Origin of the sequence: Flavobacterium sp. FlaQc-57, assembly GCF_044007395.1 — a bacterium.
Lineage (GTDB): Bacteria > Bacteroidota > Bacteroidia > Flavobacteriales > Flavobacteriaceae > Flavobacterium.
Map to the genome: position 1 here is coordinate 1 of NZ_JBIPDA010000002.1, position 57,671 is coordinate 57,671.

45 protein-coding genes (1 of these 45 running past the window's edge) are annotated in these 57,671 nt (G+C 32.9%); 11 read left to right on the plus strand and 34 right to left on the minus strand.

Annotated elements, in window-relative coordinates; all coding sequences use genetic code 11:
- Positions 1-713 precede the first annotated feature (713 nt).
- Together ACHRVZ_RS05995 and ACHRVZ_RS06000 are read right to left on the minus strand one after the other, a co-directional pair.
- The gene (locus tag ACHRVZ_RS05995) at positions 714-1,949 is read right to left on the minus strand and encodes an ABC transporter permease (RefSeq protein ID WP_395421300.1); all 1,236 of its coding nucleotides are present in this window, start codon (positions 1,947-1,949) and stop codon (positions 714-716) included.
- 118 nt (positions 1,950-2,067) lie between these two features.
- Positions 2,068-2,562, minus strand: a complete 495-nt coding sequence (locus ACHRVZ_RS06000) for a YkgJ family cysteine cluster protein (RefSeq protein WP_395421301.1) — start codon at positions 2,560-2,562, stop codon at positions 2,068-2,070.
- A gap of 74 nt (positions 2,563-2,636) precedes the next feature.
- Between ACHRVZ_RS06000 and ACHRVZ_RS06005 the strand changes: the two genes are divergently transcribed.
- Together ACHRVZ_RS06005 and ACHRVZ_RS06010 are read left to right on the plus strand one after the other, a co-directional pair.
- Complete coding sequence (locus ACHRVZ_RS06005) at positions 2,637-3,347, plus strand: class I SAM-dependent methyltransferase (protein WP_395421302.1); 711 nt, start codon at positions 2,637-2,639, stop codon at positions 3,345-3,347.
- Positions 3,348-3,358: 11 nt separating this feature from the next.
- Positions 3,359-3,904, plus strand: coding sequence for a YfiT family bacillithiol transferase (locus ACHRVZ_RS06010; RefSeq protein WP_395421303.1), 546 nt, complete (start codon positions 3,359-3,361; stop codon positions 3,902-3,904).
- Positions 3,905-3,991: 87 nt separating this feature from the next.
- Here the strand turns inward: ACHRVZ_RS06010 and ACHRVZ_RS06015 are convergent, their stop codons facing one another.
- From ACHRVZ_RS06015 to ACHRVZ_RS06050, 8 genes are all read right to left on the minus strand, one after another.
- Positions 3,992-4,624 (minus strand): 7-carboxy-7-deazaguanine synthase QueE, encoded by a 633-nt coding sequence (locus tag ACHRVZ_RS06015; protein ID WP_395421305.1) that lies wholly within the window; start codon positions 4,622-4,624, stop codon positions 3,992-3,994.
- Positions 4,625-4,724: 100 nt separating this feature from the next.
- Positions 4,725-6,392 (minus strand): tetratricopeptide repeat protein, encoded by a 1,668-nt coding sequence (locus ACHRVZ_RS06020; RefSeq protein WP_395421306.1) that lies wholly within the window; start codon positions 6,390-6,392, stop codon positions 4,725-4,727.
- Positions 6,393-6,409: 17 nt separating this feature from the next.
- On the minus strand, positions 6,410-7,333 hold the full coding sequence (locus ACHRVZ_RS06025) for a PstS family phosphate ABC transporter substrate-binding protein (RefSeq protein WP_395421307.1): 924 nt from the start codon (positions 7,331-7,333) through the stop codon (positions 6,410-6,412).
- Positions 7,334-7,335: 2 nt separating this feature from the next.
- A complete protein-coding gene (locus ACHRVZ_RS06030) occupies positions 7,336-7,566 on the minus strand; it encodes a hypothetical protein (RefSeq protein ID WP_026983456.1) in 231 nt (76 codons plus the stop codon).
- Positions 7,566-8,366 (minus strand): energy transducer TonB, encoded by an 801-nt coding sequence (locus ACHRVZ_RS06035; RefSeq protein WP_395421308.1) that lies wholly within the window; start codon positions 8,364-8,366, stop codon positions 7,566-7,568. The genes ACHRVZ_RS06030 and ACHRVZ_RS06035 overlap by 1 nt, the downstream gene beginning before the upstream one ends.
- A 38-nt stretch (positions 8,367-8,404) precedes the next feature.
- On the minus strand, positions 8,405-8,959 hold the full coding sequence (locus ACHRVZ_RS06040; protein WP_395421309.1) for an ExbD/TolR family protein: 555 nt from the start codon (positions 8,957-8,959) through the stop codon (positions 8,405-8,407).
- A gap of 19 nt (positions 8,960-8,978) precedes the next feature.
- Positions 8,979-9,605, minus strand: coding sequence for an ExbD/TolR family protein (locus ACHRVZ_RS06045; RefSeq protein ID WP_395421310.1), 627 nt, complete (start codon positions 9,603-9,605; stop codon positions 8,979-8,981).
- 57 nt (positions 9,606-9,662) lie between these two features.
- Positions 9,663-10,487 (minus strand): MotA/TolQ/ExbB proton channel family protein, encoded by an 825-nt coding sequence (locus ACHRVZ_RS06050; protein ID WP_395421311.1) that lies wholly within the window; start codon positions 10,485-10,487, stop codon positions 9,663-9,665.
- A gap of 377 nt (positions 10,488-10,864) precedes the next feature.
- Here ACHRVZ_RS06050 and ACHRVZ_RS06055 point away from each other — a divergent pair, with 377 nt between their 5' ends.
- Positions 10,865-12,382: a helicase HerA-like domain-containing protein gene (locus tag ACHRVZ_RS06055; RefSeq protein ID WP_395421312.1), complete on the plus strand. Its 1,518-nt coding sequence runs from the start codon at positions 10,865-10,867 to the stop codon at positions 12,380-12,382.
- 96 nt (positions 12,383-12,478) lie between these two features.
- Here the strand turns inward: ACHRVZ_RS06055 and ACHRVZ_RS06060 are convergent, their stop codons facing one another.
- Positions 12,479-13,822, minus strand: coding sequence for an FAD-dependent oxidoreductase (locus ACHRVZ_RS06060; RefSeq protein ID WP_395421313.1), 1,344 nt, complete (start codon positions 13,820-13,822; stop codon positions 12,479-12,481).
- A 499-nt stretch (positions 13,823-14,321) separates the two neighbouring features.
- Here ACHRVZ_RS06060 and ACHRVZ_RS06065 point away from each other — a divergent pair, with 499 nt between their 5' ends.
- The 6 genes from ACHRVZ_RS06065 to ACHRVZ_RS06090 all read left to right on the plus strand — a co-directional run bounded on the left by ACHRVZ_RS06065 (position 14,322) and on the right by ACHRVZ_RS06090 (position 20,180).
- Positions 14,322-14,915, plus strand: a complete 594-nt coding sequence (locus tag ACHRVZ_RS06065) for a GNAT family N-acetyltransferase (protein ID WP_395421314.1) — start codon at positions 14,322-14,324, stop codon at positions 14,913-14,915.
- A 98-nt stretch (positions 14,916-15,013) separates the two neighbouring features.
- Positions 15,014-15,820, plus strand: coding sequence for a helix-turn-helix domain-containing protein (locus ACHRVZ_RS06070; RefSeq protein WP_395421315.1), 807 nt, complete (start codon positions 15,014-15,016; stop codon positions 15,818-15,820).
- Between the two features lie 77 nt (positions 15,821-15,897).
- On the plus strand, positions 15,898-17,406 hold the full coding sequence (locus tag ACHRVZ_RS06075) for a serine hydrolase (protein ID WP_395421316.1): 1,509 nt from the start codon (positions 15,898-15,900) through the stop codon (positions 17,404-17,406).
- A 49-nt stretch (positions 17,407-17,455) separates the two neighbouring features.
- Complete coding sequence (locus ACHRVZ_RS06080; RefSeq protein WP_395421318.1) at positions 17,456-17,923, plus strand: nuclear transport factor 2 family protein; 468 nt, start codon at positions 17,456-17,458, stop codon at positions 17,921-17,923.
- Between the two features lie 185 nt (positions 17,924-18,108).
- A complete protein-coding gene (locus ACHRVZ_RS06085; RefSeq protein ID WP_395421319.1) occupies positions 18,109-19,557 on the plus strand; it encodes a serine hydrolase in 1,449 nt (482 codons plus the stop codon).
- 173 nt (positions 19,558-19,730) lie between these two features.
- Positions 19,731-20,180 (plus strand): hypothetical protein, encoded by a 450-nt coding sequence (locus tag ACHRVZ_RS06090; RefSeq protein ID WP_395421320.1) that lies wholly within the window; start codon positions 19,731-19,733, stop codon positions 20,178-20,180.
- A gap of 172 nt (positions 20,181-20,352) precedes the next feature.
- Here ACHRVZ_RS06090 and ACHRVZ_RS06095 read toward each other — a convergent pair whose 3' ends face one another.
- Positions 20,353-22,743: a penicillin acylase family protein gene (locus ACHRVZ_RS06095; protein WP_395421321.1), complete on the minus strand. Its 2,391-nt coding sequence runs from the start codon at positions 22,741-22,743 to the stop codon at positions 20,353-20,355.
- A 115-nt stretch (positions 22,744-22,858) separates the two neighbouring features.
- Between ACHRVZ_RS06095 and ACHRVZ_RS06100 the strand changes: the two genes are divergently transcribed.
- The gene (locus ACHRVZ_RS06100) at positions 22,859-24,421 is read left to right on the plus strand and encodes a hypothetical protein (protein ID WP_395421323.1); all 1,563 of its coding nucleotides are present in this window, start codon (positions 22,859-22,861) and stop codon (positions 24,419-24,421) included.
- 203 nt (positions 24,422-24,624) lie between these two features.
- Positions 24,625-26,436, plus strand: coding sequence for a hypothetical protein (locus ACHRVZ_RS06105; protein WP_395421324.1), 1,812 nt, complete (start codon positions 24,625-24,627; stop codon positions 26,434-26,436).
- A 59-nt stretch (positions 26,437-26,495) separates the two neighbouring features.
- Here ACHRVZ_RS06105 and ACHRVZ_RS06110 read toward each other — a convergent pair whose 3' ends face one another.
- From ACHRVZ_RS06110 to ACHRVZ_RS06215, 22 genes are all read right to left on the minus strand, one after another.
- Positions 26,496-26,942 carry a glycine zipper family protein gene (locus tag ACHRVZ_RS06110; protein ID WP_395421325.1) on the minus strand — a complete coding sequence of 149 codons (447 nt, stop codon included), beginning with the start codon at positions 26,940-26,942 and terminating at the stop codon, positions 26,496-26,498.
- Between the two features lie 258 nt (positions 26,943-27,200).
- Complete coding sequence (kynU, locus tag ACHRVZ_RS06115) at positions 27,201-28,478, minus strand: kynureninase (RefSeq protein WP_395421326.1); 1,278 nt, start codon at positions 28,476-28,478, stop codon at positions 27,201-27,203.
- 164 nt (positions 28,479-28,642) lie between these two features.
- Positions 28,643-29,692: a tRNA preQ1(34) S-adenosylmethionine ribosyltransferase-isomerase QueA gene (gene queA, locus ACHRVZ_RS06120; RefSeq protein ID WP_395421327.1), complete on the minus strand. Its 1,050-nt coding sequence runs from the start codon at positions 29,690-29,692 to the stop codon at positions 28,643-28,645.
- A 317-nt stretch (positions 29,693-30,009) separates the two neighbouring features.
- A complete protein-coding gene (locus tag ACHRVZ_RS06125) occupies positions 30,010-31,233 on the minus strand; it encodes a 3-phosphoshikimate 1-carboxyvinyltransferase (RefSeq protein WP_395421329.1) in 1,224 nt (407 codons plus the stop codon).
- A gap of 133 nt (positions 31,234-31,366) precedes the next feature.
- Positions 31,367-31,693, minus strand: a complete 327-nt coding sequence (locus ACHRVZ_RS06130) for a nucleotide pyrophosphohydrolase (RefSeq protein WP_012022600.1) — start codon at positions 31,691-31,693, stop codon at positions 31,367-31,369.
- A gap of 2 nt (positions 31,694-31,695) precedes the next feature.
- On the minus strand, positions 31,696-33,687 hold the full coding sequence (locus ACHRVZ_RS06135) for a DUF3857 domain-containing protein (protein WP_395421330.1): 1,992 nt from the start codon (positions 33,685-33,687) through the stop codon (positions 31,696-31,698).
- A gap of 2 nt (positions 33,688-33,689) precedes the next feature.
- Positions 33,690-35,609: a transglutaminase domain-containing protein gene (locus ACHRVZ_RS06140; protein WP_395421331.1), complete on the minus strand. Its 1,920-nt coding sequence runs from the start codon at positions 35,607-35,609 to the stop codon at positions 33,690-33,692.
- Between the two features lies 1 nt (position 35,610).
- Positions 35,611-37,632 carry a transglutaminase domain-containing protein gene (locus ACHRVZ_RS06145; protein ID WP_395421332.1) on the minus strand — a complete coding sequence of 674 codons (2,022 nt, stop codon included), beginning with the start codon at positions 37,630-37,632 and terminating at the stop codon, positions 35,611-35,613.
- Positions 37,633-37,637: 5 nt separating this feature from the next.
- The gene (locus ACHRVZ_RS06150; protein WP_395421334.1) at positions 37,638-39,545 is read right to left on the minus strand and encodes a DUF3857 domain-containing protein; all 1,908 of its coding nucleotides are present in this window, start codon (positions 39,543-39,545) and stop codon (positions 37,638-37,640) included.
- A gap of 64 nt (positions 39,546-39,609) precedes the next feature.
- On the minus strand, positions 39,610-40,062 hold the full coding sequence (gene dtd / locus ACHRVZ_RS06155) for a D-aminoacyl-tRNA deacylase (protein WP_395421335.1): 453 nt from the start codon (positions 40,060-40,062) through the stop codon (positions 39,610-39,612).
- A gap of 149 nt (positions 40,063-40,211) precedes the next feature.
- Positions 40,212-41,195, minus strand: coding sequence for a ribosome small subunit-dependent GTPase A (gene rsgA, locus ACHRVZ_RS06160; protein WP_395421336.1), 984 nt, complete (start codon positions 41,193-41,195; stop codon positions 40,212-40,214).
- A gap of 145 nt (positions 41,196-41,340) precedes the next feature.
- Positions 41,341-44,553 carry a VIT domain-containing protein gene (locus ACHRVZ_RS06165; RefSeq protein ID WP_395421337.1) on the minus strand — a complete coding sequence of 1,071 codons (3,213 nt, stop codon included), beginning with the start codon at positions 44,551-44,553 and terminating at the stop codon, positions 41,341-41,343.
- A 299-nt stretch (positions 44,554-44,852) separates the two neighbouring features.
- Positions 44,853-45,935 (minus strand): bifunctional 3-deoxy-7-phosphoheptulonate synthase/chorismate mutase type II, encoded by a 1,083-nt coding sequence (locus tag ACHRVZ_RS06170; protein ID WP_029270594.1) that lies wholly within the window; start codon positions 45,933-45,935, stop codon positions 44,853-44,855.
- Positions 45,936-45,954: 19 nt separating this feature from the next.
- Entirely contained in the window at positions 45,955-46,812 is an 858-nt protein-coding gene (locus ACHRVZ_RS06175) for a prephenate dehydrogenase (RefSeq protein WP_395421338.1), read from the minus strand.
- 206 nt (positions 46,813-47,018) lie between these two features.
- Positions 47,019-48,164: a pyridoxal phosphate-dependent aminotransferase gene (locus ACHRVZ_RS06180; RefSeq protein ID WP_395421340.1), complete on the minus strand. Its 1,146-nt coding sequence runs from the start codon at positions 48,162-48,164 to the stop codon at positions 47,019-47,021.
- A 72-nt stretch (positions 48,165-48,236) separates the two neighbouring features.
- Positions 48,237-49,076, minus strand: coding sequence for a prephenate dehydratase (locus tag ACHRVZ_RS06185; RefSeq protein WP_395421342.1), 840 nt, complete (start codon positions 49,074-49,076; stop codon positions 48,237-48,239).
- A gap of 493 nt (positions 49,077-49,569) precedes the next feature.
- Positions 49,570-50,736 carry a DUF1501 domain-containing protein gene (locus ACHRVZ_RS06190; RefSeq protein ID WP_395421343.1) on the minus strand — a complete coding sequence of 389 codons (1,167 nt, stop codon included), beginning with the start codon at positions 50,734-50,736 and terminating at the stop codon, positions 49,570-49,572.
- 12 nt (positions 50,737-50,748) lie between these two features.
- Positions 50,749-52,146: a DUF1800 domain-containing protein gene (locus ACHRVZ_RS06195; protein WP_395421344.1), complete on the minus strand. Its 1,398-nt coding sequence runs from the start codon at positions 52,144-52,146 to the stop codon at positions 50,749-50,751.
- Positions 52,147-52,511: 365 nt separating this feature from the next.
- Positions 52,512-53,156, minus strand: a complete 645-nt coding sequence (locus ACHRVZ_RS06200; RefSeq protein ID WP_395421345.1) for a hypothetical protein — start codon at positions 53,154-53,156, stop codon at positions 52,512-52,514.
- A 144-nt stretch (positions 53,157-53,300) separates the two neighbouring features.
- Entirely contained in the window at positions 53,301-55,700 is a 2,400-nt protein-coding gene (locus ACHRVZ_RS06205; protein ID WP_395421346.1) for a ribonucleoside-diphosphate reductase subunit alpha, read from the minus strand.
- Between the two features lie 269 nt (positions 55,701-55,969).
- Positions 55,970-56,947, minus strand: a complete 978-nt coding sequence (locus tag ACHRVZ_RS06210; protein WP_041518445.1) for a ribonucleotide-diphosphate reductase subunit beta — start codon at positions 56,945-56,947, stop codon at positions 55,970-55,972.
- A gap of 336 nt (positions 56,948-57,283) precedes the next feature.
- On the minus strand, positions 57,284-57,671 hold the 3' portion of the coding sequence (locus ACHRVZ_RS06215) for a DUF3109 family protein (protein WP_395421348.1). The gene runs 182 nt beyond the window's last position; only the last 388 of its 570 coding nucleotides appear in the window; its start codon lies beyond the right edge, outside the window; the stop codon is at positions 57,284-57,286.

Consider the following 57,671-nt stretch of genomic DNA (forward strand, 5'->3'; position numbering starts at 1 on the left):
TTTTCGAATCTCACAAGCTTTTCTTAATCTTTTTTGAAAATAAATCTCAATCCTTATCTCGTATGCCTGTCAGTATTTCTGTGAACGTTTATCGCTGTTGCGGGTGCAAAACTACACCCTTTATTCCATTTAACAATACCTAAAACCCACTTATTTCTCATCTTTTTCTAAACTTTATCTTAACTAACTGATAACACAAAACTTAACTTTTATACTATTTTTAGCTTTGCAAGACTTTTCCTTAACACATTGAACTTTTCGCAATAATCACATTCACAAACCTACCGCATTTACAGACTTCGCAGCGTTAACAAAACTTTAGAATAGATTCTACAACAACATCAACAGTGCATCTATTACCATTCTCTACCGTTTTAACAAGCTTCTCGTCATTTTTACTTATTCATAAATCATACAAACACATCTCTCCCTTCCTTATATATATATCTTACCCAATCCTTGCACATCCGAATAAAACCTAAGTTCTCATTTGTACTTATATCATAAACGAGTTCTCATAAAAACACTGCACTAGCCCCGATAAAAACAACATCCTTCTGTACCGGTTCCAATAACTATCACGACCACTGCAAAAGATTTAGCAAACAACAAGAGTCATCTCTTAGCAACATATATAAAGACAAACCCGACAATCACTAAGAAACTGTCGGGTTGAAAACAATAAGTACCTTTACTTCTATATAAAATATAAACTAATCAAAACGGATGGCTTTGACAGGTGAGATCTTTGTTATAATATATGACGGAATTAGCAATACAACAAAACAAACAATAACCGTAAGCAAATTCAATAGAACAATATAACCTAAATTTAAATATACCGGAGCTTGGTTAACATAGTAATTTTCGGGATTTAACTTAACCACTCCAAACTGCTGCTGTATCAACAACAACGAAATACCAATTAGATTACCCCAGAACAATCCTCTTATTATAAGATAAAAAGCATTGTAGAGAAATATTTTTCGAACTGTCCAATTATTCGCTCCTAAAGCTTTTAGAATTCCAATCATTTGCGTACGTTCTAAAATAAGAACCAATAAAGCGACTACCATATTAATAGTAGCTACTAAAATCATGACAGCCAGTATCACGATGATATTAAAATCAAAAAGCTGCAACCAGTCAAAAATATAACTATACTTTTCTTTTATAGTTTTTGTATCTAAACTTGATGATGTCTTTTCATAAATTTTATCTCCAACAGTTTTGATATCATCAAAGTCTTTTATAAAAACTTCAAAAGCACCAATCTGATCAGGACTCCATTTGTTTATTCGCTGAATGTGCCTAATATCTCCTAATATATAGGTTGCATCAAAATCCTGAAAACCTGAATTAAAAAAACCCACAATTTTAAAACGACGACTATTCGGCAATTTACCCTGTTCTTCTTTTATAAAAAAGGTATTAAAATGATCTCCCACTTTAAGATTAAGACGATCAGCCAGAAATCTCGAAATCAAAACATCTTCGTTTAAAGATTTTGTAAAATCAGGCAATTTACCTTCTACTAAATACTCCTGTATATTCTTCCAATCATAGTCTCCACCTACTCCTTTAAAAACTATTCCTTCGAATGCATTTTCTGTTCTGATGATTCCAGCTTTACTAGCGATTGCCTGAATATGACTAACCTCTGGAACAGATTTGAAATTTGGGTAAAAATCCTGTTTTTTAGAAATTGGAACTAAAGTAACTTCAGAATTATTACTATCATAATTTGATATTATAATTTGACCATTGAAAGCAGAGACCTTGTCACGTATTTTCTTTTGCAATCCAATTCCTGTCGCAACCGAAACAATCATCATAATTATACCAATGGCAATAGCCGAAATGGCAATTTTTATAATAGGTGCCGAAATACTGCTTTTAAAATCTCTGGCAGTAATAAGTCGTTTTGCTATAAAATATTCTAAATTCAATGTTTCAGTTATCTTAGTATTATTAATTATCCGCTTTTCTCAATCGCACAAACCAAAATTACATTTTAAAAAACAAAAATGTATTGCAACGAAAAACAATTACGTTTTTTTTAAGCCCTTATAAAGATAGTTTCTTTTTCATTTCTTCTACTATATTATACGCTGCAGGACAAATTGCAACATTTTTTAAAGTGAGATCAGTGATTTGATGGAATTTTTTACGATCTGTATGCGGAAACTCCCTGCAAGCTTTTGGGCGAACATCGTAAATCATACAATAATTATCATTATCCAAAAAGGTACAAGGAACGCTTTTTAGTACATAATCTTTATCTTCATCAATTCGAAGATATTGCTCAATGAACTGTTGTGGTTTTTGCCTAAATGATTTCGAAATTCTTTCGATATCAGCCAAAGTAAACAATGGCCCAGTTGTTTTACAACAATTGGCGCATTCCAAGCAATCCGTTTTTTTAAATTCAGCATCATGCAAATCTTGCATTACGTAATCTAAATTTTTAGGTTGTTTCTTTTTCAGCTTATCGAAATACTTTTTGTTTTCGATATGCTTATCTTTGGCTAACTTATTTAAGTTATTTAAAATTTGTTTCAAGTTCAATGTTTAAAGTTGATCTGCAAAATTAAACAACTTTAAACTTGAAACCTTAAACTTTGAATTAAAATACAATGAAAGATCTTTTTGGGAAAGCGATGTTCGACTTTCAAACCAATAATTCGCCGGAAGACATCATCACAGAAACAACAATTTCTGAAGAGGACGAAATGAGTGTTGACTATTTATTTCGTTCTTACGACGAAATGCCTAAACTTGAACAAAAAGCGCTTCAATTAGCAATTGGAAAAACTTTAGATGTTGGGTGTGGCGCTGGCAGCCATAGTCTGTCATTACAAAATGATAGAAATCTAGACGTAACATCGATAGATATATCTGAAAAAGCGATCGAAACCTGTAAACTCAGAGGTGTAAAAAATGCTCAAGTGAAAAATATTCTTAATTTTGAAGGTGAAAAATTCGACACAATTATACTCTTGATGAATGGTGTAGGGATTTTTGGCAAATTAGAAAACTGTAACAAATATCTCGATAAGCTTAAATCACTTTTAAATCCTGGTGGACAAATCTTATTAGACAGCTCTGATATTATTTACATGTTTGATGAAGACGAAGATGGTGGAAAATGGATTCCGTCCAACAATGATTATTACGGCGAACTTGTTTTCAACATTTCTTATAAAGGTGAAAAAGAAGAACCTTTTGACTGGTTGTATTTAGACTATAACACACTTCAAAACGCTGCTATTGCGAATGGTCTAAAATGTGAGTTAATTTTAGAAGGCGAACATTATGATTATTTGGCTAAACTTTCAATAGAATAAATTTCAACATCATGAATCCATTAGATTTAGAAAAATTAAAATATCCAATCGGAAAATTTGAAGCTCCGCAGGAATATACTTCCGAGTATATTTCAGCAAAAATTGCCATCATAGAATCTTTTCCGGAAAGATTACGAAAAGAAGCCGCTCATTTGACTGATGAACAGTTGAACACGCCATATCGACCTAACGGCTGGACCGTTCGACAAGTGATTCATCATTGCGCGGAAAGCCATATGAATTGCTACATCAGAATTAAATGGTCTTTAACAGAAAACAATCCAGTAATAAAAGCCTATGATGAAGCTTTATGGTCTGAATTACCGGACAGCTTAACTATGCCTATTGAACCAACGTTGAATTTGCTCGACGGATTGCATTTTAGATTGGCATATATTATGAGAAACTTATCACCAATGGATCTAGAAAAATCATTTATTCATCCTGAAAACAATTCCGAATATCATATAAGACAAATAATCGGAATGTACGCTTGGCATAGCAACCATCATTTAGCACACATTACAAGTTTAAAGAAATTTAAAAATTGGATGTAATAAAACATGTTTCCTTTTTATACAGTGTGTAAAATTTACCTAAAAGCAAAAATCTCTTCTATTGAAGAGATTTTTGCTTTTTTTAATTTATGGAATATTCAAATATTTGTGCGTCTGAAGTGATACTCTCCACTTAGGATTATTCATTACATAATCAACAATTAATGGTGTCATTTCTTCTTTTTTACTCCATTCAGGCTGAAGAAACAAAATAGCATTATCGTTTACCAATTCTGCTTGTTCTTCTGCAAAAATAAAATCATGCTTATTATAAATAATTACCTTCAACTCATGTGCATTATCATATACAGTTTGAGTTGGCAGTTTATTCTTTTTTGGAGAAAGACAAATCCAATCCCAAGTACCAGTTAAAGGATAAGCACCTGAAGTTTCTATGTGGACTCTTAAATTTTTATTCTTTAATTCCTGAGTCAATAAACTCATATCCCAAGTTAATGGTTCACCTCCAGTAATTACGACAGTATCAGCTTGACTTGATGCATTTTTTACAATTAAATCAACACTTGTTGGCGGATGTAATTCTGCATTCCAACTTTCTTTCACATCACACCAGTGACAACCAACATCACAACCTCCAATTCGTATAAAGTAAGCAGCTGTCCCGGTATGAAAACCTTCTCCTTGAATGGTATAAAATTCTTCCATCAAAGGCAACATCGCTCCTTTATTTACTTCTAATTGTATTTCTTTTGATAACATTATTATATTTTAAAGTGCAAAGATAGTCAATTAAATACGGAACAAAAAAAACCGATAGTTGTTTGAACTATCGGTTTTTTATAATATTGAAAATCTTATATTATTTTAAACTTTTTACAGATTGAGCTGCATAAGCATTTGTTGGATCTAAAACTAAAGTTCTATTAAAATATTCAATAGCTTTAGCTTTATCAGTATTAGCATAACTAGCACCAATACTATTGTAAGCTTCAACTATCTTTTTAACTGTAGCAGGTTTTGCCAATTCATCTGCACCTTTAGCAGTTGTTCTTGTAACATACTCTTCGTAGTTTTTAATAATCAAGTCATCTTTCTCTAATAAGTTGTTGATTCTACCTTTGTATAAGTAAGCTTCATCATAAGTTGGAGACGCTTCTAAAATTCTGTCAAAAGCAGCATCAGCTTTACCTAAAGCCACAGGATCTGCAGCACCATTTGTTTTGTTTGCATTAGCATAGTACAATGAGATACCATAGTAAACATTATCGTCTAAGTAATTTTTAGACTCTTTGTTATTACTTCCTAATTCAAAAATTGCAGCAGCTTGTGCAAATTGTTTTTTACCAAACAATGCTTTTCCTAAATCAGCCAATTCTTCAACAACTAATGGCTCTAATTCAATCGCTTTTTTAACATCAGCTAAACCAGAATCGAACGAAGCCTGATCAACTGTACCGTCAGCTGCAGTTCCTTTTTTAATTTTTGCTAAACCTAAATACAAATAATCTCTACCAATTACCTTGTTTGAAGGAACTTTAATATAATCTTCAATAGATTTAATAGCAACCTCTACATTACCATTTTCGTAAGCAGCATATCCTAAATATCTGTAAATTCTAGGATTTACTTTATCTTCAGCAATCATTTTGTTTGCTACAGTCTCTAAACTCTTATAATCTTTAACCAGGATTAAGAAATCTGCATGACGCATTTTAGAATCTAAAGAATAATCTGTAAGACTTAAATACTTCTCATAATTTGTAATTGCATTTTGCATATTTACTTTAGAAGTAGATGGTTTATTTCTTCCCCATTTATAATATGTTTCTGCCAATTCTCTATAAACTGGACCGTAGTTAGAATTTAAAGCAATAACTTCATTAAAAGATTTAATTGCTTCATCATAAGATTTAGCACCTTTTAATAAAACTCCTAATTGCATTTTAGCTCTTAAAAGTGTTGGATCTGCAGTAAATGCATCACGGTAAGCTTTGTAAGCATCATTTTGGTTGTTTGCTCCATAATACGCATCACCAATTGTCAAAAGAGCAGTTGCGTTTTGCGGATCGATTAATAAAGCACGTTTTACACTAGCAACGGCATTTGTATAATCAGGAGAAGTTGAGTTGATATAAGCTCTACCAATGTAAATAAACTCTTCAACGTCTTTACGTTTCATATCTTTTGCTGCTAAGGCAAAATTAGCCTGCGCTGCAGCAACGTTTTTAGCATCAAGATCCATCTGACCCAATCCTATATAGTTTAAGTTTTTCTTGTCTGAAGCTTCTAATCCATTTAAATAATAAATTTTAGCTGAATCAGCAATTGCTTGATTTAAATATACATTACCTAAAACAAAATTAGCTTCTCCATCAGAAGGTTTTGCTTTGATGATTGCTTTTAGCAATGATTTTGCTTTTTGAAATTGTTCAGCATCAATTGCTTTTTTAGCCTCTTTGATATCTTGTGCATTTGCAACAGAAACTGAAGCAACTATGGCAAGAGTAAAAATTTTAAATTTATTCATCTTTAATTGTAATTAATTTATTCTTTATCTTTTATAATTTCATTTCTAATTTTAAGCTTTCTTCCAGGAGTTCTAACTGGCAACAATCCAGATTTTAAAACTATCCTTTGACCAATATCTCCGGCAATAAACGAAGCAAACCCCATTCCTAAACCAGAATAACCTTGACAATTTACTATAAACAAATCACGTGCCAAAGGGTATTTCACTTCAGCCAGGTCATTTTGAGTTGGACTATAATACTTATCATCATTTAGACCTTTAACACTCAAAACATTTATTTTTTTAAAAACATCAAGCATATTAGGAGAAGGCTGAGAAAGCCAATTAACTCCAACAATTCCAATCATACCATCATTCTCAGATACGAATTTAATAACTTCATCATTAGTTTTAAAAGAAAAAACACCTTTTACAGGAATCTCTTTTACTTTCGCTAATTCTTTCATGTAACGAACGGTACTAGAATTCGGATTATCAAACACAAGTCCTTTAATTTTTGGATCTGATTTACCTTGCATAAAATCAATTACCGTTTTCAACGCAATTAATGTATCATTATTGCCCTTGTTTGAAATAAAAGCAATTGCATCTGTGGCAAAAGGAGTAACTCTCGGATTTATCTTAATTTTTTCAAATTTAGCAATTTCCTCTTTAGTAAGACCTCTTGTCATTACAACAACTTTAGCTTTCTGATTTAATAAATCATTTACAAGCTCTGCCTCAGATTTAGGTTTAACATTAATTTTAGCATCATAGTAAGTTCCTTCAAAAACAGCTACCTGATCATCTACAATAGGCTTTACTGTTTCATCAACAGTAACATCGATAGACCCTTTCAAAATTGTCTCTTTATCAGCTTCATTCTTACTTTTTTGGTTACACATGGCAAACAAAAAAACAAAAACTATCAAGCCGGCAATCTTACTATATTTTAACATCTTTATTCTGCGTTTGAATTAATTAATCTCAAAAAACGTATTGCTGAATACACGATCAACAATCCGCCAAAAGCATATCTGTATTTAGGTTCCATATCTAACGGAAGCTTCTTCCAAAACATAATCATTAAACCTAGCACAAGATATATTAAAAAAAACAGTATTCCTAAAACAAGAAGAAATCGCTCTTTGAGCGATTTCTTCTGAATATTATTAAGCATATCTTTTAACATTATTCTGCAGATTGAATAGTAATAGGAAGAGAGTAAAGTACTCTAACTTTTTTACCATTTTGCTCGCCAGGAGTCCATTTCGGACATTTTTTAAGAACACGAATTGCTTCTGCTCCTGTACCGTAACCGATATCCCTTAAAACTTTAATGTCGGTTAATGAACCGTCTTTTTCAACTACAAAAGTAACATAAACTTTACCTTTTAAACCTTCTTCTTCAGGAGTCTTATAATTGTTTCCTACGAATTTGTAGAATTTATCAATTCCTCCAGGAAAATCCGGTTTTACTTCGATACCAGCAGTATTATAAACATTGTTATCTTCCTGAATGATCTCTGTAACTGGTCCTTTACCAACTGGCTCATCAACAGTTAAAACTGCATCTGGATCTCCTTTGATAGTTTCAGAACCAACTTTTTTATCCTTAAGTTCCTCAATTTTTGGAGGATCTTCAGTAACTTCATTTGCCTTAGCTACAACCGGTTTCACAAACTTAACCTGATCCACTTTTGGTGGTGGTGGTGGTGGTGGCGGTTGATTAGGCTTTACTTCCTCTTTTTTAGGAGGTAGTTTTACTGTTGCAATCTTAATATCGTTATTTACTTCTTCTTCTTTAGAATCTGGCAACAAGCTTATAATAAGAGGAGCTGCAATAGCTAAGCTAAAAATAATCGAACCCAAGATAAGTGCTCTTACCGTTGTTTTACCATTCGATTTTCTTAACTCATATGCGCCATATATCTTATTACGTCCTTCGAATACGATATCAAGCCACTGATTTTTAATTATATCTAATTTCATTTTTCTTGATTATTAGGATGTTAAAAACAAGATACCTCTTATTTTTTATCTAGCAATTTTGTTTCTTCTGGTGTAAATTCAGGAACAATTGCATAAGTTTCCACTCCAGTAATAGCCATTTCATCCAAAATATCAACCAAATTTTTATAATTTGACTTTTTAGTTGGTTTGATAATAACTATGATTCCATTCTTAGGTTTTCCTAAACCTGCAGAATACTCTAAAACTGATTTTTTTCTCTTAAGCAATTCTTTACGAATTCCATCTTTACCATATGCGATATCTTTTGGTCCAGCAATTGGAGTCGCAAGTAATCCCATATAATAAACCATCTTATTATCATCAGCTAACATCACTGTCATAGTACGATTTTCATCTACTTTGGTATCCTTCGTATCTTTCTCTGGATCTTTATCTGGTAAAGACAAATCCATCGATTGAGGTTTTGACAACGATGTGGTCAACATAAAGAATGTGATCAATAAGAATGCCAAATCCACCATCGCCGTTAAATCGACTTTTGAACTTTGCTTTTTACTTCTTACTTTACCACCTTTTCCGCCACCACCGTCGCCGGTATTTAATTCAGCCATTTTAGTGTATATTTTTTAATTAAAAGTCTCTTCCTCTCATACCTGTAACTAAGTTAAAGGAATTGATTTTTTGATCTTGTAAAATATCCATAATCTTTTTAATTTGCGGATATTCTTCTTTAGCATCTCCTTTAATTGCAATCTGCAACTCTTTATCATCAAGATCAATCGCAGCTCTTCTTGAAACCAAAAGCCATTCTTTTAATTGATTATCTAAAGAATCGATTGGAATTCCAGGCTGATTTGCTTTAGTTCTATCAGACGCTTTCATTGCAATAATATCTTTCAAATTCGCAACTGGCACACCGAAGTCATCCATTAACGAAAATTTAGTTTTATCATCTTCTGAAAAAGTCACACCGAATTTTGCACCCATTCCTTCAAGAGTTCTTTTACGAATCTCTCTTCCTTTAATGTCAAAAAACACTTTGCTTTTCCCGTCTTTATCTTTTCCTACTGTAATAATAGCTAAATCCGAATCTGGTAATTTAGTTTGAGCAACAGAAGAAGGCATATCTACAGGAAGTGCTTCTGGCACCTTAGCAGTAGCGGTCAAAATAAAGAACGTAAGCAAAAGGAACGCAACATCACACATGGCAGTCATATCTGTCGATGTTGACTTTTTTTTCATTTTTATTTTAGCCATTATCTTTTATTTTATTTTGATATAATTAATTGTAATTAATACTTAATCAAAAATTAATTATTGTTTCAAACTTCCTCTGAATCTTCTGTAAGTATTTACAATTGTAGTACCAGCCTCATCGATAGAGTAAGTTAAATCATCAATCTTAGCAGTAAAGAAGTTGTAAGAGATAATTGCTAAAACTGAAGTAGAGATACCTGTTGCAGTGTTGATAAGTGCCTCAGAAATACCTGTTGCAAGAGCAGCCTGATCTGGAGTTCCAGCAGAAGCTAACGCACCAAACGCTTTAATCATACCTGATACAGTTCCTAATAATCCTCCTAAAGTTCCTAATGATACTAAAGTAGAGATAATAGTCATATTTTTTTCTAACATTGGCATTTCTAATGAAGTTGCCTCTTCGATTTCTTTGTGGATTACTTCTGAAGCTTCTTCACTGTTGAAACCTTCTTTTTTAACATCTTGATATTTAATCAAAGCAGATTTAATTGCGTTTGCAACTGAACCTTGTTGTTTGTCACATGAAGCGATAGCAGCCTCAATGTTTCCTTCTTTAATACTTCCTTGTACATTTTTCATAAATGCATCTAAGTTAGCTTTACCTGCAGCTTTACCGATAACGATAAATCTTTCAATAGAAAAAACAACAACCATTAAAAACATTCCTAATAATACTGGTACAATAAAACCTCCTTTATATACCATTCCTAATGTATTGATTGGGTGACCTGTCTCAGGATTTCCTCCTTCAAAGTTAGCAGGTGATCCCATAACGAATTTCCAAATAAACACCCCAACAATAATACACGCAACAATAATGATTCCAGTGATCATTCCTCCTCCATTTGAAGTGCTTTCTTTTTTAACTTTAACGTTTGCCATTTTTTTTAATTTTAATAGTTTTAAATAATTTTATTTTTAGTTATATTTAACTTGTAGAGGAGCAAATTTATACGTTTAGTTTAAATAAAAAAACTTTTTTTAATTTAATTGAACGAAATTTAACGTCAATTTAAAAAATATCTCATTAAATTGCCCCTGTCATTTTTTAGATAAAACAAAAAAAAGGACTATTAATGGGAAAATTACAACGTTTTAGTAAATATTCAAACATTCCTTTGATATCTTCTTAAAAAGTTGCGAAATTATTTTTTATATATTTTTCAATCGAAAAAAGCTTTTTCCTACTAAAAAAAACGGACCTAAAATGTTAAAAAACCAAGCAATACTCTTATAATCATCTAAATTACAAATAAAACATGGATAAAAAGGACAATTTCATTCAAGATATAAACAATGGTTACCTTTCTAAGGGCGATAGCATAACTTTGGGAGGTGCCATTCTGGACGGAGAACCACTTGCTGAAGCTCATGTCAAAATTCCTCTAAAAACATTAAACCGCCACGGATTAATAGCTGGTGCGACCGGAACCGGAAAAACAAAAACGATTCAAGTATTATCTGAACAACTTTCGAATGTGGGAATTCCTGTTCTAATGATGGACATAAAAGGTGATTTTAGTGGAATTGCTAAGGAAGGAAAAGAAGAAGGTTTTATTACTGAACGTCACGCTAAAATAAACATACCATACAATGTTGCTTCGTTTCCTGTTGAATTAATGTCACTTTCTAAACAAAACGGCGTTCGTTTAAGAGCTACTGTATCTGAATTTGGACCTGTATTGTTTTCAAGAATTCTAGATTTAAATGATACGCAAGCTGGCGTAGTTGCAGTAATTTTTAAATATTGCGATGACAACAAAATGCCTTTGCTTGATTTAAAAGACATCAAAAAAGTAATTAATTATATTACAGAAGAAGGTAAAGATGAGATCTCTGCCAATTATGGAAAAATCTCGACTGCAACGACTGGAACAATTCTTAGAAAAATTATCGAACTAGAACAACAAGGTGGTGATTTATTTTTTGGAGAGTTATCATTCGAAATTGATGATTTGATGCGAATTGATGAAAATGGCAAAGGATATGTTAATATTATTCGTTTAACAGACATTCAGGATAAACCAAAATTATTCTCAACTTTTATGTTAAGTTTATTGGCTGAAATCTATCAGCAAATGCCTGAAAAAGGAGATGTTGCTCAACCTGAATTGGTCATTTTTATTGACGAGGCGCATTTAATTTTTAATGAAGCCAGCAAAGCTCTTTTGGAACAAATTGAGACTATTGTAAAACTGATCCGTTCTAAAGGTGTTGGAATTTATTTTGTAACTCAGAATCCAATGGATGTACCAAGTGGCGTTTTGGCACAATTAGGATTAAAAATACAACATGCATTGAGAGCATTTACTGCAAATGACCGACAAGCGATAAAAAAAACGGCGGATAATTACCCAACTTCACAATATTACAAAACTGATGAACTGTTAACCAGTTTAGGAATTGGAGAAGCCTTAGTAACTGCTTTGAACGAAAAAGGAGTTCCAACGCCTCTTGTTGCTACAATGATGCGCGCGCCTATGAGCAGAATGGATGTTTTAACTTCTGAAGAAATTGAAGCAATAAACGGCAAATCGAAACTGGTAAAAAAATATATTGAAGAAATTGATCGCGAAAGCGCTTACGAAATTCTAAACAAGAAAATAGCCGACGCTGAACAGGCTAATGCGGAGCAGGAAGAACAAGCTCCAACTAGATCATCAAAATCTGAACCAAGTACTGCTAGTGTGGTTGGAAAATCTGTTTTGAAAGTTGTAACAAGCGCCACTTTTATTCGAGGTGTTTTTGGAGTTCTATCTAAAATATTCAAGAAGTAATCTAAAACAATAAACCCGACAGATTTTAAAAGCCTGTCGGGTTTATTATATATGTAAACATTAAATGAACTTATATCATTTATACGGTTTAAAAAACTATGCGTTTTGCAACAACTCCAAAATTCTATTTTCAACCTCTGGTGAATTCCAGATATTTTCGATATTATCGAGTTTTAAAACTTCTTCCATAATTCCGTTTTGAAAATCACCAATTGCTAAAGCTTCAGCATATGGACGATCACTAAAGGTTACACGACTGTAAAGCGGAATCCATTTATCCGGATGTTTATCTGAGAATGCTTTTTCTATTTTCTTTTGCAGTAAGAATTTTTCGTCTGCCGTTTTAGTACTCATTTCCATGAAATTTCGGTACGAAAGTTCGGCAATTGCGTCGGCATTTGGTTTACGTGAAATTTGATACTCAGAGAAAATCTTTTTCCAATCGTCTCCATATTTTTCAATCATTTCGTGCAAAACTGTAATATCTTCAAAACCCGCATTCATTCCTTGTCCGTAAAACGGAACAATCGCATGACAGGCATCTCCAATAAGAGCAATTTTATCTTCATACGTCCAAGGAAAACATTTCATGGTTACCAATGTACTTGTTGGATTTTTAAAGAAATCTTCTGCTAATTTCGGAATCACTTCTATCGAATCCGGAAAGTTTTTCTCAAAAAAATCTTCAACCATTTTTCGATCTGTCAGTGAAGCGAACGAATTTTCTCCTTCAAAAGGCATGAATAATGTACAAGTAAAACTTCCGTCTAAATTTGGTAAAGCAATCAACATATATTCGCCACGCGGCCAAATATGAAATGAATTTTTATCTAATTTATGAGTAGCATCGGCGTTTGCCGGAATATTCAGTTCTTTATATCCCATATTCAAAAATTCCTGCGAATAATTGAACATGCTTTGACGCTGCATTCTATGACGAATTCTCGAGAAAGCGCCATCGGCACCAAAAACCATATCATATTTCACTTCCTCCCACTCGCCTCTTTCAGTTTCACCAATATGCAAAGTTGCTTCACTTAGCGTAACATCCCAGATTTTTTGGTCAAAGAAAAATTCGGCACCGGCTTCTTCAGCGAGATCAATCATTTTACGATTCAAGGTTCCTCTGGAAATCGAATAAATCGACTCGCCTTCCTGTCCGTAATTCTGAAAGTTTAATTTATCGACCAAATGAATCGCACGTTTATCCATCGGAATCGCAATTTCACGAACCGAATCGCCAACACCAACGCCATCAAGCGCTTTCCAACCACGATTAGACATAGCCAGATTAATAGAGCGACCCGAAAAATTAATTTTGCGAATATCAGGACTACGATCATAAACATGAACGGTGTGACCTGCTTTTTTGAGATAAATTGCCAATAGCGATCCTACTAAACCAGAACCTACAACAGCAATTTTTAATGGTATTTGCATCAAGAAAAGTCTAAATATAAGATCGTAAAAATAAGTAATAATTATACAACACCTTTAAAATAAACCAAATATTTAGTCCTTTTCATCATATTTACTTGGGCATGACCCGCTGATCCCGAAGCCTCGGGAGCGGGTCGGGCTATTCACTATATCTTTTGTGGCTTACAATAGTAACGCGCATTGCCACAAAAGGATGCCGTTTCTATCCCTCATGCACACTCATTTTCATAACATTTTTTTGTTTTTACAGATTTATTAGAAACATGAAAAAGGCTATTTTCGCTTAAGAAAAAAATCTTGCAAGGGCTCAGAGTCGCAAAGCTTTTTAAAAGCAATAAACGTTCTGTTTGTCATTTCGACGAAGGAGAAATCTCCGCAAGAAGCTCGACAAAGTTTAGACTCTCGTTGCGGAGTTACTTGCGAAGATTTCTCCTTCGTCGAAATGACATAAAATGAGAAAAAAACCTAATTAACCCTCTCCAGAAATAAAACAAAACCAATGAAAAGCGAACTATTACAATCCAACATCATTTTAGAAAACGAAAAAGTATTATTACTCCCATTTGAAAATAAAAGAAATATCGAACTCAAGGAAATCATTTTCGATGATGAAATCTGGAAATATATGGGAATGTATGTACGAAACGACAATGACTTTGAAAACTACATCAAAAATACTTTAAAACAAAAAGCTGACGGAATTTGTTATCCTTTCTTAATAATTGACAAAGCCACCAACAAAGTTGCCGGAAGTACCCGTTACGGTTACTTAAATCATGCAAGCCAAAAATGCGAAATTGGCTGGACTTGGTACGGAAAACAATTTCAGGGAACGGGATTAAACAAAGCCTGCAAATTCGAATTATTGAATTTTGGATTCGAAAACATTCAATTTAAAAGAATACAATTCAGCGCTGATCTAGAAAACAAAAAATCTCAAAGAGCGATTGAAAAACTAGGCGCTGTAAAAGAAGGCATCTTTAGAAACAATTATGTTGATTCTGAAGGAAAAAGTAAAGATGATGTTTATTATAGTATTATTTTGGAGGAATGGGAAACTACTAAACGAAGGTTTTTTCCTGAATTTATATAAATTCGACCTGATTTACATAAAGAGAAAAAATGGTACTTTAGCTTAAAATTTTCTACCTAACAGTGCCACAAAAAATCTCTTTAACATAATACATCAAAATGCAATTATATTCAGAATATTATGTTAGTGAAAAATCCGAGCGGTTTGTCAATAAAATTTGGTGTCTGGATAACAGCATCGGCGAAAGCCTGATAGAAAATAAACTTGTTTTACCTAATGGTTGTTTTAATCTGGCAATTGTGAGTGGAAACGCGATAGAAGTTCATACCAGTAAAAAGAAATACGAAATGAACGAAGGTTTTTACTTTTGTTCGCAAATGACCAACAAAGTTTTGGTTAATATTCAACCCAAAACTAAAGTTACCATCATTCAGTTGCATACCTGGACACTTTCGATGTTTCCAAATTATGATTTGAGCAATTTTTCAGATTCTATTATCAAGATTGGTTCGGAAGAATTGCCTTTTAAAACCAAAATTGAATCTGGTTTAAACAGCCATATTTCAAATTTATTAGAAACAATTAATGGTTATTTTGAAGAATTGAACATTTCGAATCCAACGAAAAACATAATCGAAAGAATCTGCGAAATTATCAAACTTCACAATGAAGAGATCACGGTTTCGGAAATCGGAAAAAGTTTGGAATTTTCGCAGCGATTACTTCAAATTAAATTCAAAATTGCAACCGGACTTACGATAAAAAATTACATTCAGATTCTGAAATTCAGAAAATCGGTCGATCAAATGGTAAATTCGGATTTAGAGAAGTTAAAACTAACCGATGTTGCACTTTATAACCAATATTTTGACCAGTCGCATTTTATAAAAAAGTTTAAAGATGTGACGAAAACAACTCCAAAAATGTTCAACTCTGATTTGTATTTTCTTTCTAAAAAAAGATAACATTTCGCATTTATACAATTTTGTGAACTTTGATTGAACTATTTTTGCTAAATCATTAATCATCAATCAATCACAAAATGAAAATCAACAAATCATTTTTCCGGTTAAAAGCTATTTTAATTGGAATTCTATTCTTTCAAATCCAATTTGGATTTTCTCAGGAAGAAAAAAACTCAGAGCTTTACAAAACTATTATGTCGAGAGACAGCTTACTATTTAAAGTTGGCTTTAATACTTGCGATGTTTCTCAATTCGAAAATTTACTAAGCGACAATTTTGAATTTTATCATGATAAAGACAGCATCCAAGACAAAGCTTTATTTCTAAAGAACATTCGAAAAGGATTATGTGGCTCTACCAAAACCTACCAAGCCAGAAGAGATTTAGTAAAAGGCAGCACAGAAATTTATCCCTTAGCCAAAAGTGGCGTTTGGTATGGAGCAATACAAATTGGAATTCATCAGTTTTTTGAACCTGTATCCGGACAAAAAGACAAATTTGGAAGTACAGCAAGATTTATGCATGTTTGGATTTTAGAAAATGGAGTTTGGAAACTGAGAAGATCTTTTAGTTACGATCATCAAGAAGTTAATACTGCAGGTACCAAATCAAGCATCTTTGACAATGATCAGGAAATCGAAAAATGGCTAACACAAAATAATGTTCCAACGCTGGGAATTGGTGTAATCAACAACGGAAAACTACAAGAAATAAAAGTTTTTGGCGAACTTAAAAAAGGAGTTACAGCGCCTTACAACACGATTTGGAATGTCGCATCCTTGACTAAACCAATAACGGCAATTGTGGCTTTAAAACTGGTAAGTTCTGGAAAATGGAATTTAGATGAGCCTCTTTATAAATACTGGACGGATCTGGACATTAAAAATGATCCGAACACAAAACTTTTAACAACAAGAATCATTTTAAGCCACCAAACTGGTTTTCCGAATTGGAGATTTATGAACGAATCCGGTAAATTGGACTTTAAATTTAAACCCGGAACTAAATACCAATATTCAGGTGAAGGATTAGAATACTTGAGAAAAGCGTTGGAAAGCAAATTTCATAAAACTTTAGATCAATTAGCGGATGAATTGATTATTAAACCTCTAAAAATGAATGATACTCAATTTATCTGGAATGATAAAATTGATCTTTCAAGATATGCCATTGGTTATGATAATAAAGGCAACGCTTATGAACCAACTAAAAATAAAACCGCCAACGCCGCTGATGATTTATTAACTACAATTGGAGATTACGGAACATTTTTATGCAGTGTTTTGAACAGCGATGGATTAAGCAAAAAAGTTTTTGACGATATGACATCGCATCAGGTTGAAACTAAGAAAAACAAATACTTTGGGTTGGGGTTTGAAATTTATGACTTAGGGAATAACGATTATGCTTTATCTCATGGCGGTGCGGACAAAGGCGTTCAAACCATTTTTTTATTGTTGCCTAAAACAAAACAAGGTATCGTTATTTTTACCAATGTTGATGATGGTTATAAGGTTTACGAAAAAATAGTCAGTCATTATTTGGGTGAAAAGGGCAAGAAGATAATTGAGATTGAAACGAAATAAATACTATTCAAAAAATTAAAACACAACCAAAATCTCATTTTAGAAACTCATGGCAAAACTATTTATCATTATTCTATTATTTTTAAGTGAAGTACTATTTGCTCAAAACAATCGTGAAATTCTAAAAATAGACCTTTTGAAAAAGGAAATCATCAAAATGGATAGTTTACTTTTTGATGTTGCCTTTAATCAATGCGACACTACGCTTTTCAAAAAAATAATTGCTGACGATATCGAATTTTATGATGATCGTTCGGGATTAAATATTTCTAAAGCGAATGAGATAAAATCTTTAATCTCAAAATGTGCGATGTCTAAAAAATTGATCCGAAAATTAAACTCTTGCACGATTGATAAATTGGGCGATTTTGGAGCAGTACAATTGGGCGAGCATACATTCTATTTTGATGGAAAACCGGAAGGAACCGGAAAATTTATTCATATCTGGGAACGAAAAGATAATGACTGGAAACTAAAAAGGATTGTTAGTTATGAGCATAGGCCAATAAAAAAGTAGCATTTGGTCTATGCTCTACAATTTTTCTCTTTCTGAGGAAAAAAAATGATTGATCTTGAAACTTAATTGAAAATTAGTCGTCTAAATAAAAGACGCTCAACTAATCACAAACGATTATAAAGTTTCAATCATCAATTCAAATCAAAAAACAAACATCTATTTAGTAACTTTAATCATCAATCAATATGAAAAAACCAATCAAACTAATTGCACTTTTTGTCGTTTTTCAACTTACTGCGTTTAGCACGTATGCACAGGATAAGGCAAAACAAATTGACCAATTATTAAGTAAATACAGTGAATACGGTCAATTTAACGGATCTGCGCTTGTATCTGAGCACGGAAAAGTCATTTTCAAAAAAGGTTACGGCTTTGCCAATATGGAGTGGGATATTCCAAATCAGCCAAATACTAAATTTAGATTAGGTTCTATCAGTAAACAATTTACGGCACTTTTAATAGTAAAGCTTGCTGAAGAAGGAAAACTAAAACTTGATGTCCCGATTACAACTTATTTGCCGGATTATCCAAAGGCAACGGGAGACAAAATAACAATTCACAATTTACTTACGCACACTTCGGGAATTCCAAATTACACATCTGCTCCAGATTTCTTTAAAGATAAAAGCAGGGATCCTTTTACTCCGGAAGAATTTGTGAAAACGTTTTCAAGTTTACCACTTGAATTTACACCTGGCGAAAAATTTAAATACAGTAATTCAGGATATTTTTTATTAGGATATATAATCGAGAAAGTGAGTGGTAAATCGTACGAGCAATATTTACAAGAAACTATTTTGACTCCTTTAAAAATGGTTAATTCCGGTTACGATCACGGCGAAATTATACTAAAAAACAGAGCTGCGGGTTATGAGAAAAAAGGTAAACTAATTAGGAATGCTTTTTATCTGGACATGAGCATTCCGTATGCTGCTGGATCTTTGTACTCTACTGTTGAAGATTTATATCTTTGGGATCAGGCACTTTATACCACTAAGCTGCTTTCCGAAAAATCGATGGAATCATTGTTTAAACCTTACATAAAAGCCGGAAATGGTTTTTATGGATATGGCTGGTTTTTAGAAGAGGAACCAAATGGAGATAAAGCTAAACTAAAAGTTGTTGAACACGGCGGTGGAATCAACGGATTTAACACTGTTATTTCGCGTATCCCTGCTGATAAAAATCTGGTGGTCTTGCTAAATAATACGGGCGGAACTATTTTAGATGAAATGAATGAAGGTATTAGAGCAATTTTATACAATCAGCCTTTAAATCAACCCAAAAGATCATTGGCTTTTGAATTGTTGGATGTGTTTTCTGAAAAAGGAGCTACTGTTGGCGCAGCTACTTATAAGAAACTAAAAAACGATCCTACTTATGGTATTAAAGAAGAAGATGTAAACAGAGTTGGATATGAATTATTACAAAACGGAAAAAAGAAAGAGGCTATAGAAGTCTTCAAAATTAACACTGAAACTTTTCCAAAATCAGGAAATGCTTACGACAGTTTAGCTGAAGCTTATCTAGCCGATGGTGATAAGAAAATGGCTGTTGAAAATTACACCAAATCTGTTGTGCTGGATCCTAGCAATGAAAACGGAAAAAAAGTATTAGCAGAAATTTCAAAATAAATAATTATTATAAACGAAAGTCTAAGTAAGACAATCGCTTACAAACCTGCTTCAATAAAACCGATTTTAAATTGGTTTTATTGAAGCTTTTTTTTGCTTGAAGTTCATTTTTCAATTGACTATCTACAATAAAAAAACTACTTTAGCACTACCCAAAACATTAAAAATAACCTATGAAAAACCTAAAAAAGCAAGTCTTTCTGACTTCGCTATTATGCCTCTTTGTTACCTCTATTTGCCTTTCTCAAACTGTTGCTCCAAGAGTAGCAATGCCAACTCAGCAAAATAAAATTATAATCGATAAAATTGTCGAAGCGGCTCATTACAAAAATCATGTTATTGATTTTTGCTTAACGACCATAAACGAAGCAGCTCTGGCAGAAAAATGGAATGATCAAAAAACAGTCGAAGTATCTGAAAGTATTAACTATAAAAATTTCAGAGATGCCGTTTATAATATGTTTGCATTTTATAACGAAATTGAACTCGAAACATTATTAAAAACCTACAAACAAGACATTGCTTATCAAACCACAAACGTAATGGTTACGAATGATGCACTTGCTTATAATTTAGAAATATTTGCCAATGATGTTGTTCGTGGGAAATATATTTCTCGATAAGGTTCAGAGTTGCAAAGGTTCAAAGGAACAGAGGTCTTTAAATTCTTTGCATTCAAATCTTTGTCGAAGTTTAAACTTCGACAAAGATCAAATAACCCCAAAATCTTTGCGTTCTTTGAGATAAAATTACGCAAGCCAAAAACCTGAAACCTGAAACCTAAAACTAAAAAAACTATTCCCCTACCGGTTTAAAAACCAATTTAGTCGAAGTTTTTATAATCTCTTCTTTATTCAATTTCATTTTTCTAAATTTCCCTGCATTGAACATTTCAGCTTGGTCGTCATAATGTTTACTAAACGGATTTCCTGATTGTCCGGTTGGCAAAATACTCCAACTATTTTCGATGTCTGAAAAATCTACAATTCTTCTGGTTGAAGGACCGCCTTTTACGTGATATTTACCTTCTTTATTAAATCCAAAAAACTGATTGTTTATTACTTCATTTGATCCCGGCGCCGCAAAAGGTCCAACATTAAAAAGTTTACGCAATGCAGCAACTTTCCCCAAAGGATGTTCATGTTCTACCGAATGTACTTTGCCCCAATTCCAATCGGCTATTTTATCGCCCAATTGTTCCTGAAGTTGAGCAACAGCTTCGTGAAATGATTTCGAAACAATTTCACTTCTTGTTTCTTTTATATTTTTGGTTTTGATGTTATCCCACCAAACCGAATTTTCATTCTCAATTTGTCTGGCAATAATTTGTTTTCCTAAAGATGTGTCCAGAAACAATTTAAAATTATCTGCTCCCATTTCATCTTCAAATGTGTTTTTTAGATATAAATAAACCCATTTATTATAGATTGTAGCTCCAACATCTTCAAGATTATTAGTCCCTTTCCAAGAGTTTAAAGCAGTAAGAACCTCTTTTTCTTTCGAAGAAATAGATTTATTATCGACATTCGAAATTAATGTCTGAACAACACCCGGAGCAACCGGAGATGTATTATCAAAAATCATTTTACTGATCGCTTCTTTATCCCAATCTGATTTTGCATCCATCAAAGTTGAAATTCTTTTGGCACGATCTTCCGGTAAATAATAACCCGGATATAAGTAACCATCAATTGCCTCGGGCTGATTGTTTGCTGAATAAACATATCCCCATTTTGGGTTTTCTGCTGATGGATTTTTAGAAAAATCTAAATATTCCTCAATATCATCATTGCCTTTTGTTCCGTCTAAAATTAAAAAGGTGTTTACACCTTTTTTGTGTTTGTACAACTTACCAGTTGCCCACCAACCCACATTTCCTTTTGCGTCGCCGTACATCACATTCAATCCTGGTGCAGCAACTAACTGCACGGCTTTTTTGAAATTGTCTATACTTTTAGCATGCGAAAGTCCGTAAACAGCATCCAAAATCTGGATAGGCTGTTGGGTATAAATCCACGACATTGCAATTGGATTTTTCTTATCTAAACGGTCTAATAAATCATTCATTATTGGCCCGTGTCGGCTTGATTTAACTGTTAAAACCACATCTGAAGAATCTTTTATCTTTATTACTTTTTTTCTGTACTCGTATTTACCAAAACCTGTAGGTGTTTCATATTGATTTGGATCGCCTCCTAAAGTTCTTTCCTGATAAAAATCGATATCATCATTTTCAAACATCGTTAATCCGTAAGCATAATCACGATTGTGCGCCAATAAAGGAAATGGTGTTCCTGCGAGATAACAACCGTATAATTCAAAATCTGGAGTAATCAAATGCGCTTCATACCAAGTTGCAGGCTGCGAAAACCCGATATGCGGATCGTTTGCAAAAATTACTTTTCCGCTTTTGGTTCTGTTTGGACCTGCGACCCAACTGTTACTTCCTACAAATGGCGGAATTGGCGAATTATCTAACAGCGCTGCTACAGATTTTGAAATTGCAGCATATTCCTCAATATTCTCTTTAGAAATTTTGATTCGCGTAGTATTAAATTCACCCTCAATTCCCAAATCCTTCAAATATTCTGCGCCAAATTTATTGTGAATATCAGTCATTAAAGGATCTGTTTTTTGAGCCATTGCAAAACTAAAAGACATATATCCAAAGATATTATAGACATCTTTAATGGTAAACTTTTCTTTTTTAACTCCAATTACAGTAAACTCAACCGGCGTTACACCTTGATCCAAATATTGGTTAATTCCATCTAAATATGCCATGGTCAATTTATAACTCTGACTATTTTTGTCTAATTTGGCAATCGCTTTCGCCGAAGCTTCTTCTATACCAATTCCTGAGAAAAACTTATCATTTTTAAGTGCAACAGAACCAAATATCTCAGACAAACGTCCGGGCGCGATTCTTCGAAGCAATTCCATCTGCCATAATCTTTCTTGTGCATGAACATATCCTAAAGCTGTCATAGCATCTTTCTCGGAATTGGCATAAATATGAGGAACTCCAAAATCATCAAAATAAACGGTGGTTTCCTTCTGAAGATTTCTCAGTTGCACTTCACCTTCATATTTTGGTTTCAGATGAAAAATATAGGCACACAAACCTATTCCAAGAACAACAATTAATACAAACAAAACCAGCAGGATTTTTTTAATTTTTCTCATATTCAAAAAAGTATAACAATAAATGATTTGGTAATGATATAACTTAAAGATAAAATCGTGTAAGCGACAACACATTTTAAAGTCTAAATTTATGTATTTAAAATCAATAGAATAAATGTCAATCTATAAAAAAATAGCAATCGGTGTAATTTCGGTATTCTTTTTTGTGATTTTAGTCAATATTGGTCTCAATTATTGGATAAAAAAACAATTACCCATTATTATACACGAGAAAAACAAAACTGCTTATCATATTAATTACGAAAAAATCGAAGTTTCTCTTTGGTCCAGAAATATCAATGCCCAGACTTTATTGATTCATCCCAAGAATCAACCTCAAAACAGTAATAAAAAAACGGGGCTCTACTCTAAAATTGAATCGATAACGATCAAACATTTTAATATTTGGGATCTGGCATTTCGTGATGTTATTCAAGCTGAAAGCATTATCATCAATAAACCTCGTGTGATCTTGTATAAAAAAAACAACAAACTTTTAAACAACAGCAACAGTATCAAAACTCAAATTTTGGAACCTTTTGAGAAAATAATTGCGGTTTCTAATATTTACCTGAATGACGGAAGTGTCGATGTTGTCTCTTTGACAAATAACAAACCCATTTTCAGAATCAAAAATATCATTCTAAAGCTTGAAGGAATTTTAATTACTGATGTCACTTTAAAGGAAAAAATTCCGATGCATTTTGAAAAATATGTTTTGGTTTGTGATAGTTTATACTATAAACCTAATGCATTTTATTGCATAAATATTGGAAAAATCAGCACTGAAAACAATTTTTTAAAGTTGAAGAATTTCTCCTATTTACCAGAATTTAGCAGAAAAGAGTTTGTTCGAAAACTAGAGAAAGAAAAAGACATCTTTACCATAAAATTAGATTCTGCTAATCTAAATAAAATGGATTGGGGATTTAAAAACGATCGCTTTTTCTTCAAAGCAAATTCACTTGTTGCCAATCATCTTGATGCCAATATTTATCGTAACAAAATTCCGAAAGACGATTTAAGCAAAAAACCACTTTATAACACTTTATTGCGAAAAATTAAGTTTCCGTTTCAAATAGATACTATACAAATTCTAAAATCGAAACTCGTTTATGAGGAAGAAATTGATTTCTCTAAAGGTCCGGCCATTTTAAATTTTGATCATTTTAATATGCAAATTGCCAATTTAAAAAGCGGTTTTGGCTTAAAAAAGACAGCGGATGTAAAAATAAAAATCAACTGCCAATTCATGAAAACATCTCCTTTGAATGTCGATTGGAATTTTAATGTTTTAGATCAAAAAGACAGTTTTCATATTCAGGGAACAATTGCTAATTTTAATGTAATGGCAATGGAGCGTTTTACAAAACCCTACATAAACACTTCGTTCACAGGGAAATTCAATAAATATCATTTTGATTTTTATGGAAATGACAATACTTCAAAAGGAAATGCATCATTAGATTATGATGATCTAAAAGTGAAGCTGTTCAAAAAGAAACATCCGGAAAAAGAAGCTAAGCTTAAAACTGCCGTCGCCAATTTATTACTCAAAAATGATTCTGACGACAAATCTAAAAAGACCGATGTCGAAGTTGAACGAATTCAGGAAAAATCATTCTATAACTTTCTATGGAGAAACATAGCTGAATCTTTAAAGAAGATTTTGATTTAAAACTGACCTACTTCAAATTATCTTGTCATTCCGATTATAAAAATGCAAATAAATCTTGTTTTCATTTTTGTCAGTTTCTCGGAATGACAAAACTACGGGAATTCCTGGCAAATTTATCCTACAACAATTTAGAAACCTGACAATTATCAGGTTTTAAGAACTTATAATTTCCAACATTTGTTTTTATTTTAATTTGAAAACAAATGACAAAAAAGCCTTTACACACTTTTCACATTCCTGTGATGGGACTTGCATATACGATTGACAGCCCAATACGCGTGGCACAATACGGTATTTCATCTGTCGTTTCTATCGCTGATGATGATTTGATTGAGAAGATGCGTAATTTTTACAGCACTAAATTTAATCTTCCGTACGAAGAAATAAGTCAGAAATTTCAGGATTACAGAGCAGAAAGAATTACATCTTACCTAAATTTAGTTGATAAGATTGTTAAAGAGAAATTTGAAAATTTTAAAGCTGAATTAATCGAAAGCAAAACTGCAGTAGAAAACTATATTGCAATGCTGCCTAATACTTCTGATATTAAAAAAGGTTTTCAAAATTTATTGGAAGACGGGCTTTCATTCAAAGAAAACATTCAAAGTTATATCGAATCACATCTTTCTCCAGGTTTAATTGATGTGAATATCATGACCAAATTGGACAAAGATAATTTCAATAAAAACGAACAACTCCCTATTGAATTTAATGATGCTCATGCTGCTTTAAGAGGTTTCGCTAATAGTAATTTAGAATCTTCTGTTGTATTATCTGCAGGAATGAATCCGAGATTGTACAGTTATTTTGAGAATTTTTCAGATTTTTTTCCCAATCTAAACAATGAGCTTAAAAAGAAAATCACTTTAAAAGTTAGCGATTTTAGATCGGCAATGATTCAGGGAAATTTTTTAGCTAAAAAAGGGCTTTGGGTTTCTGAATATCGTATTGAATCCGGACTTAATTGTGGCGGTCATGCTTTTGCAACTGACGGACTTTTATTAGGTCCAATTTTAGAAGAGTTCAAAGAGAAGAAAGATCAACTGATCCAATCGGCTCACGAATTAATGTCGAAAGTTTTACAGCAAAGACAAATTCCGGTGCCTGAACAACCTTTACCATTAAAAATTACCGTTCAGGGTGGCGTTGGAACTTCAGAGGAACATGAATTTTTATTAGAAAACTACGAAGTAGATTCTGTCGGTTGGGGTTCTCCATTTTTATTAGTTCCAGAAGCCACTTCTGTAGATCAGGAAACTAGAAATTTATTGATTAATGCTAAAGAGAAAGATCTATATTTAAGTCATATTTCTCCTTTAGGTGTTCCGTTTAATACTTTGAAAGGAACAACGAATGAAATTTTAAAACAAAAAAGAATCGACCAAAGCAAAGCTGGAAGTTCTTGCCCAAAGAAATTTTTGGCGTTAAGTAAAGAATACGATCCACATGGAATTTGTACGGCTTCTAAAAAATTTCAGGATCTAAAACTAGCCGAATTAGAAGCTGCAAAAGACACACACACAAAGGAATCTTTTGAAAAAGCAAAATTCGCAATTACGGAGAAATCCTGTTTGTGTGTTGGTTTAGCCAATGCTTCTTATTTAGAAAATGATATTAAAATAAAAGGACAAGCGCAGGGAGTTGTAATATGTCCCGGGCCTAATATGGCCTATTTTGATCAAGAAGTTTCTTTATCTGATATGTTGGGTCATATTTATGGAAATAAATCGATTTTAAGGACTAATAGCAGACCCAACTTATTTGTTAAAGAACTAAAAATGTATGTGGACTATTTTAGAAATGAAATCGAAAATGTTTCAGGAGAAATTACAAATGCTCAACTAAAAAAATGGAATACTTTTAAAGCTAATCTTTTGGAAGGAATTGAGTATTACCAAGATTTATTCGAATCAACTTTCAATTTCAAGAATGATAAAGAAAAAATTAAATATCAATTCGATTTTTACAAACTGGAATTGGCTACAATAAAAATCCCAACTCTAGAATTGGCATAAAAAGAATCCCCGATTTAGTGATCTAAATCGGGGATTTATTTATTTAGCCATTATAAGGTCTACTCTTTTTTCTTTTTACTTCCATCAATAATTGCACCTGTTCCGGCTCCAACACCAGCACCGGCAAGTCCGCCAATAATTGCTCCCTGTCCTTTTTTCTTACTTACAATGGCTCCTGTTACGGCACCAACACCGGCACCAATTACAGCACCTTTAGCAGTAGAACTCCATCCTTTCTTTTTGGCTGTGGTTGTAGTAGTTGTCGCATTTCCGTTTGCTTGCTGATGTACCACAACAACTTTTTGCGATTCGACTTTTTGCTCTTCTTTTTGTTCTTCTTTAATTTTTGCCATTTCCGTCTTCATTGAATCAATAACTTTTTGTTTATTAATTTCAACTTTCATCGAATCAATACTAGCTTGTTTTGCTTTATTGATATCTTCTTTCCCTTGATTTTGACAAGAAAACATTGTCAAAGCTGCAATTAAAATACATAAGGCTCTCATGGTTTGTAGTTTTAAATAATTATACACTACAAAGTAAAGAAGATCGTTTCTGCTAAAGTTACATGATTTAGCAGAAAGATTATAGAATTTGAAGATTGTTATCTATTTGAAGTTATCTCTTTAAAGAAGATTATTTGTAAAAATCTCGCAAAGACGCGAAGACACAAAGCTTTTTCTCAATTTATGTCATTTCGAGGAACAGCACGTAAACAATGCCTTTGATTAATAACTTTGCAATTTTGCGAGATTAATTAACTTCTACTTTCCTAAAATCCCTTTTTTCAGTATTTGTCCAAAGTCGTACATATCTTCATAAGAACAATATAACGGAACTGGTGCTAAACGAATTACATTAGGTTCGCGCCAATCTGTAATTACTCCATTTTTCATTAAATAGTCAAATAGACTTCTTCCTTCTCCGTGAAGAAAAACTGATAATTGAGATGCTCTTTCTTCTGGATTTGAAGGTGTAATAATCTCAAAATTTCCTTTAACTTCTTTATCGATTTCATGTAAAATGAATTCCAGATAAGAAGTAATATTATCTCTTTTTGCTATTAAAGCATCCATTCCTACTTCGGCAAACATATCGACAGAAGCTAAATATGGTGCTAACGAAAGTACTGGCAGATTACTAATTTGCCATCCATCTGCTCCATGAACCGGATCAAAGTTTGGTTCCATTTTAAAACGGCGTTCTTTATTATGTCCCCACCAGCCTGCAAAACGAGGTAAACTTGAATCGTTATGGTGTTTTTCGTGTACGAAACAACCAGAAGCATTTCCTGGTCCTGAATTCATATATTTATAACTGCACCAAGCAGCAAAATCTACATTCCAATCGTGCAATTGCAATTTAATATTTCCGGCCGCGTGAGCTAAATCCCAACCTACTTTTGCTCCTGCTTTTTGTCCTGCCGCTGTGATTGTTTTAATATCGAAAACTTGCCCGGTATAATAATTTACACCTCCAATTAAAACCAAAGCCAGTTCATCACCTACTTCTTCAATTTTTGCAAGAACATCTTCTAAACGAATATTGTGTTCGCCTTCACGACGTTTAATTTCGACAATTGCATCTTCTGTTTTATATCCATGAAAATGAACCTGGCTCTGAAACATATATTGATCTGAAGGAAATGCTTTTTCTTCGCAGATAATTTTATAACGTTTGCCTTCTGGCTGATAAAACGAAACCATCAATAAATGAAGATTCACGGTCAAGGTATTCATCACTGTAACTTCTGACGGAAGTGCACCAACAATTTTACTCAATGGTTCTGCAAATCTTTCCTGATAATCCCACCAAGGTTTCTCAGCATAAAAATGACCTTCTACTGCTAAGTTTGCCCAATCGTTCATTACTTCATCAATATAAGCTTTGGTACGTTTTGGCTGAAGTCCTAATGAATTTCCGGTAAAATAAATAACTCGTTTATCATTTACTTTCGGAAATATAAACTGGTCCTGATAATGTTTTAATGTGTCTTGCGAATCAAGCTCTCGTGCAAATTCGCGTGTATTTTGAAAAGTCATTGTGTTTTGTTTTGAGTCGTAAAAATAAGGAAAATGTTTCTTTTGTTTCAAGTTTCAGGTTTCAAGTTTTCCAACCTGAAACTTGAAACCTGAAACTTAGAATTTTTTAAACATAAAAAAACCTGTCATCACTGACAGGTTTTATATTTATTTTAAACATCTAATTAGATAATTAACATTGCATCTCCGTAAGAATAGAATTTGTATTCTTCTTTGATTGCTTCTTCGTATGCTCTTTTCATCAAATCATGTCCACAGAAAGCAGAAATCATCATTAATAATGTTGATTTTGGTGTGTGGAAATTTGTAATCATACAGTTTGCAATACTAAAATCATGAGGAGGGAAAATAAATTTATTTGTCCAGCCTTCATAAGGGTTTAAAGTATTTTGTGATGAAACTGAACTTTCTATAGCACGCATAGAAGTTGTTCCAACAGCACAGATACGTTTTCTGTTTGCTTTTGCAGTATTAACGATATCACAAGCTTCTTGTTTGATAATCAATTCTTCCGAATCCATTTTGTGTTTAGATAAATCTTCAACCTCAACCGGGTTAAAAGTTCCTAAACCAACGTGAAGTGTTACTTCAGCAAAGTTTACTCCTTTGATTTCTAATTTTTTCAAAAGGTGTTTTGAGAAGTGTAAACCTGCAGTTGGTGCAGCAACAGCTCCTTCTTCTTTTGCATAAATAGTTTGGTATCTTTCAGCATCTTCCGGAGTTACCTCTCTACTAATATATTTAGGAATTGGAGTTTCTCCAAGTTCTGTCAATTTATTTCTAAATTCTTCGTAAGAACCGTCATATAAAAAACGTAATGTTCTACCACGAGAAGTTGTATTGTCAATTACCTCAGCAACTAACGAATCGTCATCACCAAAATAAAGTTTGTTACCAATACGGATTTTTCTAGCCGGATCAACTAAAACGTCCCAAAGACGTTGCTCTGAATTTAATTCTCTCAATAAGAAAACTTCAATTCTTGCTCCTGTTTTTTCTTTGTTTCCGTACAAACGCGCAGGAAAAACTTTTGTATTGTTAAGAATTAAAACGTCTCCGTCATCAAAATAATTGATAACATCTTTAAACATTTTATGTTCTATAGTTTGTTTTTGACGATCGATTACCATTAAACGAGATTCGTCTCTATTTTCTGCTGGGAATTCCGCTAAAAGTTCTTTCGGTAAATTAAATTGAAAATGTGATAATTTCATTTGAGAAAGTTATGAGTTATAGATTTTCAATCAGGATTATTTGGATACCTGATTTTTAATCGTGTGCAAATATACGACTGTGAGATAGGCGTTGTCAAGTGTTTTGCTGTTTATTTTCAAAAGTCGCTGATTTAGTGGAGTTTTGACAACCATTAAAAAAGCTTTTTTTAACATATAAGTTAGATATGTTCATTTAATTTGGATTCTTCACATTGACTAAAATTGAAAAACAAACAAAAATAGCCCTTGGTTTAAACCAAGGGCTATTCAAATTACGCTCATTTTATTTAAATGAACTTATATATGATTCTAAAATTTTACAATTCTGAAACTTCAAAATTTAATTCTTTTAAATCATTCCAGAAATCCGGGTATGATTTAGAAACTACCTCAGCATTTTCGATAATGATTGGCACTTTTAATGCTAATGGTGCAAAAGCCATCGCCATACGGTGATCATTGTAAGTGGCAATTTTAATATTATGATTGATGTTTTCAGAAGCTATTAAAGTCAAACTATCGTTTGTAACTGAAATGTTTGCTCCTAATTTTGTCAATTCTATTCTAAGTGCTTCAAGTCTGTCTGTTTCTTTAATTTTTAAAGTGTGAAGACCTGTTAAATGACATCCAATTCCTAAACCTAAACAAGTAACTACAATTGTTTGTGCAATATCCGGCGTATTGTTTAGTTCAAAATTTACAGTTTCAAATTTAAAATTCTCTTGTTTTACCAAAGTCATTTTATTGTCCTGAAACGTAGTTTTTACACCTAGTTTCTCATAAAGCGAAACTAACTCTGAATCTCCTTGCAAACTATTTTCTTTATAACTGCTTAAAGTTATTGAAGCTGTATCTGCCAAAGCTACTAAACTAAAAAAGTAGGATGCAGAACTCCAATCAGACTCAACAACCATCTCTTTTGAAGCTACTGATTCTTTTGGAAAAACTTTAATTACGTTTCCTTCAAAACTGGTTTGAATGTCTAAGTCATTTAGTAATGCTAAAGTCATTTTGATATACGGAATTGAAGTAATTTCTCCTTCTAAAGTTAATTCTAAACCGTTTTCTAATTTTGAAGCTACTAATAAAAGTGCCGATATATATTGACTGCTTACATTAGCAGCTAATGTTACTTTTGAAGCTGTAACTTTTTTTCCTTTAATTCTAATTGGTGGATATCCTTCTTCTTTTTCATAAGAGATCTCTACTCCCAATTGCCCTAAAGCTTCCACTAAAATTTTTATCGGACGTTCTTGCATTCTGCTTGAACCTGTCATCACTACTTCGCGACCTTCATTTACGGCAAAATAAGCAGTTAAAAAACGCATTGCTGTTCCTGCATGATGAATATCTACAATTTCGTCATTACCAATTAAGGCTTTTTGCATTACTTCGCTATCGTCTGAGTTAGAAGTATTAGAAAGTGTGATATTTGGAAACAAAGCTTTAAGTAACAACAAACGATTGGTTTCGCTTTTAGATCCTGTTACTGCAATTTGTCCTTGTAAATTATGTTGGGTTGTGTGAAGTAGTAAATTCATTTTTTTAATTGTAAATTGTAAATTATGAATTATGAATGATTAGAAACGTAATTCGCCACGCAATTTACCACTCCACATTCATAATTCAAAATTCAAAACTCATAATTCAAAACTTATGAGTGATATTTCACAATTATTTCAATTTATCGTTGTTTTTATGACGGTCTTTATCTCTCACTGACTTTAAATCCATTTTTTTATCAAAAGCGGCTTGTAAATCTATTCCCGTTTGGTTCGCAAGACATAACACTACAAAAACAACATCGGCCAATTCTTCGCCTAAATCTTTATTTTTATCGCTTTCTTTCTCTGATTGCTCTCCGTATCTGCGTGCAATAATTCTGGCAACTTCTCCAACTTCTTCGGTAAGTTGTGCCATATTGGTTAATTCATTAAAATAACGAACACCGTGCTCTTTTATCCAGGTATCGACGTCAAGTTGTGCATTTTTCAAATCCATAATTATATTTTTTTAAGAACAATTTTCTCATTCTGACTCAGCAACATCTTCTGATAAAAATCTTTTAATGCTCCATATGAGTCAGCTGCAAAAATACTATTGTTAATTTCTTTTGAACTACTTATTTGAATTTTGTTTCCATCTTTAACAACATTCAAAAGATAAATACCGTCTTTATCCTCTAATGAAATTCGAATAGGAGTTGGTAACGATTCTACTTCATAACCTTCTGGAATTTCTATATTTAAATTGATTTTTTCCAGAGAAGGATATCCAAAACAAACTGGCATTTGCCTATTTTCCTGACTAAAAGGATTTTTAGATCTTGTAAAAAACAACAACGGATTCAAATAAATTTTTCCTCCAATAACGTCTGCCCTATTATCTGCACTAAAATTAAACGTTTCTATAACCGGATCTTGCAGATTATTATTTTTGTTTTCGATTGTGTAATTAGACACTTTCAAATCTCCCAATCGTTCTTCTAATTTTTCGAGATAGTTTTCCTGATTCTTATCTGCATTTTGAATTCTAAAATCATATGCGTCATAATCTGTTCGCTGAATTCTAATTTTACCTTCGATTTTTCCAAGGTTATCAACTTTAACCATCAAATTTGAAAATTCTTTGGAGGTTGTCGTAGGCACCAAATTTATTTCTTTTGAAGTTCCGTCGTCTTTAATCATTCTGCCTTTCCAGTTTAAAACATTTAAGGGCAAAATCCCAGGATATGTATACTTACGACTTGCATCTAACAAAATTTGTTTTCCATCAATTTCAGCAGCGGCAATTACATAATTAAAACCTATTCTTGTCGGGTAAACCGGCACCCCATTTTCAACTGTACTAACCAAAACCGGATTCACATCGATTCCGGCGACCTTCAACATATTGATTAAAATAAAATTAATATCGGCTACATTTCCTGTTTGATCCAAGTAAGCTTTTTTTACCCCTTTGTCAGTGTTGTAATCATTAATTTCATTCCAATTCATTTTGTTTTGAACGAATTTAAAAATGATATTTAGCCTTTCATTTTGAGATTCAACATTGGTCAATAATCGCTTAACATCATCAAACAAAAAAACTTTCTCTTTTAGTTCTTTACCAAAACTTTCATTTTTGAAAATATTTGTTGCTACGCCTTCCCAAGTCAACGCATAATCTTTTACGGGTTGATCAGGGTATCTTACTCGCTCTAATTCATGCTGAATGGAACCTCTGTAATTATCGATATTATCTACGTAAGGTTCTTTTGTTAAAGCTGGAATATCTTTACCACTATAGAATGCACTAATTTGTTTATACGAAATGGATGATGATCTATTGTACTCATCATTAAAACTCTGGTTTCCGTTGGTTATCTTTGATTCTGTTTCTATTTTATGAGTTCCAATAAGAAGTGTTTTATAAATATAAAACTCCGGAATATCTGTTTTATACTCAAAGTAACGGACCGGAATATCATACTGAAAATCAAAATCAGGGAGTTTCACAATATTTTCAGATTTCAGAACATACTTGTATTCTATAATAGAACCCACTTTTACATTGGGAAGCGTTATTGTTTTCTCGTTCCAAAATTTATTTACTTTTTTCTTGAACGATCCTTGATTATCCAGTTTTGTTTTTACGATCGATCCGTTTTCTAAATTGTAGGTAACTGCATTTGAGAATTCGAGAAGATCTTGATTTAAAGTTTCATAACCAATGTAAAAACGCACTTTTTGATCGGCCCATTTTAGTCCTTCTTTTTTATAAATTTTAATTTTAAACTCATAAACATGATTCGCAGAGAACCCTCTGTCTTTATTGTAAGTAAAAATAGTTTTTGCTTTTTTAAACAAGATTGTAGCGGGTGCGGTGGTGTCTTTTGGGTTTTCTTTTTCTTTCAACTCAGCTACTGTTACTTTACCTAATTCAAAACTTTGAGCATTCATTTTAGCAGAACAATAGATCAAGAAAAAGGAAAGAATTATCGAACGTAATGTCATGTTTAGATTCTCTTTAAAACTATTTTTTCAGATTCTTTAGCAATCATTATTTTGTAGTATTCTTTTAAGCTTTCGTATTTGCTTATCGGAACAATAACTTCATTTATTTGATGCACTATCGACAATTGTATTCTGTTTTCGGTAACAGCAGCATTAAATCGAAATACTCCTAAATCATTTTCCATAACAACAGCAGTTGATGGTGGTAAACTTTCGACCGTAAAATTATCCGGAATTTTAATATTTATAAAGTATTTCTCTAAAAAAGGAAATCCAAAATCTACCGGATATTCACGTTTTTCCTGCTTAAAGGGATTTTTTTCGTTTAAGAAAAACAACATTGGATTGAGATAGATTTTTTCGTCAATTACTTCTGAAAGATCTGATCCTTTAAATGAAAATGATTCAGAAACAGGTAACAAAAGTTCTTTCTCGTTTATACGTTTATACTCACTTAACTCTATTTTTTTATTTTCATTTTCGAATTTCTCTAAGTAACGATCTTCTTTTTCATCTTGAATTGCATTTCTAAAATTCAATGCATTATAGTCTGAATATTGTCTTTTGACCTTTCCGTTTATTTCGCCTTTTTCGTTTACATCGTAACTCATACTTATTATATGATCTGATATTTTTGTTGGCATTAAATCAATTTCTTCAGATGTTCCGTCTTTACGAATTAATCTTCCCATCCAGTTCAAATCCCGTAATGGCAAAACGTTTGGAGTTGCAAATTTATCAGTTGCATCTATCAAAATTTTTCCGTTTGAAGTTTCAATTCCTGCAATTACACAATTGAACGCGCTTACAGTAGGAAAAAAAGCGATTCCATTAGATCTTGTACTTATTAAAACAGGATTAGCATCGAGTCCCGCATAACGCAACATAGCAGTAAGCATCAAATTGATATCGGCGCAATTACCAATTTTTTCTTTATAAGCTTTACGAACTCCTTTTTCGCAACTATATCCCAAATGATCATTCCATTTCACATTTGATTTGACATAGTCCAGAATCGCCGTTATTTTATCAGCAGGACTTACTTTACCTTTAAGCAGTAACTGTAAATCGTCTTCAAAATAACCGGTTTTATTTAGTTCAGATCCAAAACTTTCAAACTCATAAATTGTTTTCGCAACAACACCCCAACTTGAAGAGATCGATTTATAAAATTGTCCCGGTATTGATATCTTTTCTAATTCGTGTACAATACCTGAACAATAATTACTAGTGTTATTGACATAACTTTCTTCTTTCATTGCAGGCAAATCCTTAAGAATATATGTTGTTTCATTCGCCAAATAACCATATGTCTCGGCAATTTGAGTATTTATTTTAGGCGTAAAAAAACCTTTTACATTTCTTTTAAATGTAAATGATTCCGGAATTATTGTCTTGAATTCTGAATAATTTACAGGAATGGTTTCCTGAAAATCCCAATCCCGAATAGATAATGAACCATCATTATTTTTAATTTCATATTCTATTACAGAACCTTCTTTTATGTCTGGAAACGTGATTTTTTTAACCCAGTACTCCGTGTTGATTTTATCAATAAACTCTCCATCAGACTTTAGTTTAGATTTTACAATTTTTCCGTCTACCAGGTTATAGGTGTAAACATCAGTTATACTTAAATTTCTAAAGTTACTCGCAGAAAACCCGACCTGAACAGTTGCCCATTTGTATCCTTCTTTTTTATAAATTTTGATTCTCTTTTTAACGCTGCTTTGAGAGTATCCGTTTCGTCCAATATTGACTTGGCCTTTATTAAACAAAACTGCAGCCACCGCACCAGAGTCTTTTGGATGTACTTTTTCTTGAAGTTCAGCAATAGTTACTTTTCCAAGTTCAAAAATTTGGGCATTGCCTTTTGAAAATCCAAAAAACAAAATAAATATTGCTAAACTCTGTAACTTCATATTATATTCTTTTTAAAACTATTTTTTCAGATTCTTTTGCAATCATGGTTTTATAGTATTCTTTAAGCATTTCATATTTTTCAGTAGAAACTATTGCTTCGTTTATTTGATGCTGAATACTTATTTGTAATAAATCTCCGTTGGCAAGAATATTGAATTTAAAACTACCCAAATTATCCTCCATATTAACAACAACAGGCAAAGGCAATACTTCTGGAGTATATCCTTCAGGAATTTTAAGAGTGATATTGTATTTATCTGTAAATGGAAATCCAAAATCTACCGGATATTCTCTAATTTCCTGTTTGAAAGGATTTTTTTCGCCTCCAAAAAACAACATTGGACTAACATAAATTTTACCTCCAATTACTTCACATAAATTATTTCCTGTAAAAGAATAGGTCTCTACTATTGGCAATAATAAATCTTTTTCATTTGTTCTTGAATACTCGCTAATTTCTATTTTATTCTGTTTGTTTTCAAGTTTTTCTAAATACTCATCTTCTTTCACACCATCAATATTATCTCTTGTTATCATAGCGTTATAATCAGTACTCTGTCTTCTGGTTTTACCTGTCATTTTTCCTTCACTGTCGACAGTGTAATTCATGAAAACAATATCATTTGAGTTCTTTTTCGGCATTAAATCAACTTCTTCTGAAGTCCCGTCTTTTCGAATCAATCTTCCTAACCAGTTTAATGCTCTAAAAGGCAAAACGTTTGGAGTTGAAAATTTGTCAGATGCATCTAATAAAACATTTCCATTTGGAGTTTCTACAGCAGCAATTACATAATTAAAAGCCGTTCTGTTTGGGAAAATTGCAATTCCGTTAGAACGAGTACTTACTAAAACCGGATTGGCTGTTAATCCAGCATAACGTAACATTGCAGTTAACATCAAATTGATGTCGGCTATATTTCCTGCTTTTTCTTTGTATGCTTTTTTAACGCCATTATCACAACTGTATCCAGTATAATCATTCCATTTTACATTTGTTTTCACGTGATTAAAAATAGCCACAATTTTTTCGTCAGGTGTATTTTTCCCTTCTAATAGTTTCTTTACATCGTCTTCAAAATATCCAGTTTTATTTAATTCAGGCCCAAAATCATCATATTCATAAATTGTTTTCACTACTGAATTCCAATCTGTCGAATATGGTTTTAAAACTTCATTTGGATACTTAATCATCGATAGTTCATGCTGAATGCTTGATGTATAATTATCGATGTTATTTACATATGATTCATCTTTCATAGCTGGAAAATCTACAGCTACATAAGTTGTTTGGGTTTCCATATAATCAATTTTTTCTTTAGAAACTTCCGTTCTGGTTGCAGACAACCCAACACCTCCAGATCTTTCTTTCACAGTAAACGAGATCGATTTGGGAGTTCTCTCTATCGTAACCTTAGGAAAAACATATCCTTTTTGTCTCGAATTAAAAACATAATATTCAGGTATACAGGTTTTAAGTTCTGAATAATTTACAGGAATACTGGTTTGAAAATCCCACTCTCTAATCATTCTATCACTAGGACTTCTAACCTGATAACTAAATTCGATAACTGATCCTTCTTTAATATTAGGCATTGCTATCTTTTTTTGAGCTCTGAATTTATTTACTTTTTCATCAAAAGCACCATCGCTTTTTAATTTAGTTTTTTCAATTTTACCATCTACTAAATTATAAGTAACAGCATCTGCAAAACTTACTTTTTCTCTAAAATTATCCTGACTGTAATACCAAACACTTTGATTGGCCCAATTGTATCCATCTTTTTTATAAATCTTAATTCGGGCTTCAACATCAGTTATGGTAATAAAACCGTCACTTTGATCATATTCAATTCTTGATCTTCCTCTTTTATACAATATCGCAGCTACTGCCGATGAATCTTTAGGATGCACTTTTTGCTCTAATTCGGCAATGGATACTTTTCCTAATTTAAATTCTTGTGCCTTTACTTTTGAGATAAATAACAACAGAATTGAAAGACTAAAAAGTTTAATAAATTTCATGTTGGTTAGTTCTTGGTTAATATAATTTTGGCATTATCGTTTCTTGACACTTGTTCCATAAAAAGGCGATATTCATCATATTCTTTATTTGAATATTTCCCTTTATTCAAAAACATCGAGCGTTTATAGGTTAGTTTATTGTTTTCTTTTTTAATAATTTCAGTCTTGTATTCTCCATATTTTCCTTTCAATTCGAATTTTGAAGGCAAGAATTCAATTGTAAAACCTGCTGGTAAATTAATTTCGATTTCATCGGTATCTAAATAACCGCGTTGAATTTGAAATGGATTTTTTCTATTTCTGATTCTTTTTACATTACCGGAACCCTGATTAAAAGCATCAACTGCAAAAATCATTTTGTTGGCAGAAATTGTTGCGAAATTTGTCGCGCTAACCTGAATATCTTCAATAAAACTGATATTTTCTTTATTATTGGTAAAAGTGATTTTTCCTAATTTCAAATTATTGATATTGCTCCAATAATTTTTGTAGTGCGCTTCTTTTTCTGTAGGCTGTAAATGTTCAATTCGGGATTTAGAACTGTATTGAGAACCTTCTGAATGAATAGATATTGATCCTGAAAAATTTCCATTTTCATCTATTGTATAAAATCCTTTTTCGTTTTGAGAATTCCCATTATCTGCATAAATATTAGTTCGAACAATTACACCTCCTTCTGGTCTCACAACCAGAACATCTCTATCATCTGTAAAAGTTCCTTGATATCCAAAAGGATCGTCTTGGCTTGTACATTCTAGCCAAGTATAGTTATCTCCATTTGGAATTGCCAATATCATATGATTTCCCTGCATCGAAACAAAGTCAGACTGTATATTCGATTTATAGCGATCGCCATATAAAATCGTATTATACGACGGAACATCTACCACCTGCAAAAGTGCTTTTGTATAATTTGATAATGCTTTACAATCTCCATATCCCAAACGGTCTACATCAGCCGCCAGCATAGGTTTCCATCCGCCAATACCAATAGCAATATTTACATATCTGGATTTTTTTTGAACATAATCATAAATGATTTTGGCTTTCTTAATTGGGTCTTTTTCATCGCCAACCAATGTTTTGATCTTAGCTTTAGTTTCTTCTGACAAATCCGTTGTTCCCGTTAGAATTTTCTCGCTGTACCATTTACCAAATGCTTCCCATGTTTTTGCTGTCCCATCAACACCTTCTAAATGAAAACTTTCTAAACCCATCATAACTCTAGGAAATAAATCACTACCGGCCGGACTTAAATCTTCTGATTTCTGTCCTAAAATATTTGCCGCAACATAACTTAGTTGTGTGTCAGTATCTAAAGTTTTCTTGATATTATAACCCGAGAATTGAAACTCTTTCTTTTTAAATCCCAGATTATTTGGGTACGTAACATTTAACATACATTTCTCTACACTTACAGCGTAGCCACCTAAGAAATACCATTGTGGTAAAAAGGCGGTATTTGAACTCTCAATCTCACTATTAAAAACAACTGTAAAAGGATAAGAAATTGGAGTATATTCTAAAAAGATTACACGATTATCCGAGAAAAGGGTACTCCCGCTTACAGCACTTTGATCTTTAAAATCTTTACGTCTAATTTTCTTGATTTCATTGCCAAATGCATCATAGACAATCGCTTCAATGCTTTTTACCGAAGTTGATTTATCATAACCCTGATAGGCATCAATATCACTTATTCCCGACTCATTAAAAACCGTCACAACTCTTTGCACCTTGACATTCATACTGCGCTGCGAAGAAATGATTATATCCATTTGATCCAGACGCACTACAGCATCGACACTTTCTTTAAGACTGTCAGCAATCGTTGCAACAGGATATTGGCTTTTTTGAGCTGAAGAGATTAGGGTAAATAAGAAAAAAAACAGAGCACAACAAAGTGTTTTCATTAGTAAGTAATTTCGTCAAATATATATTATTTTTAGAAATCTTTAACACTTGTCTAATGATTTTTTAATCTTTGTTTTTGCTGTCAATTAAAATCGTTACAGGACCATCATTTAACAGACTAACTTTCATATCTGCGCCAAAAATTCCGGTTTGTACTTTTTTATTAAACTCTTTCTCTAAAGATTTTACGAAATTCTCATACATTGGAATTGCAAATTCTGGTTTTGCAGCTTTAATATAGGACGGACGATTTCCTTTTTTAGTAGAAGCGTGAAGTGTAAATTGACTTACTACAATTATATCGCCGTCGATATCCTGAACCGAGCAGTTCATGACGTTATTTCCATCACCAAAAATTCTCATTTTAATGATTTTTCCAACCAGCCAATCGATGTCTTCCTGAGTATCTTCATCTTCAATACCAACTAAAACCAGTAAACCTTTTTGAATATCAGCTACTTTTTGTTCATCAACCGTAACTGATGCTTGGGAAACTCTTTGGATTACTACTCTCATTATAATAGAATGATGTGGTTTTTGCCACAGATTACACGAATTAAAAAGATTTTTAAATTCTAACGTTAGATGCACTGCGGTGCATCTCTACATTGAATCTTTGTTGCTATTTTTTATTGGAATTTGGAAATTAAGAAACTGAAAATTATTTACAATTTACCTCTGGTTTCATCGCTGGCAGCACGATCATCGTTGTAAATATCTGTACGATAATTTTCATCGTCGCCTTCTAAGATTTTCAAATAACTATTGTAACGCGACCAAGCGATCTCGTCTCTTTCTAAAGCGGCTTTTATAGCACAATGCGGTTCTTCTTTATGTAGACAATTGTTAAACTTACATTGATCTTTTAGTTTGAAAAATTCAGGAAAATAACCGCTGATTTCTTCTTTTTCCATGTCAACAATTCCAAAACCTTTAATTCCGGGTGTATCGATGATTTTTGCATTAAAAGACAAATCATACATTTCTGCAAAAGTTGTAGTGTGCTGACCTTGTTTACTTGCCTCAGAAATCGTTTTGGTTTTAAGATGTAAAGATGGTTCCATTGCGTTTACCAAAGTTGATTTCCCAACTCCTGAATGTCCTGAGAACATACTTACTTTACCAATCATCATTTCCTTTAATTCTTCAATTCCTTTCATTTCTGTCGAGGAAACACGAAGACATTTATAACCAATTTGCTGGTAAACATGCTGCATGTACAATTGATCATCAAGTGTTGTTTCATCAAAAGTATCTATCTTATTAAAAACCAAAACAGTTTCAATTCCATAAGCTTCGGCAGTTACTAGAAAACGATCAATAAAATTGAATGTTGTTGGCGGATTATTAATTGTTACCAATAAAAATACACGATCAATATTCGACGCAATAATATGCATTTGATGCGAAAGGTTAACCGATTTACGAACGATGTAATTCTTTCTTTCGTGAATATTAAAAATAGTTCCGGTTACCGCATCTGAAGTTTCTTCGAGTTCATAATCGACAATATCACCTACAGCAATAGGATTAGTACTTTTAATACCTTTCATCCTAAACTTCCCTTTCATACGGCATTCTATAAAATCACCTTGTTCAGATTTTACGGTGTACCAACTTCCTGTAGATTTATATACGAGTCCTGTCATTCAAATTTTAGATTGTTGATTTCAGATTTTTGATTAAAAATGAACTGAAATCTTTATTAATTTTAAAAGGCAAAATTACGTTTTTAGAATTGAACAACGCAACTTCGCCTTTTAAAATTAAAGACTTACTCTTAAATTGAAACGTTTACCAAACAATTTCGGCCAAAAGCTCATTTTCTTTCACCTTTCCAAGCTGAATTGTTTTCAAGGTTTTTGATGTTTTCCCTGCTCTGGTCGTATAAATCTCTACCATAATTGTGGCTGGACCATTTTCAGTTAATTCAGTTTCGCCATAATAATTGGTTCTAATTTGATATTTCCCTTTTACAGCATTTCGAATTAAATATTGCTCCGGACCGTAACCTTGTGTAAAATCTTTTGAGAATCTTGCACCAGCCACAGTTTTTGTATGACTATAATAACATTCTTCTCCGTTTGGTTCAATAACATGTAAATCTAAATCGACATCCATTAAATTCCAGTTCATTATAATTCGAATATCAACCGGCATTTTTTCTTGATATTTTTTAGCCAATTTGTCTGTTTTCAAACCTTTATGCTCAATTATTAAACGATTTATATCCATTAATATAATATCTTCAACACCTTCATATTGTCCGGTCATTTCTCCGTAATAATTCACTTCCAACGCTTTAATCAATTGATCAAAAGCGTCCTGATATTTTCCTGCATCCTCAAGAGTTAATGCATAATCTCTTAAACTTTGTGGTTCATGTTCTCTCCATTTCGCAACTTGTTTTGCCGTGAACAAAGCATCATCGTAATCTTTCCATTGACGCAACGTATAGGTAAGCGTTTTATAAAGCTGATGATTTTCTAAACCTAAATCGGCGATATTGCTAATTATCTGCAATGCTTTTTTGACATCGCCCTGATTGTAGAAAAAATGTGCCACATCAAAATAAAAACTCGGATTTCTTTCTTGTGCTTTTCTTAATTCGAAATACAAATCGTATTGTTTTTCTTTTGGTGCTTTCGCCAAAGCTTTTAAATACAATCTGTCCGGATTCCATGTTTTGTCGTTATTCTTAGAATCAAAAGTTAGCGTGTCGCTCACAGAATAATTAAGTTGTGAGCTCACTTCATTTGCTGATTGTTCTACTTGAACTCCCGCTACTTTACCCGCAAGTGCTTGTGCCAAATTATTTGTAAGTCCCGGCGCAATTGTTTTTTCTGAAAGATAACCGGCCGCTACATCTGATCTTTTCTGAGTTGCATATCCTGTCACGACAACTTCTTCAATGCCAACCTTTTTATCTTTTATGTCAGCGATTTTCGGTGGATCTTCAGTAACTTCCTGTGCTTTCGCTACAACAGGCGCAACAAATTTAACCTGATCAACCTTAGGTGCAGAAGGCGGAGGAGGAACATTATACACATTATTATCTTCTATAACTTCACTTGCTGTCCCAGCTCCAACTGGTTCATCTACTGTTAAAGCAGCATCAGGATCTCCTTTTATAGTTTCACTCGCTACGCGCCTTGTTAGCGGAGCCTCTCTTTTGTATTTATACTTAGATGCAATTTTCTGACCTTGGTATTTAATATTTTTTTTCCACCAAGTATTTAATCCTTCATAATAACTCTGGATGCTTTCCCAATTATTTTTTTGCTGCGCCAAATTATTATCGTGTTCCTGTTTTTTAATTCGGTCAAATTCTGCGCGCAATTCTGCTGGTGGAATAATATCATAAGAAATATAATCACGAATATCTTCCAGAACAATCAACGAAGTATTCTTAGTGATGATGCCATATTTCTTGCCCAAAAGTTCAATTTCATCTGAATTTTTAGCATATTCAAAATCAAGATTTGCGATTTTTTTCTGTGCCCAAAGTTTTTCTATATTGACTTCGTTGGTGTTTTGAACCGCAGCATCAAGAGTAATTTTTCTTTCTAGAACTATTTCATTCTTATAACCAAATAATAAGGTAAATTCATTTTTTGGATTCAACGAAATTCCCGAAAAACTAAAATTCCCTGAAACCGTCGTTCCTTCTATTGGAAACAAATCAGTTACCGTAAAATTTTCTTTAATACCCAAAAATTTCAGATTCGTATTTGCTAATTTGTCTAAAGCGATCTCGGGACTTATCTGATTTAAATTAATAAAATTACCTCCCGTTTGCATCGCGGTATAATTTAGAAAAGCAAAATCAGCAGAAGCGGATGACGTAATGGTATAAATTGACTTTTTTGTTTTTGGCAAAACATTTTCACTAAGAGACGAAAGTCCGTCCGAGAAGAGTAAATACTCATCATTATTGGTGAAATTTATTTGCGAAAATCGAGTTCCGCCATCATACTTTGTATTTTCTAAAACAGCTTTTAATTCAGTCCAATTTCCATTTGCAATCACATATTCATTTTGTTTTTCGAAAGTGTAATTCAAAAAGTACAGCGTTACTTTTGTGTTTTTTATTTTCTGAAAATACGCATCAAGCAAAGCCAATTCCTTTTTTAAATCTCTCGTTTTATAACTCAAAGAATTATCCCAAATTAAACCAATTGAACTTGGTGTTTTCTTAGCAATTTTGTTGCCTTCAATAAAAGTACTTCCGTAAAAATAATGCTGTCCTCCAACATCCTGCATCAAAACACTTGGACTATTTTGCTGAATTGGTATCTTGAAAACTAATTTCTCAGAAGGCTGATAATTTTCTTTTTTGATAGAAGCCTGAAAAGCTTGATTCCACTTTGAAAAAGCAATTTCATCACCGGAATTCTCAGCAACTATTGGAGCTACTTCAGTTCCTAAAACCGAAACATTCATTTCAAATTTGTCTAGCTTTTTAGGATAACGACTCACTAATTGATACGCCAGATTATTTTTATCAAATGCCGAAAGTTCTTCTTCATAACCTATTATTACGATTCGCTCTCCGTTTGGCATCAACGGATAAATTCTGGTTCTAAAGTTATTTCCATCTACTTTTTCGAGTAATCCCGGATCTACGCGACGATGTTCAATCGCTTCAAAAACCTGTTTTCCTTTATTTTTATTTACAGGAACAGCTTCACGGATTTTACCATTAATATCAATTGCATATCTTGACACCGAAACATTTTCCGGTAACGGAAAAATAAGTTCCGCTTCCATCTGACGCGTTCCCGAATTAAAAAAATGCATTTCGGCAGTTGTGTAGGCAATATTACCCACCACTTTTACATTGACAATAAGCTTATTCATTCTCACTTTTTCAGCATCGTCCCCTTTGACTGTAAGTTCTGGACTTTGCGCAAAACTTTTTGCCCCAATAAAAAGCATAAAAAAAAGCAACACATTCAAATTCATTTGAAAAATGCCAGGCGCAGACAAAAACAATTTTAATTTCATGATACAAAAATTAAGGTTTATATTGTTATAGAGAACAAGAATCAACAAAAGGTTGGGAAGATAATTATTTTATTTTAATCCGTTTAATCTGCAAAATCTTCTAGCGATTAATGTTTCACGCAGATTTTGCAGATTAGCAGATTTATTTTCTATTTAAAAGAGCGCAAAAAAAATCCCCAAAGCTCGAAAGCAATGGAGATTTAATATAAAAAAACAATCTATTTTTAATATTGTGCTATAAGTAAATAAAGTTCATAAAACATAAATTAACTCATAGCACTTATATGTTTGAGAAAAAATTATGCGTTGAAAATTTTCTCTTGGTGACCAATACTTTCCTGGTGAATTGCTTTGAACATTCTCAAAACAAACTCTTCAGTAAGACCTTTTTTCTCCCCTTCAAGGATCATTTTTCCTAAGATTTCGTTCCAACGGTTGTTTTGAAGAATCGCTACGTTTGCATCTTTTTTCACTTGACCAATTTCGTCAGCTACTTTCATACGTTTTCCTAATAACTCTAATAAGTTAGCATCAAGAACATCGATATTAGCTCTTAATTTAGTCATTTTTGAACTGTATTCATCTGTAGTATCATCCGTTTTTCTGATCGTCAAATCTTTAATGATTTGCTTCAAAGCATCTGGAGTAACTTGTTGAGCAGCATCAGACCAAGCGTTGTCCGGATCGTAGTGCGTTTCGATAATCATACCATCGTAATTCAAATCTAAAGCTTCTTGAGTCACTTCAAAAATCATTTTACGATCTCCTGTAATATGAGATGGGTCGATGATTAAAGGTAAATCAGGGAATTTATTTTGCAATTCGATAGCAATCTGCCATTCTGGAATGTTTCTGTATTTTGTTTTTTCGTAAGTAGAAAAACCTCTGTGAATAACTCCTAATTTTTCGATTCCAGCCATGTGTAAACGCTCAACACCACCTAACCATAAAGCTAAATCCGGGTTTACAGGGTTTTTAACCAAAACGATTTTATCCGTTCCTTTTAATGTATCAGCAATTTCCTGAACAGCAAAAGGGTTTGCAGTTGTACGAGCACCAACCCATAAAACGTCGATATCATGTTCTAAAGCCAGTTTACAGTGAGCTGCAGTTGCAACCTCAGTACCCATTAATAAACCAGTTTCAGCTTTTGCTTTTTGTAACCATTTTAAACCAATTTCTCCAACACCTTCAAATCCTCCCGGACGCGTTCTTGGCTTCCAGATTCCAGCTCTGAATACACTAACTTTTGAATCTTTCAATTCGTGAGCAATTTTCAATACTTGATCTTCCGTTTCTGCACTACAAGGTCCAGCTATCACAAGTGGGTGATTTAAATTGAAATCTTCTAACCACTTTCTCATTTCTTTCTTATTTTCCATCTTAATTTTTAGTTTATTTTTATTTTTTAATTGTTAATCCGTTTAATATTTCCTTAATCTTATTTGTGCTTTCCATCTCTTCAAAAATGGCATTGTAATTTTCGTCTTTCAACAAATCTCTAAACCGACTCAAATTTGATATGTATTCATCTAATGTTTCGATAACGTGTTCTTTGTTTTGCTTAAAAATTGGCGTCCACATTGCCGGAGAACTTTTTGCTAAACGAACTGTACTTTCAAATCCACTTCCTGCCATATCAAAAATATCCTGTTCGTCTTTTTCTTTGTTCATTACTGTTTTTCCAAGCATAAATGAACTAATGTGTGACAAGTGCGAAACATAAGCAATGTGTTTGTCGTGCGAAGTTGGATCCATATATCGAATCCTCATTCCGATTTCGCTAAAAAGCTTTAATGCCTTTTCCTGCAATTTAAAAGTGGTTTTTTCCACCTCACAAATTATGTTCGTCTTTCCTTTAAACAAACCTCTTATCGCTGCCGAAGGCCCTGAGAACTCCGTTCCTGCTATAGGATGCGTTGCGATAAAATTTCTTCTTTTTGGGTGGCTGGCAACAGCATCACAAATTGGTTTTTTAGTAGAACCTACTTCAAAAACAATCGTTTTATCTCCAACTAAATCTAGCACTTTAGGTAAAACCACCAACGCTACATCCACCGGAACCGAAACAATTACAAAATCGGCTTCAGCCAATTCTTCAAAGCTTCCTGCCTGATCGATAACACCTAAATCAATTGCTTCCTGCAAATGTTTTTCGTTACTATCAATCCCAAAAATTGTAGAATCAGGATGTTGGTCTTTGATGTCCAGCACCATCGAACCGCCTATTAACCCTATTCCTATTACGTATACTTTCATATTTCTTTTTATTAGAAGCAATTTCCTGCTATCCGTTTCAATCTTTTCCGCCGAACCCCGGCGTAAAAGGATTTCCACTACTATCAGGGCTAATGCTCCTCGTTTTTCAAGACCTTTTATTTTTTTTCTGTCATCAAGACAAACTATCCCAAAAAATCTAAAATCTAAAATCTTTATTCTTTACTCTTGCTTCTTGCTTCTTGCTTCTAAAATCTATCAATCGCTTCTTGTACCTTCTCCTCTTTCACACACAACGAAAACCTGATATATCCTTCACCATTACTTCCGAAGATCGTTCCCGGTGTGATAAAAATGTGTTTCTCGTATAATATTTCGTCAATGAACTTTTCTGATGATTCAATTCCTTCAGGAAGTTTCGCCCAAACAAAAAGTCCAACTCCTTCTTTATAAACTTTGCAGCCCAATTTTTCTGCTAATTTTTCTGTTAATTCTCTACGGCGTCTGTAAATTTTATTTTGATCTTCAAACCAAGATTCATCACAATTCAAAGCTGCAACTGCACCTTTCTGAATTCCGTAGAACATACCGCTGTCCATGTTACTTTTTACTTTTAGGACTGCATTAATAATTTCAGGATTTCCTAAAACCATTCCAACTCTCCAGCCAGCCATGTTAAATGTTTTACTCAATGAATTCAATTCTAAAGCCACATCTTTTGCTCCTTCAACCTGTAACAAACTCATTGGGTTATCATTCAAAACAAAACTGTACGGATTATCGTTAACCAATAATATGTTGTGTTTTTTAGCAAAAGCAACCAATTTTTCAAATAATGCTATACTTCCTCTCGCTCCTGTTGGCATATGTGGATATCCCAGCCACATAATTTTTACTTTCTCCAGCTCTAATTTTTCTAAAGCTTCAAAATCCGGTTCCCAGGCATTTTCTTCTTTTAGATCATAATAAACCGGAACGGCTCCAACCAAATTAGTTACCGAAGTATATGTTGGATAACCCGGATTCGGAATTAAAACGTGATCGCCTTCATTTAAAAAGGCTAACGAAATATGCATAATTCCTTCTTTTGAACCCATCAAAGGTAAAATCTCATCATTCGGATTTAATTCAACACCAAACTGTTTCTGATAAAAATCAGCCATCCCCTTTCTCAATTCCGGTAATCCTTGATAGTTCTGATAACCATGCCCATTTTCGTCTTGAATTGCTGCAGCAACTGCTTCAATTACTGCTTTTGACGGACTCAAATCAGGACTTCCAATTGCCATACTGATGATCGGTTTTCCTTCAGACATTAGTTGTCTCACTTCTCTTAATTTTGATGAGAAGTAGTATTCTTCAACTTTATCTAATCTTTTTGCTGTTGTAATCATTTCTATTTTTATTAAAAAATGCTTTAGGCTATAGGCCGTAAGCTTTAGGCTTTTTACTTTAGACTTTGGACTTTATGACTGACTCAAAGGCTTTGTGTTTTTATATTCTCCCAGAACTTTAAAATATTCTGCCATTATGTTTAATAACGCTTTCGCTTTTGCAAAATCTTCGTATTTTTCAAATGTTACATCTACGAAAAACGAGTATTTCCAAGGTGTTTCAATTTTTGGAAGCGACTGAATTTTCGTTAAATTCAATTTGCAGTCACTCATTACATTCAAAACTGCCGCTAAACTTCCTCTTTTGTGATCCAATTCAAATTTGATTGAAGCTCTGTTGATTTCGTTTTCGGGCAAAAATGAATTTTGCTTTTTGATAATCACAAAACGAGTCATATTGTTTTTGATCGTTTGAATTTCCGGTGCCAGAATTTCTAAATCGTACATTTCAGAAGCCGTTTTACTTCCTATTGCAGCAATTCCGCTTAATTGTTTTTCCTGAATTCTTCTAGCCGTTTCAGCTGTATCTTTATCTTCAACCAACTTAATGTTCGGATATTGTTTTAAGAAATCCATACATTGCAAAATCGCCATTGGGTGTGAATGAACTTCTGTAATATCTTCTATTTTCTGACCTTTTAAAGCCATTAAATTTTGACTAATATTTAAATAATGCTCTCCAATAATGTGTAAATTATTCTTGTCAATCAAAGCATAATTTGGAATAATTGGACCTGCAATCGAATTTTCAATCGCCATAACTGCCTGATCAGATTTCCCGGAAAGTAAGCTGTCGATCAATTCTTCAAAAGACAAACACTCATCAATATCCACATTTTCAGAGAAATACTCCTTCACAACCTGATGATGAAAAGATCCTTTTATACCTTGTATTGCAATTTTCGTTGTCATATATTCAAAAAAAAATCCTGATTTGCATCAGGATTGTATATTAGTTTTATTTGTCTTTTAAATTTTCTCAAATAACCATAGCACAATCCTCACTTCTACTAAAGAAGAAATAAAAAGAGTTGCTAAAATAAAAACGGTTATTAGACATTTTGTTTGTGTTTTTCAATAAATTCTCTGCGAATGTATAAATTAATTTCAGTGCACCAAAAAAAATATTGCATTTTATGAAACAAAAAAGGATTTCTTAACAAATTTAGCAGGTTTTGTATGATAATATAAAAATATTGGTTTAAAATGAGATATTTATAATTGGTTTTTAGTGAGCTACTAAGGTTCTGAGTTACTTAGACGCTAAGATTTTTTCGCCACGAATTCACGAATTAACACAAATTCATTGCCGATTAAAATTCAATTTCACTAATTCAGTGTCAAAAAAAATACTAATTACCCCAAATAAAAATTCGTGTAAATTAGTAAAATTAGTGGCTAACCATCAAAACAACCCAGAAACCGGCTTATTCTTAATCCCAATTTTAGAATAATCGAAATTCATTTTTTCTTTTAATAAAGAAGCATAAACACTCCTGAAGTCAATTTCATATTTCAAATCACCATTATCTAAGTTTGCCAAATCAGGATTATTTCCTAAAATAGTTCCTTTATTATTTCCTCCAATAATAAACATTGGTGCCGCAGTTCCGTGATCTGTCCCGTTCCCGTTGTCTTTTACACGTCGCCCAAATTCTGAAAAAACTACGATTGTAACATTCTGAAGCAATTGTGCTTGTTTTAAATCCTGATAAAAACTGTACAAAGCATCATTTAAATCGGTTAATTTTTTCTCGTGAATGGCGAGTTGATTATCATGTGTATCAAATCCGCCAAGCGAAGTATAATATACTTTCGAATTCAGATTTCCTTTTATCAATCTTCCAATCCATTCCAGATTTTTTGACAGATCAGTTTTAGGATAACTGATTTCTGATTTTGATTTCGCCAATGCTTTCTGAATTTCATCAGAACCTTCAGTAACCGAATTGGCTATTTTTCGAACAAAATCCAATTGCGGATTATCCGATAAGGTCACATTTTCTTCTTTATCTGATTTTACTTTGAATCTATTCGGATCTTTTACCGTTATCGAATTGGGCTCCATTCCTTTTAATGCCAGATTATCGATCGAATCCAAATTTATTCCAGCCGTTGCCTGATGTCCGTTGCATTGCAAATCTAAATAACGTCCTAACCAGCCTTCGTTAATGTATTTATTCGAATCTGCTGCGGTTTGCCAAATTTCCTGACTTCGAAAATGCGACCGAATAGGCTCAGGATATCCAACATTCTGGATTACGGTTAAATCTCCGTTTTGCTGCATTTGAGCAAAATCTTTTAAAGAAGGATGAAAAGCCATTCCTTTATCTTTGCTGATTACCAAATCTTTATTCAAAGCTATTTTAGTCCTCAGATCATAATACAACGGATTATCGTATGGAATAAAAGTATTCAACCCGTCATTTCCGCCGTTTAACTGAACAAACACAATGCATTGTTCGCCAATAACCAAATTATTCTGCGAACCAAAAGCATGTAAAAAATCAGGAAGTATCAGCATTCCGCCGGTAAGAGTTCCTGTAAGCGTTAGAAAATTCCTTCTGTTCATAACTGTAGCTTTCTAAATTAATTGATATTCAGGTAGTTTTGCAATGTAGTCAAAGAGCCTTATTACGGCGAAATTGGCGTGATCTTCTTTTGGGTCAAAATCATATTTCAGTAAATTCTCCATATCTTTTTGCATCGAATCATTTACTTTAAACAATAATCTATTCGATAATTCAGTGATAATGGTTTTATTATTTCCGTTAGTGTCAAAGTCAATTTTTACATCGATTTTCTCCACTTCTGTTTTTGGTTTATCAGAATCAGGAGTCATTGTATTCAATACTTTTCTGGTAATACTTCTTCCGCTGCAAAGCATATCTGATGTATTGTTGCGTTGCAAATAAATTTGTGAAGTTAACCACGAATTTCCGCCATCCCAACCTTTTACATTGACCTGATTATACAAATCCATTCCTTGTTGTTTCAGGAAAAACATTACCATTCCATCATCAAGATCATCAATATGTAATTCGTCTAAAAGTTGCAGAATATAAACTAACGGATCTTTGATCTTGGTTCCCGAAATTTCTTTTTTATATTCTTCGGTAAAGATCTTTGTTAGCAATGGTTGTATTTCAAACTTTACTTTTCTAAAATAATCGCCATAATAGATCACTAATTCTTCTGAGGGATTATCATAAATAAACCATTTGAGAATTTTTCTGGTAATTAAATAAGGAATATTCTTTTGTTCAAAAATAATATCGACCAAATCGTCTGAATTCCAATTTCCGGTTTTACCGAAATACGTTTTATTGGTATTGTCCTGTGCAAGGTTTCTGTAAATTGCGCCATCGTCTCCGTAATTTAATCCGGCTAAAGCTCTTGCGCCTTCTTTAATATCACTTTCAGAATAATTCCCAATCCCGATTGTGAATAATTCAAGCAATTCACGGCTTAGATTTTCGTTGTATTTGCCTTTTTTATTGTCGACATTGTCTAAGTATTTCACCATTGCATTCGATTTTACGATTTGCTTGGTGAGTTCTTTGAAGTTCCCAAAAGCATGTTCCCGTAAAATCATATTATGCTGATAAATCCAGTAATTGACTTTTACTTTTTGGGTTGTAGAAACAAAATGATTGTGCCAGAAACAAACCATGTTTTCGCGTAACGGAAATTCATCATTTCGCATTTTCGAAATCCACCATTTTTTTAGCTCAACAGCGGAATAGATTTCTTTTTTAAGAACCTTCTTTTTGAATTCAGAATCGGCGTTTTTTATAGATTCGCGTAATTCTTTGAGTTCGATAAGTGTTTTGGGATCATCATTCAAAAAAGCAGGAAGCTCTCTCTCGAATTTCGAATCATAGGAATGTTTTAGAAATTTTTCTAATCCTAATTTTTCTATTGCATCGGATTCTTTCCCGGAAAAACCCAACCGTAAGGACCAAAGATTGCTTTTTTTCATAATTCAGAAATTATTACAATAAGACTTGACTTTCTCTTAAAGGTTTAATTTGGAGAAAGGTTCTGAGTTTCTTAGTTACTGAGATACTAAGTTTTAAAAATCTTTGATAATAATTAGAACGGGGATTTTTTGGAGATATTATAATGACTAAGATTGTCGATTTTGATTGTGTAGAATGGATTAAAATCCATCCCTACAATATAATTTGTTCCTGCGGAACGTTATTTATAAAGTTCCGGTAATTAAATAGCCCCGATTGAAGTGGAAATCCTTTTTATTTTTTCCTTTAAAAAATAAAAAGATTGTAATAAAAAGCGGGAAATAGCTCCTCAGTAAAGCAGAATAACAACAATAGTCTCAAAACACTACCAAATAACACTCCAATAAATTAACGTTTTTCTTTCTCTGCTAACAGCTATTCCTTTTGAGTATCCATTCTTCCAGTTTTTTGGCATTTGTGGATTTGGCATCATTTTAAACTCTTTAAACCAATTCCCATTTTTGGCTTCTAAAACATAAATATCAAAATTATTTTCTAAATAAATACCATTCTTTCCATTAGCAAATTCATATTCTATAAAACTAGGTATTGGATACAAATTCTTAAAACAATCCTGATTTATTTTAGTACTATCACTAATAATAACATTTTCTCTATTTTCGTAAGTTTTAAGGGTTTCAAAGCGATTGACAATTAACAAACATGAATCATTTGAACTATACTTTGCCAATGATTTCTTTTCTAAACTCCTAACAACTGAATCTATGGTTTTTAAATCTTTCTCATATTCATATAGCATAAAACAAACATCACTCTTTGATATGTTCTTGCTATTAATAGTTTGAAATGGATATGATGTCACCGCTTTAGGAAAGTGATCTACAAGCTTTCTATTAAAATTATTTTTAGCCTCAGTATATTTTTGATTATCTAAAGAATCGACGGATCTATTATGACAACTCAATATGCAAAAAATAATCACATTCAATAAAATTATTTTCTTCATCATTTACATTTCACTATTTTAAAAACCAGTTAAATTGAAAAAAACTCCTAAAAAACAAAAGCAGCTATCATTACAATAACTGCTTTATATAAATTTAAAGATATAAATCTTTCTTCTTTACTCTATTTTCTTTCCTCTTAAAAAAAATTAAGACCCACACATTTCACAATCTTCAGGATCTCCGGCTTGTGCTTTTAGCAACATAGCTTTGTAATCTTCAACACTGATTGCTTCAGTTTCTACTGCCGCTGCTGTTGCAGGTGCATCTTCTTCTTTTTTATCGTTGTTTAATGTGAATTTAATGGCATCAACCGCAGATTTTGTTCTTAGGTAATACATTCCAGTTTTTAAACCTGATTGCCAAGCATAGAAGTGCATTGACGTAAGTTTAGAATAGTTTGCATCTTGCATGAACAAGTTCAATGATTGCGATTGGTCAATAAAATAACCTCTCTGACGTGACATATCGATAATGTCTTTCATCGACATTTCCCAAACTGTTTTGTATAATTCTTTCAAATCTAGCGGAATCACATCAATATTTTGAACTGATCCGTTATGACGCATAATTTCTTGTTTCAAAGTTTCGTTCCACAAACCTCTGTCTACTAAATCATGAAGTAAATGCTTGTTTACTACAATAAATTCTCCTGACAATACACGACGGGTGTAAATGTTTGATGTATATGGTTCGAAAGCTTCGTTGTTTCCTAAAATTTGAGAAGTTGAAGCGGTTGGCATTGGCGCAACTAATAATGAGTTACGAACTCCATGCTCCATTACTTCTTTTCTTAATGAAGCCCAGTCCCAACGACCAGATAATTCTTCATCTTTCATTCCCCACATATTGTATTGAAATTCTCCTTGTGACATTGGAGATCCTGCAAATGTAGAATATGGTCCTTCTTCTTTTGCCATTTCCATAGAAGCGGTTACGGCTGCGAAGTATAGAGTTTCAAAAATTTCCTGATTTAATACTTTTGCTTCATCACTTGTAAACGGCATACGCAACATGATGAAAGCATCTGCTAATCCTTGAACTCCTAAACCAACCGGACGGTGACGTAAGTTAGAGTTTTCAGCTTCTTTTACAGGATAGTAATTTCTGTCGATTACTTTATTCAAGTTACGAGTTACACGTTTTGTAACATTGTAAAGCGCTTCGTGATCGAATTTTCCGTTGTCGATAAACATTGGTAAAGAGATAGACGCTAAGTTACAAACTGCAATTTCATCTTTAGAGGTAAACTCCATAATCTCTGTACACAAGTTAGAAGAACGAATTGTTCCTAAATTCTTGTGGTTCGATTTACGGTTTGCGGCATCTTTGTACAACATATATGGCGTTCCTGTTTCGATTTGCGATTCAAGGATTTTCTCCCATAATTCACGTGCACGAATTGTTTTTCTACCTTTTCCTCTAAATTCATAATCCAAATACATTGCTTCGAATTCTTCTCCGTAAACATCGTACAATCCAGGACATTCGTTAGGACACATTAAAGTCCAGGTTGTATCTTCCTGTACACGTCTCATGAATAAATCTGAAGTCCACATGGCGAAGAATAAATCTCTTGCACGCATTTCTTCTTTTCCTGTATTTTTCTTTAAATCCAAAAATTCGAAGATATCCGCATGCCATGTTTCGATATAAATCGCAAAACTTCCTTTACGTTTTCCACCACCTTGATCTACGTAACGAGCCGTATCGTTGAAAACTCTCAACATCGGAACGATTCCGTTTGAAGTTCCGTTTGTACCACGGATGTAAGATCCTGTAGCACGAACGTTATGAATAGAAAGACCGATTCCTCCCGCTGATTGCGAGATTTTAGCCGTTTGTTTTAATGTATCATAAATACCATCAATACTATCATCCTGCATTGCCAAAAGGAAACAAGAAGACATTTGTGGTTTTGGAGTTCCTGCATTAAACAACGTTGGTGTTGCATGCGTGAAGAACTTTTTAGACATTAAATCGTAAGTTTCAATTACTGATTTTAAATCGTCAAGGTGAATACCAACCGAAACACGCATCAACATATGTTGTGGTCTTTCGACAATTTTACCGTTTATTTTTAGCAAATACGAACGCTCTAAGGTTTTGAAACCAAAGTAATCGTAATTAAAATCTCTTGTATATATGATATGAGAATCAAGGAAAGCAGAGTTTTCCTGAATTACTTTAAATACTTCATCCGAAAGTAATGGCGCTTCTTGGCCATTTCTTGGATTTACGTAATGGTACATATCTTTCATCGTTTCTGAGAACGATTTTTTTGTATTTGAATGTAGATTTGAAATTGCCACACGTGCTGCTAATTGTGCATAATCTGGATGCGCAATTGTCATAGATGCTGCCGTTTCTGCCGCAAGATTATCTAGTTCAGAAGTAGAAACCCCATCATACAATCCTTCGATAACTCTCATCGCTACCTTAACCGGATCTACAAGCTCATTCAAGCCGTAACACAATTTTTTGATTCTTTCTGTAATCTTATCAAACATTACGGGCTCTTTGTGGCCATCTCTTTTTACTACATACATAAGCTTACTATATTTAATTATTGAAAAAATGAAAGATACTAGAAAACGAATTCCGGCACTTAAACATTGCGTGTTTTAAAATTATTTATTGAGAATTGTAGGATTCTCAATAGTTACCTGTTTCCGGCCTAAAAAATAGACCGAAAGGCATTAAAAATTATCATTGAATCTACGATTTGGGGCAAAGAGATTCAATCTTAAAATTGTATTGTTAAAAATTTTATTCTGTTTAGCGTTTATATAGGAAACACTAAAATTATTGTTGTTGTCTAAAAATCTGCATCAAATGAAATTTTCTGAGCATCACTATCTGTGTTCATCACACCAGATTTTTGATACTCTGCAACACGTTTTTCAAAGAAATTAGTTTTTCCCTGAAGAGAGATCATGTCCATGAAATCAAACGGATTCGCTGATCCATATACACGCTCACAACCTAATTCTACTAATAATCTATCGGCAACGAACTCTAAATATTGTGTCATTAAGACAGCGTTCATTCCAATTAAACTTACCGGAAGAGATTCTGTTACAAATTCTCTTTCGATATCTAAAGCATCAACGATGATTTCTTTAATTCTTTCTTTTGGCACTTTGTTAATCAAGTGATGATTGTGTAAGTGTACTGCAAAGTCACAGTGTACACCTTCGTCACGAGAAATCAATTCGTTAGAAAAAGTTAAACCTGGCATTAATCCACGTTTTTTCAACCAATAAATAGAACAGAAAGCACCTGAAAAGAAAATTCCTTCAACTGCAGCAAAAGCAATTAGTCTTTCTGCAAACGAATCAGATTCGATCCATTTTAAAGCCCAGTCCGCTTTTTTCTTAATTGCTGGAAAAACTTCCAAAGCATTAAACAATTCTGCTTTCTCTGCTTCATCTTTCACATAAGTGTCAATCAATAGAGAATACGTTTCACTATGAATATTTTCCATCATGATCTGAAAACCATAGAAAAACTTCGCTTCAGCATATTGAACTTCATTTACAAAGTTCTCTGCCAAATTCTCATTTACGATTCCGTCAGAAGCAGCAAAAAATGCTAATATGTGTTTTATGAAATATCTTTCATCGTCACTAAGTTTATTATTCCAGTCCGTCAAATCCTGGTGCAAATCGATTTCTTCCGCAGTCCAGAAACTAGCCTCCATCTTTTTGTACCATTCCCAAATATCATGATGTTTGATTGGAAAAATAACGAAACGATTTTTATTTTCTTGTAATATTGGTTCGACTTGTGACATGACAGTTTTTATTTAATTTTTGTACCGGATTTTTACTAATTCAGTAGACTACAAAGATTGTCAATTGTTGCCAAAAATAAAAGCCAAACTTATTCACAAAAGGGCGTAGTTTTTAACAACGGACAAAAAATGGGATATTTTTCAGACAATAATTAAATTGTTGTAAATGAGTATTTTAAAACCATCATTCACACCCGGACAGGCTGTAAAATATAGACTTTTTATAATAAAAAGCAAGAAATTTTTAATTGTTTTTAAAAGTTTTTTTGAGCTTAACTTTTATTTTTTTGACTTAAAACGAAGCTCTTCGCAGTCATAGTAATGGTTACCGAATTTTTAAGATTTTTTAAGTTCCTCAGCTACTTTTTCAAGTTCCAAATACCAGTCTTCACCAAAGCGGCGAACAAGTGCTTCTTTAACAAATTTATAAACCGGAACTTCCAACTCTTTACCTAAAGAACAGGCATCATCGCAAATATCCCATTTATCATAATTCACTGCAGCAAACTCTGTAAAATCTTTTACACGTATTGGATACAAATGACATGAAACCGGTTTTTTCCAATCAACAATTCCTTGATTGTATGCTTGCTCGATTCCGCAAAGTGCAGTTTTCCCGTCAAAAATAACGTAAGCACAATCTTTCTCGTCGATTAACGGCGTTTCAAGATCGCCATCAGTTCCCTTTACCCAAGTTCCTTGCGCTTCGATAGCTGCAATTCCT

What these genes read in the sequence shown, in the direction of transcription:
- ACHRVZ_RS06055 (WP_395421312.1), top strand. Translation starts at nt 10,865, where the DNA reads ATGGATAAAAAGGACAATTTCATTCAAGATATAAACAATGGTTACCTT.
- ACHRVZ_RS06060 (WP_395421313.1), bottom strand. Translation starts at nt 13,822, where the DNA reads ATGCAAATACCATTAAAAATTGCTGTTGTAGGTTCTGGTTTAGTAGGA.
- ACHRVZ_RS06105 (WP_395421324.1), top strand. Translation starts at nt 24,625, where the DNA reads ATGACAAAAAAGCCTTTACACACTTTTCACATTCCTGTGATGGGACTT.
- ACHRVZ_RS06110 (WP_395421325.1), bottom strand. Translation starts at nt 26,942, where the DNA reads ATGAGAGCCTTATGTATTTTAATTGCAGCTTTGACAATGTTTTCTTGT.
- ACHRVZ_RS06130 (WP_012022600.1), bottom strand. Translation starts at nt 31,693, where the DNA reads ATGGATTTGAAAAATGCACAACTTGACGTCGATACCTGGATAAAAGAG.
- ACHRVZ_RS06045 (WP_395421310.1), bottom strand. Translation starts at nt 9,605, where the DNA reads ATGGCTAAAATAAAAATGAAAAAAAAGTCAACATCGACAGATATGACT.
- ACHRVZ_RS06205 (WP_395421346.1), bottom strand. Translation starts at nt 55,700, where the DNA reads ATGTATGTAGTAAAAAGAGATGGCCACAAAGAGCCCGTAATGTTTGAT.
- kynU (WP_395421326.1), bottom strand. Translation starts at nt 28,478, where the DNA reads ATGACTTTTCAAAATACACGCGAATTTGCACGAGAGCTTGATTCGCAA.
- ACHRVZ_RS06050 (WP_395421311.1), bottom strand. Translation starts at nt 10,487, where the DNA reads ATGGCAAACGTTAAAGTTAAAAAAGAAAGCACTTCAAATGGAGGAGGA.
- dtd (WP_395421335.1), bottom strand. Translation starts at nt 40,062, where the DNA reads ATGAGAGTAGTAATCCAAAGAGTTTCCCAAGCATCAGTTACGGTTGAT.
- ACHRVZ_RS06135 (WP_395421330.1), bottom strand. Translation starts at nt 33,687, where the DNA reads ATGACATTACGTTCGATAATTCTTTCCTTTTTCTTGATCTATTGTTCT.
- ACHRVZ_RS06005 (WP_395421302.1), top strand. Translation starts at nt 2,637, where the DNA reads ATGAAAGATCTTTTTGGGAAAGCGATGTTCGACTTTCAAACCAATAAT.
- ACHRVZ_RS06015 (WP_395421305.1), bottom strand. Translation starts at nt 4,624, where the DNA reads ATGTTATCAAAAGAAATACAATTAGAAGTAAATAAAGGAGCGATGTTG.
- ACHRVZ_RS06200 (WP_395421345.1), bottom strand. Translation starts at nt 53,156, where the DNA reads ATGATGAAGAAAATAATTTTATTGAATGTGATTATTTTTTGCATATTG.
- ACHRVZ_RS06195 (WP_395421344.1), bottom strand. Translation starts at nt 52,146, where the DNA reads ATGAAAAAAAGCAATCTTTGGTCCTTACGGTTGGGTTTTTCCGGGAAA.
- ACHRVZ_RS06190 (WP_395421343.1), bottom strand. Translation starts at nt 50,736, where the DNA reads ATGAACAGAAGGAATTTTCTAACGCTTACAGGAACTCTTACCGGCGGA.
- ACHRVZ_RS06210 (WP_041518445.1), bottom strand. Translation starts at nt 56,947, where the DNA reads ATGTCACAAGTCGAACCAATATTACAAGAAAATAAAAATCGTTTCGTT.
- ACHRVZ_RS06040 (WP_395421309.1), bottom strand. Translation starts at nt 8,959, where the DNA reads ATGGCTGAATTAAATACCGGCGACGGTGGTGGCGGAAAAGGTGGTAAA.
- ACHRVZ_RS06030 (WP_026983456.1), bottom strand. Translation starts at nt 7,566, where the DNA reads ATGTTAAAAGATATGCTTAATAATATTCAGAAGAAATCGCTCAAAGAG.
- ACHRVZ_RS06165 (WP_395421337.1), bottom strand. Translation starts at nt 44,553, where the DNA reads ATGAAATTAAAATTGTTTTTGTCTGCGCCTGGCATTTTTCAAATGAAT.
- ACHRVZ_RS06125 (WP_395421329.1), bottom strand. Translation starts at nt 31,233, where the DNA reads ATGAATTTACTACTTCACACAACCCAACATAATTTACAAGGACAAATT.
- ACHRVZ_RS06080 (WP_395421318.1), top strand. Translation starts at nt 17,456, where the DNA reads ATGGCAAAACTATTTATCATTATTCTATTATTTTTAAGTGAAGTACTA.
- queA (WP_395421327.1), bottom strand. Translation starts at nt 29,692, where the DNA reads ATGAAATTATCACATTTTCAATTTAATTTACCGAAAGAACTTTTAGCG.
- ACHRVZ_RS06085 (WP_395421319.1), top strand. Translation starts at nt 18,109, where the DNA reads ATGAAAAAACCAATCAAACTAATTGCACTTTTTGTCGTTTTTCAACTT.
- ACHRVZ_RS06010 (WP_395421303.1), top strand. Translation starts at nt 3,359, where the DNA reads ATGAATCCATTAGATTTAGAAAAATTAAAATATCCAATCGGAAAATTT.
- ACHRVZ_RS06095 (WP_395421321.1), bottom strand. Translation starts at nt 22,743, where the DNA reads ATGAGAAAAATTAAAAAAATCCTGCTGGTTTTGTTTGTATTAATTGTT.
- rsgA (WP_395421336.1), bottom strand. Translation starts at nt 41,195, where the DNA reads ATGACAGGACTCGTATATAAATCTACAGGAAGTTGGTACACCGTAAAA.
- ACHRVZ_RS06035 (WP_395421308.1), bottom strand. Translation starts at nt 8,366, where the DNA reads ATGAAATTAGATATAATTAAAAATCAGTGGCTTGATATCGTATTCGAA.
- ACHRVZ_RS06025 (WP_395421307.1), bottom strand. Translation starts at nt 7,333, where the DNA reads ATGTTAAAATATAGTAAGATTGCCGGCTTGATAGTTTTTGTTTTTTTG.
- ACHRVZ_RS06020 (WP_395421306.1), bottom strand. Translation starts at nt 6,392, where the DNA reads ATGAATAAATTTAAAATTTTTACTCTTGCCATAGTTGCTTCAGTTTCT.
- ACHRVZ_RS06180 (WP_395421340.1), bottom strand. Translation starts at nt 48,164, where the DNA reads ATGATTACAACAGCAAAAAGATTAGATAAAGTTGAAGAATACTACTTC.
- ACHRVZ_RS06150 (WP_395421334.1), bottom strand. Translation starts at nt 39,545, where the DNA reads ATGAAAACACTTTGTTGTGCTCTGTTTTTTTTCTTATTTACCCTAATC.
- ACHRVZ_RS06170 (WP_029270594.1), bottom strand. Translation starts at nt 45,935, where the DNA reads ATGGAAAATAAGAAAGAAATGAGAAAGTGGTTAGAAGATTTCAATTTA.
- ACHRVZ_RS06065 (WP_395421314.1), top strand. Translation starts at nt 14,322, where the DNA reads ATGAAAAGCGAACTATTACAATCCAACATCATTTTAGAAAACGAAAAA.
- ACHRVZ_RS06070 (WP_395421315.1), top strand. Translation starts at nt 15,014, where the DNA reads ATGCAATTATATTCAGAATATTATGTTAGTGAAAAATCCGAGCGGTTT.
- ACHRVZ_RS06075 (WP_395421316.1), top strand. Translation starts at nt 15,898, where the DNA reads ATGAAAATCAACAAATCATTTTTCCGGTTAAAAGCTATTTTAATTGGA.
- ACHRVZ_RS06185 (WP_395421342.1), bottom strand. Translation starts at nt 49,076, where the DNA reads ATGACAACGAAAATTGCAATACAAGGTATAAAAGGATCTTTTCATCAT.
- ACHRVZ_RS06100 (WP_395421323.1), top strand. Translation starts at nt 22,859, where the DNA reads ATGTCAATCTATAAAAAAATAGCAATCGGTGTAATTTCGGTATTCTTT.
- ACHRVZ_RS06175 (WP_395421338.1), bottom strand. Translation starts at nt 46,812, where the DNA reads ATGAAAGTATACGTAATAGGAATAGGGTTAATAGGCGGTTCGATGGTG.
- ACHRVZ_RS06140 (WP_395421331.1), bottom strand. Translation starts at nt 35,609, where the DNA reads ATGAAGTTACAGAGTTTAGCAATATTTATTTTGTTTTTTGGATTTTCA.
- ACHRVZ_RS06090 (WP_395421320.1), top strand. Translation starts at nt 19,731, where the DNA reads ATGAAAAACCTAAAAAAGCAAGTCTTTCTGACTTCGCTATTATGCCTC.
- ACHRVZ_RS06145 (WP_395421332.1), bottom strand. Translation starts at nt 37,632, where the DNA reads ATGAAATTTATTAAACTTTTTAGTCTTTCAATTCTGTTGTTATTTATC.